This window comes from Mesobacillus subterraneus, from assembly GCF_023715485.1.
GTDB lineage: Bacteria > Bacillota > Bacilli > Bacillales > Cytobacillaceae > Mesobacillus > Mesobacillus subterraneus_B.
The window spans coordinates 114,112-171,608 of the sequence record NZ_JAMBOF010000006.1; the positions used below are offsets into that span (position 1 = coordinate 114,112).

64 protein-coding genes (2 of these 64 only partly in view) are annotated in these 57,497 nt (G+C 38.9%); 49 read left to right on the forward strand and 15 right to left on the reverse strand.

Translation table 11 applies throughout. The features are described from left to right. The 5 genes from M3204_RS10420 to M3204_RS10435 form a co-directional block, all read left to right on the forward strand. Positions 1-940, forward strand: the 3' portion of a protein-coding gene (locus M3204_RS10420; RefSeq protein WP_251481185.1) for a helix-turn-helix domain-containing protein. Its footprint begins 281 nt before the window's first position; 940 of the gene's 1,221 nt are visible here — the last part of the coding sequence; the start codon falls outside the window, past its left edge; it ends in the stop codon at positions 938-940. A 324-nt stretch (positions 941-1,264) separates the two neighbouring features. Beyond that, entirely contained in the window at positions 1,265-1,393 is a 129-nt protein-coding gene (locus M3204_RS23675; protein ID WP_285856800.1) for a hypothetical protein, read from the forward strand. A 111-nt stretch (positions 1,394-1,504) separates the two neighbouring features. Then, a complete protein-coding gene (locus tag M3204_RS10425) occupies positions 1,505-3,808 on the forward strand; it encodes an ATP-dependent DNA helicase (protein ID WP_251481187.1) in 2,304 nt (767 codons plus the stop codon). Between the two features lie 150 nt (positions 3,809-3,958). Further along, positions 3,959-4,483, forward strand: coding sequence for a sigma-70 family RNA polymerase sigma factor (locus M3204_RS10430; RefSeq protein WP_251481188.1), 525 nt, complete (start codon positions 3,959-3,961; stop codon positions 4,481-4,483). Next, positions 4,473-5,108, forward strand: a complete 636-nt coding sequence (locus tag M3204_RS10435) for a hypothetical protein (RefSeq protein ID WP_251481190.1) — start codon at positions 4,473-4,475, stop codon at positions 5,106-5,108. The genes M3204_RS10430 and M3204_RS10435 overlap by 11 nt, the downstream gene beginning before the upstream one ends. Positions 5,109-5,253: 145 nt before the next feature. On the opposite strand, the gene M3204_RS10440 is transcribed toward M3204_RS10435, so the two are convergent. Next, positions 5,254-5,898 (reverse strand): alpha/beta family hydrolase, encoded by a 645-nt coding sequence (locus M3204_RS10440; RefSeq protein WP_251481191.1) that lies wholly within the window; start codon positions 5,896-5,898, stop codon positions 5,254-5,256. A gap of 317 nt (positions 5,899-6,215) precedes the next feature. Here M3204_RS10440 and M3204_RS10445 point away from each other — a divergent pair, with 317 nt between their 5' ends. The 4 genes from M3204_RS10445 to M3204_RS10460 all read left to right on the forward strand — a co-directional run bounded on the left by M3204_RS10445 (position 6,216) and on the right by M3204_RS10460 (position 9,117). Then, positions 6,216-6,977 carry a MerR family transcriptional regulator gene (locus M3204_RS10445; RefSeq protein ID WP_251481193.1) on the forward strand — a complete coding sequence of 254 codons (762 nt, stop codon included), beginning with the start codon at positions 6,216-6,218 and terminating at the stop codon, positions 6,975-6,977. A 99-nt stretch (positions 6,978-7,076) separates the two neighbouring features. Next, positions 7,077-7,700, forward strand: a complete 624-nt coding sequence (locus M3204_RS10450; RefSeq protein ID WP_251481195.1) for a class I SAM-dependent methyltransferase — start codon at positions 7,077-7,079, stop codon at positions 7,698-7,700. 186 nt (positions 7,701-7,886) lie between these two features. Beyond that, the gene (locus M3204_RS10455; protein WP_251481197.1) at positions 7,887-8,165 is read left to right on the forward strand and encodes a YkvA family protein; all 279 of its coding nucleotides are present in this window, start codon (positions 7,887-7,889) and stop codon (positions 8,163-8,165) included. Positions 8,166-8,286: 121 nt separating this feature from the next. Continuing rightward, the gene (locus tag M3204_RS10460) at positions 8,287-9,117 is read left to right on the forward strand and encodes an STAS domain-containing protein (protein ID WP_251481199.1); all 831 of its coding nucleotides are present in this window, start codon (positions 8,287-8,289) and stop codon (positions 9,115-9,117) included. Between the two features lie 86 nt (positions 9,118-9,203). Here the strand turns inward: M3204_RS10460 and M3204_RS10465 are convergent, their stop codons facing one another. Then, positions 9,204-10,946 carry an AAA family ATPase gene (locus tag M3204_RS10465; protein ID WP_251481202.1) on the reverse strand — a complete coding sequence of 581 codons (1,743 nt, stop codon included), beginning with the start codon at positions 10,944-10,946 and terminating at the stop codon, positions 9,204-9,206. Between the two features lie 328 nt (positions 10,947-11,274). On the opposite strand from M3204_RS10465, the gene M3204_RS10470 reads away from it, so the two are divergent. After that, positions 11,275-12,519 carry an MFS transporter gene (locus tag M3204_RS10470; RefSeq protein ID WP_251481204.1) on the forward strand — a complete coding sequence of 415 codons (1,245 nt, stop codon included), beginning with the start codon at positions 11,275-11,277 and terminating at the stop codon, positions 12,517-12,519. Between the two features lie 41 nt (positions 12,520-12,560). Here the strand turns inward: M3204_RS10470 and corA (M3204_RS10475) are convergent, their stop codons facing one another. After that, positions 12,561-13,514: a magnesium/cobalt transporter CorA gene (gene corA, locus M3204_RS10475; RefSeq protein WP_251481206.1), complete on the reverse strand. Its 954-nt coding sequence runs from the start codon at positions 13,512-13,514 to the stop codon at positions 12,561-12,563. Between the two features lie 478 nt (positions 13,515-13,992). On the opposite strand from corA (M3204_RS10475), the gene M3204_RS10480 reads away from it, so the two are divergent. From M3204_RS10480 to M3204_RS10500, 5 genes are all read left to right on the forward strand, one after another. Next, entirely contained in the window at positions 13,993-14,496 is a 504-nt protein-coding gene (locus M3204_RS10480; RefSeq protein WP_251481207.1) for a CBO0543 family protein, read from the forward strand. A gap of 93 nt (positions 14,497-14,589) precedes the next feature. Further along, entirely contained in the window at positions 14,590-16,254 is a 1,665-nt protein-coding gene (locus M3204_RS10485; protein ID WP_251481609.1) for a DUF6044 family protein, read from the forward strand. 19 nt (positions 16,255-16,273) lie between these two features. Further along, complete coding sequence (locus tag M3204_RS10490) at positions 16,274-17,311, forward strand: glycosyltransferase family 2 protein (RefSeq protein WP_251481208.1); 1,038 nt, start codon at positions 16,274-16,276, stop codon at positions 17,309-17,311. Beyond that, positions 17,265-17,753: a GtrA family protein gene (locus M3204_RS10495; protein WP_251481209.1), complete on the forward strand. Its 489-nt coding sequence runs from the start codon at positions 17,265-17,267 to the stop codon at positions 17,751-17,753. The genes M3204_RS10490 and M3204_RS10495 overlap by 47 nt, the downstream gene beginning before the upstream one ends. 93 nt (positions 17,754-17,846) lie before the next feature. Further along, positions 17,847-18,674, forward strand: coding sequence for an undecaprenyl-diphosphate phosphatase (locus M3204_RS10500; RefSeq protein ID WP_251481210.1), 828 nt, complete (start codon positions 17,847-17,849; stop codon positions 18,672-18,674). A 57-nt stretch (positions 18,675-18,731) separates the two neighbouring features. Here the strand turns inward: M3204_RS10500 and M3204_RS10505 are convergent, their stop codons facing one another. Beyond that, positions 18,732-18,884, reverse strand: a complete 153-nt coding sequence (locus M3204_RS10505) for a YpzG family protein (protein ID WP_081742094.1) — start codon at positions 18,882-18,884, stop codon at positions 18,732-18,734. 411 nt (positions 18,885-19,295) lie between these two features. Here M3204_RS10505 and M3204_RS10510 point away from each other — a divergent pair, with 411 nt between their 5' ends. The 3 genes from M3204_RS10510 (at position 19,296) to M3204_RS10520 (ending at position 21,804) form a co-directional block, all read left to right on the forward strand. Next, complete coding sequence (locus tag M3204_RS10510; protein WP_251481211.1) at positions 19,296-20,237, forward strand: ABC transporter ATP-binding protein; 942 nt, start codon at positions 19,296-19,298, stop codon at positions 20,235-20,237. Further along, complete coding sequence (locus M3204_RS10515) at positions 20,234-21,178, forward strand: ABC transporter permease (RefSeq protein WP_251481212.1); 945 nt, start codon at positions 20,234-20,236, stop codon at positions 21,176-21,178. Before M3204_RS10510 ends, M3204_RS10515 begins: the two co-directional genes overlap by 4 nt. Positions 21,179-21,246: 68 nt before the next feature. Beyond that, entirely contained in the window at positions 21,247-21,804 is a 558-nt protein-coding gene (locus tag M3204_RS10520; protein WP_251481213.1) for a GNAT family N-acetyltransferase, read from the forward strand. Positions 21,805-21,881: 77 nt separating this feature from the next. Here M3204_RS10520 and M3204_RS10525 read toward each other — a convergent pair whose 3' ends face one another. Then, the gene (locus tag M3204_RS10525; RefSeq protein ID WP_251481214.1) at positions 21,882-23,999 is read right to left on the reverse strand and encodes a transglycosylase domain-containing protein; all 2,118 of its coding nucleotides are present in this window, start codon (positions 23,997-23,999) and stop codon (positions 21,882-21,884) included. 226 nt (positions 24,000-24,225) lie between these two features. On the opposite strand from M3204_RS10525, the gene M3204_RS10530 reads away from it, so the two are divergent. Beyond that, on the forward strand, positions 24,226-24,759 hold the full coding sequence (locus tag M3204_RS10530) for an RNA polymerase sigma factor (RefSeq protein WP_251481215.1): 534 nt from the start codon (positions 24,226-24,228) through the stop codon (positions 24,757-24,759). Continuing rightward, positions 24,746-26,257: a hypothetical protein gene (locus M3204_RS10535; RefSeq protein WP_251481216.1), complete on the forward strand. Its 1,512-nt coding sequence runs from the start codon at positions 24,746-24,748 to the stop codon at positions 26,255-26,257. Before M3204_RS10530 ends, M3204_RS10535 begins: the two co-directional genes overlap by 14 nt. 32 nt (positions 26,258-26,289) lie before the next feature. On the opposite strand, the gene M3204_RS10540 is transcribed toward M3204_RS10535, so the two are convergent. The 4 genes from M3204_RS10540 to M3204_RS10555 form a co-directional block, all read right to left on the reverse strand. Beyond that, a complete protein-coding gene (locus M3204_RS10540) occupies positions 26,290-26,652 on the reverse strand; it encodes a winged helix-turn-helix transcriptional regulator (protein WP_251481217.1) in 363 nt (120 codons plus the stop codon). Positions 26,653-26,875: 223 nt separating this feature from the next. Then, positions 26,876-27,541 carry a DUF4352 domain-containing protein gene (locus M3204_RS10545; protein ID WP_251481218.1) on the reverse strand — a complete coding sequence of 222 codons (666 nt, stop codon included), beginning with the start codon at positions 27,539-27,541 and terminating at the stop codon, positions 26,876-26,878. Between the two features lie 69 nt (positions 27,542-27,610). Further along, positions 27,611-28,996, reverse strand: coding sequence for an alkaline phosphatase (locus M3204_RS10550; protein WP_251481219.1), 1,386 nt, complete (start codon positions 28,994-28,996; stop codon positions 27,611-27,613). 380 nt (positions 28,997-29,376) lie between these two features. Next, positions 29,377-29,772: a hypothetical protein gene (locus tag M3204_RS10555; RefSeq protein ID WP_251481220.1), complete on the reverse strand. Its 396-nt coding sequence runs from the start codon at positions 29,770-29,772 to the stop codon at positions 29,377-29,379. A 410-nt stretch (positions 29,773-30,182) separates the two neighbouring features. Between M3204_RS10555 and M3204_RS10560 the strand changes: the two genes are divergently transcribed. The 3 genes from M3204_RS10560 (at position 30,183) to M3204_RS10570 (ending at position 32,594) form a co-directional block, all read left to right on the forward strand. Next, positions 30,183-31,121 carry a magnesium transporter CorA family protein gene (locus tag M3204_RS10560; RefSeq protein ID WP_251481222.1) on the forward strand — a complete coding sequence of 313 codons (939 nt, stop codon included), beginning with the start codon at positions 30,183-30,185 and terminating at the stop codon, positions 31,119-31,121. 167 nt (positions 31,122-31,288) lie between these two features. Then, positions 31,289-32,419, forward strand: a complete 1,131-nt coding sequence (spoIIP, locus tag M3204_RS10565) for a stage II sporulation protein P (protein WP_251481223.1) — start codon at positions 31,289-31,291, stop codon at positions 32,417-32,419. Then, positions 32,412-32,594 (forward strand): hypothetical protein, encoded by a 183-nt coding sequence (locus M3204_RS10570; protein ID WP_251481224.1) that lies wholly within the window; start codon positions 32,412-32,414, stop codon positions 32,592-32,594. The genes spoIIP and M3204_RS10570 overlap by 8 nt, the downstream gene beginning before the upstream one ends. Positions 32,595-32,671: 77 nt before the next feature. Here M3204_RS10570 and corA (M3204_RS10575) read toward each other — a convergent pair whose 3' ends face one another. Continuing rightward, on the reverse strand, positions 32,672-33,622 hold the full coding sequence (corA, locus tag M3204_RS10575) for a magnesium/cobalt transporter CorA (protein WP_251481225.1): 951 nt from the start codon (positions 33,620-33,622) through the stop codon (positions 32,672-32,674). A 165-nt stretch (positions 33,623-33,787) separates the two neighbouring features. Then, entirely contained in the window at positions 33,788-34,300 is a 513-nt protein-coding gene (locus M3204_RS10580) for a CBO0543 family protein (RefSeq protein WP_251481226.1), read from the reverse strand. Between the two features lie 86 nt (positions 34,301-34,386). On the opposite strand from M3204_RS10580, the gene M3204_RS10585 reads away from it, so the two are divergent. The 11 genes from M3204_RS10585 (at position 34,387) to M3204_RS10635 (ending at position 43,561) form a co-directional block, all read left to right on the forward strand. Beyond that, on the forward strand, positions 34,387-34,782 hold the full coding sequence (locus tag M3204_RS10585; protein WP_251481227.1) for a VOC family protein: 396 nt from the start codon (positions 34,387-34,389) through the stop codon (positions 34,780-34,782). A gap of 81 nt (positions 34,783-34,863) precedes the next feature. Further along, positions 34,864-35,595: a ZIP family metal transporter gene (locus tag M3204_RS10590; protein ID WP_251481228.1), complete on the forward strand. Its 732-nt coding sequence runs from the start codon at positions 34,864-34,866 to the stop codon at positions 35,593-35,595. Between the two features lie 773 nt (positions 35,596-36,368). Then, positions 36,369-37,205 (forward strand): phosphotransferase, encoded by an 837-nt coding sequence (locus M3204_RS10595; protein WP_251481230.1) that lies wholly within the window; start codon positions 36,369-36,371, stop codon positions 37,203-37,205. A 125-nt stretch (positions 37,206-37,330) separates the two neighbouring features. Further along, on the forward strand, positions 37,331-37,564 hold the full coding sequence (locus M3204_RS10600; protein WP_251481232.1) for a group-specific protein: 234 nt from the start codon (positions 37,331-37,333) through the stop codon (positions 37,562-37,564). A gap of 245 nt (positions 37,565-37,809) precedes the next feature. Beyond that, the gene (locus M3204_RS10605) at positions 37,810-39,057 is read left to right on the forward strand and encodes an MFS transporter (protein ID WP_251481234.1); all 1,248 of its coding nucleotides are present in this window, start codon (positions 37,810-37,812) and stop codon (positions 39,055-39,057) included. A gap of 202 nt (positions 39,058-39,259) precedes the next feature. Further along, a complete protein-coding gene (locus M3204_RS10610; protein WP_251481235.1) occupies positions 39,260-40,150 on the forward strand; it encodes an aldo/keto reductase in 891 nt (296 codons plus the stop codon). Positions 40,151-40,272: 122 nt separating this feature from the next. Continuing rightward, on the forward strand, positions 40,273-40,842 hold the full coding sequence (locus M3204_RS10615; RefSeq protein WP_251481237.1) for a glycerol-3-phosphate acyltransferase: 570 nt from the start codon (positions 40,273-40,275) through the stop codon (positions 40,840-40,842). Between the two features lie 77 nt (positions 40,843-40,919). Next, positions 40,920-41,204 (forward strand): phage holin, encoded by a 285-nt coding sequence (locus tag M3204_RS10620; protein WP_251481239.1) that lies wholly within the window; start codon positions 40,920-40,922, stop codon positions 41,202-41,204. A 150-nt stretch (positions 41,205-41,354) separates the two neighbouring features. Then, a complete protein-coding gene (locus M3204_RS10625) occupies positions 41,355-41,540 on the forward strand; it encodes a hypothetical protein (RefSeq protein ID WP_251481240.1) in 186 nt (61 codons plus the stop codon). Positions 41,541-41,660: 120 nt separating this feature from the next. Continuing rightward, the gene (locus M3204_RS10630; RefSeq protein WP_251481242.1) at positions 41,661-42,659 is read left to right on the forward strand and encodes an NAD(P)H-dependent flavin oxidoreductase; all 999 of its coding nucleotides are present in this window, start codon (positions 41,661-41,663) and stop codon (positions 42,657-42,659) included. A gap of 329 nt (positions 42,660-42,988) precedes the next feature. After that, complete coding sequence (locus M3204_RS10635; protein WP_251481244.1) at positions 42,989-43,561, forward strand: MEDS domain-containing protein; 573 nt, start codon at positions 42,989-42,991, stop codon at positions 43,559-43,561. Positions 43,562-44,079: 518 nt separating this feature from the next. Here M3204_RS10635 and M3204_RS10640 read toward each other — a convergent pair. Both M3204_RS10640 and M3204_RS10645 read right to left on the reverse strand, forming a co-directional pair. After that, complete coding sequence (locus M3204_RS10640) at positions 44,080-44,364, reverse strand: hypothetical protein (RefSeq protein ID WP_251481246.1); 285 nt, start codon at positions 44,362-44,364, stop codon at positions 44,080-44,082. A gap of 81 nt (positions 44,365-44,445) precedes the next feature. Continuing rightward, entirely contained in the window at positions 44,446-45,420 is a 975-nt protein-coding gene (locus M3204_RS10645; RefSeq protein WP_251481248.1) for a LacI family DNA-binding transcriptional regulator, read from the reverse strand. Between the two features lie 93 nt (positions 45,421-45,513). On the opposite strand from M3204_RS10645, the gene M3204_RS10650 reads away from it, so the two are divergent. From M3204_RS10650 to M3204_RS10680, 7 genes are all read left to right on the forward strand, one after another. Continuing rightward, on the forward strand, positions 45,514-45,657 hold the full coding sequence (locus M3204_RS10650; protein ID WP_251481250.1) for a hypothetical protein: 144 nt from the start codon (positions 45,514-45,516) through the stop codon (positions 45,655-45,657). A 273-nt stretch (positions 45,658-45,930) separates the two neighbouring features. After that, positions 45,931-46,374: an aminotransferase yhxA gene (locus tag M3204_RS10655; protein ID WP_251481251.1), complete on the forward strand. Its 444-nt coding sequence runs from the start codon at positions 45,931-45,933 to the stop codon at positions 46,372-46,374. Positions 46,375-46,391: 17 nt separating this feature from the next. Further along, a complete protein-coding gene (locus M3204_RS10660) occupies positions 46,392-46,790 on the forward strand; it encodes a DUF350 domain-containing protein (RefSeq protein WP_251481253.1) in 399 nt (132 codons plus the stop codon). A gap of 16 nt (positions 46,791-46,806) precedes the next feature. Then, the gene (locus M3204_RS10665; protein WP_251481255.1) at positions 46,807-47,271 is read left to right on the forward strand and encodes an RNA helicase; all 465 of its coding nucleotides are present in this window, start codon (positions 46,807-46,809) and stop codon (positions 47,269-47,271) included. A 10-nt stretch (positions 47,272-47,281) separates the two neighbouring features. Next, entirely contained in the window at positions 47,282-48,514 is a 1,233-nt protein-coding gene (locus tag M3204_RS10670; RefSeq protein ID WP_251481257.1) for a glutathionylspermidine synthase family protein, read from the forward strand. Positions 48,515-48,530: 16 nt separating this feature from the next. Further along, positions 48,531-49,559 carry a potassium channel family protein gene (locus M3204_RS10675; RefSeq protein WP_251481259.1) on the forward strand — a complete coding sequence of 343 codons (1,029 nt, stop codon included), beginning with the start codon at positions 48,531-48,533 and terminating at the stop codon, positions 49,557-49,559. A 114-nt stretch (positions 49,560-49,673) separates the two neighbouring features. Beyond that, on the forward strand, positions 49,674-49,874 hold the full coding sequence (locus M3204_RS10680) for a cold-shock protein (protein ID WP_023614065.1): 201 nt from the start codon (positions 49,674-49,676) through the stop codon (positions 49,872-49,874). 195 nt (positions 49,875-50,069) lie between these two features. On the opposite strand, the gene M3204_RS10685 is transcribed toward M3204_RS10680, so the two are convergent. Next, complete coding sequence (locus M3204_RS10685) at positions 50,070-50,594, reverse strand: MerR family transcriptional regulator (RefSeq protein WP_251481261.1); 525 nt, start codon at positions 50,592-50,594, stop codon at positions 50,070-50,072. Between the two features lie 237 nt (positions 50,595-50,831). On the opposite strand from M3204_RS10685, the gene M3204_RS10690 reads away from it, so the two are divergent. The 6 genes from M3204_RS10690 to M3204_RS10715 all read left to right on the forward strand — a co-directional run bounded on the left by M3204_RS10690 (position 50,832) and on the right by M3204_RS10715 (position 55,152). After that, positions 50,832-51,413 carry a YdcF family protein gene (locus M3204_RS10690; protein WP_251481262.1) on the forward strand — a complete coding sequence of 194 codons (582 nt, stop codon included), beginning with the start codon at positions 50,832-50,834 and terminating at the stop codon, positions 51,411-51,413. 30 nt (positions 51,414-51,443) lie between these two features. Next, a complete protein-coding gene (locus M3204_RS10695) occupies positions 51,444-52,148 on the forward strand; it encodes a hypothetical protein (protein ID WP_251481264.1) in 705 nt (234 codons plus the stop codon). 1 nt (position 52,149) lies between these two features. Next, on the forward strand, positions 52,150-52,896 hold the full coding sequence (locus M3204_RS10700) for a hypothetical protein (RefSeq protein WP_251481266.1): 747 nt from the start codon (positions 52,150-52,152) through the stop codon (positions 52,894-52,896). A 334-nt stretch (positions 52,897-53,230) separates the two neighbouring features. Beyond that, positions 53,231-53,581 (forward strand): VOC family protein, encoded by a 351-nt coding sequence (locus M3204_RS10705; RefSeq protein WP_251481267.1) that lies wholly within the window; start codon positions 53,231-53,233, stop codon positions 53,579-53,581. 71 nt (positions 53,582-53,652) lie between these two features. Further along, the gene (locus M3204_RS10710) at positions 53,653-54,573 is read left to right on the forward strand and encodes a DUF1002 domain-containing protein (protein ID WP_251481269.1); all 921 of its coding nucleotides are present in this window, start codon (positions 53,653-53,655) and stop codon (positions 54,571-54,573) included. 81 nt (positions 54,574-54,654) lie between these two features. Further along, complete coding sequence (locus M3204_RS10715; protein ID WP_251481271.1) at positions 54,655-55,152, forward strand: GNAT family N-acetyltransferase; 498 nt, start codon at positions 54,655-54,657, stop codon at positions 55,150-55,152. A gap of 89 nt (positions 55,153-55,241) precedes the next feature. On the opposite strand, the gene M3204_RS10720 is transcribed toward M3204_RS10715, so the two are convergent. Further along, a complete protein-coding gene (locus M3204_RS10720) occupies positions 55,242-55,808 on the reverse strand; it encodes a GNAT family N-acetyltransferase (protein WP_251481273.1) in 567 nt (188 codons plus the stop codon). Between the two features lie 708 nt (positions 55,809-56,516). Here M3204_RS10720 and M3204_RS10725 point away from each other — a divergent pair. Next, on the forward strand, positions 56,517-56,987 hold the full coding sequence (locus tag M3204_RS10725) for a GNAT family N-acetyltransferase (RefSeq protein WP_251481275.1): 471 nt from the start codon (positions 56,517-56,519) through the stop codon (positions 56,985-56,987). 172 nt (positions 56,988-57,159) lie between these two features. Continuing rightward, positions 57,160-57,497, forward strand: partial view of a hypothetical protein gene (locus M3204_RS10730; RefSeq protein WP_251481277.1) — the 5' portion only. Its footprint extends 178 nt past the window's final position; the window shows 338 of its 516 coding nt (coding positions 1-338); it begins with the start codon at positions 57,160-57,162; its stop codon lies beyond the right edge, outside the window.

The window sequence follows — 57,497 nt, forward strand, 5'->3', positions numbered from 1 at the left end:
AGAGTATGAGGGAATCATCCCTTTCACTACCAATCTACATACATATGAACTTACCAAGTTTAGATACCTGATTTTTAAAGGCATGTTACCTGAGGCACAGGTACAATATGAACTTTTGAATAAACAGAAGAAAATATTTTCCCAACCTCAGGCATCTTTATTTTCATACCTTTATGCTGTATGGTTATTGAAGAAAGGGAATTTTAAGAAAGCAGACGAGATCCTCGAGTCAATCGGTAAAGGATCCAAAATTGAAATTTCAAGTGGTGAGTTATTATATCACCGGGCACTAGCTAAAAGTTCGCTTGAAGAGCCAGGTTATGCCATCTATTATGGGAAATTAGCTTTAGAGGAATTCATGCAAGATCATAATTTTAAACGAATCCTGCATGTGATGATTCTGTTAGGAATCAATTATACACATTCAAAAATATACGAAGAAGCACAAGATTGCTTCAAGCACTTAATTAGAAATGCTGAGATTTTAAAAGAGAGCAAGCTTTTACCTGAAATTTATCATAATATGGGGTACTTACAAAAAAAATTAAATAAATCCAATGAAGCGATTGTCTTTTTCGAAAAGAGTTTATCACTTCAAACAAAAAACACTCCCCATTATCTTATAACTCTTTACTCAATTGGAGAAATCCATAGTGAGTTAAATAACTCAATAAAGGCAAGAGAGGCTTTTCAGGAAGTTTATTTGTTAGCCAAAGAGTTGGAAAACCGCAAGTATAGGATGTTAGCAAATTATTATTTAATGAATCTAGAAGCACCAGAAAAATCGCTTGCCTATTCAGAGTCAAAAGTGATTCCTTACCTTGAGGAAAGCGATGGCAAGAGTGAAGAATTAATATGGTTTTACAAAATGCTGTCAAACCACTATCGCCAGATAGGAAGGTTTGATCAAGCAGTAAAATATATTGAAAAAATCAATTAAATGGAGGAATGGAATAATGAAAAAGAAGTTGATGGCTTTAATGACAGGTGCAATGGCATTAGGAGTTTTAGTAGCGGGTCTTCCGCCAATCCAACCTCCAGTTTGATTTGATGTAAAAAAGGCCTTTCATTTGGGCCTTTTTTTGTTGGAAAAGGACGAAAGAAGTAAAACAAGAATAGGCAAAACTTCCTGTGTTATAACTTTTTCACAATAAGTTGGGAAAATATTCATGATGCATTTTCACCCCCATACTCCTGATATACTATACGAACTATGTTCACGAAGCCACAAAGAAGTTTGGCTGAAAAAACAAGGAGGTTCGGTATGGGAACAATTAGCATGAATATTGACGACTTGTTGGATGAAACATTGGAAATCGCCGAAGATGATATTAGTTTTAAACTGAACCCTATTGAAATTGACAGTTTGCTCGAAAATACACGCCACTGGTAATAGATCAATCCGTTCCATATAAAATTGGAGCGGATTTTTTATTTTGATTGGTTATAGAGGAACATATGTACTATAATTAAAAAAGAGTATATTAATTAGGCAGGTGAGAGGATGGAGTATGAGATAAAAATCCCGGTAAGGGCTTTAGCTGAGTATGTATACAGCAGCGGAAGCATTGAATCTGGATTCAGGACAGCTACATCCTTCACCGAGGGCTCAAGAATTCATCGTGAAGTCCAGAAAACATATCAAGAGAATGACCAAAGTGAAGTTCTATTGAAAACGGAAATATTGTATGAAGATCTTCATTTTTATATAGAAGGTCGATGTGACGGGCTGCTTTTTTCAGATGACAATATCACGATTGATGAAATTAAATCAACTTCAGGGAGCCTCGATTACATAGACGCAAATACATATCCCGCGCACTGGGCTCAGGCGGAATGCTATGGATATATGTACATACAGGATCAAGACAGGGAATCAATAGACATTCAATTGACCTATGTACAGAAAACTTCAGGAGAAATAAAGAGATTTAAACGCTCTCGGTCTCGTGATGAGCTGGAAGCTTTCATGATGCACCTTATCATGACTTATGCTCCATTTGCTAAGCTGCGTAAAGAACATAGAATTGCCCGTGACAGAAGTATTAAAGAGCTTGTATTTCCGTTTGACCAGTATCGAAAAGGCCAGCGCCAGCTTGCAGGCTCCGTTTATAAAACAATCTCGGACGGTGAGACTTTGTTTGCCAGTGCTCCTACAGGAATAGGGAAAACGATATCAACTATTTTTCCAACTGTAAAGGCAATCGGTGAAGGGCATTTGCAAAAGTTTTTTTATTTGACTGCAAAGACAACCACCAGAACGACTGGGGAAGAGGCTTTCAAGTTGATGGCTGACAAAGGATTGCGGATGAATGTAGTGACAATTACGGCGAAGGACAAGATCTGTTTTACTGGAGAAGGGAAATGCACCAAGGAGTACTGTGTATTTGCAGATGGTTATTATGACCGAATAAATGGAGCTATACTTGACATCCTGGGTGAGGAGAGATCTTTTGACAGGGTATGCATTGAGAATTATGCTCTTAAGCACCAAGTATGCCCGTTTGAATTTTCACTCGATCTTGCCTATATTGCAGACGCGGTCATTTGTGACTATAACTATATTTTCGACCCAAAAGTTTCGCTAAAACGATTGTTTGATGATCAAAAAAAGCAGACGGTTTTGCTGGTTGATGAGGCTCATAACCTTGTGGATAGAGGAAGGGATATGTTTTCTTCGTCTTTGGAAAAAGCGTCATTTTTACAATTAAAACGCGACTATAAAGGAAAAAATAATGACCTTTTTCAAAGTTCTAAACAAATAAATGACTACTTCATAAAACTCAGGAAACAGGCTGAACCATCAAGAACAATCATATTTAAAGAGATATTATCTGAGTTGAATAATCTTATTTCAGGCTTTATTCAGCATGCCGAAATGGAATTACTTAAAGGGGATGCCGATAATTCAGTTTTATTGCTTGAAACTTATTTCACGGCCCAGAATTGGATCAGAATCAGCAAGCTTTTTGATGAGCGATACATACTTTATACCGAAATCCAAAAAAATGAAGTAATGATAAAACAATTCTGCCTCGATCCCTCGTTCTTAATCAGACAGGCTGGTGAAAAATTCAAAGCCCGTGTTTACTTTTCTGCTACACTTAGCCCGATAAGTTATTTTAAGGATATGCTAGGTGGCGAAGTTGAAAATTATGTAACCTTCATTCCCTCTCCGTTTTCGAGTGAACAGACCGAGGTATGGATTCAACCGTTATCAACTCGATTTAAAGACAGAGAAGTATCGATTAATCCAATTGTCAAAACCATTTACCATACAGTGAAAAACAAGCCTGGCAACTATTTGATCTTTTTCCCATCCTACCAGTATCTTAATTCAGTGTTGGATGAATGGCATGTCCATAATGATGACATAACTACACTTGTTCAAGGGACTGGAATGGGAGATAATGACCGGACAGTTTTCCTAGAATCATTCAAATCTGATAATGATGACCCTCTTGTTGGATTCGCCGTACTCGGGGGTATTTTCTCAGAGGGAATCGATTTAAAAGGCGATCGGTTAAATGGTGTGATAGTTGTAGGTGTCGGACTGCCCCAGATTGGCTTTGAACGCGATCTTATCAAACAGCATTTTTCTGCCTCTGGCAAAAATGGCTATGATTATGCATATGTTTTTCCTGGTATGAATAAGGTGCTCCAGGCTGGGGGCAGGCTGATCCGTTCAGAGAATGACACGGGAATGATCATATTGATTGACGACCGGTATCTTACCGCTAAATATCAAAGTTTATTGCCAGTTGAATGGCGTAACTTTTTGATTTTGCAATCAAACAGCATCCTGTAATCACAGGGTGTTGTTTTCTTATTTTTGTATAACTAATTAGCTTATCAGACGCATTTCTAAAAACTATTTTAAAAAATTTACAGGAAAAGAAAGCCAAATGAGTGAAACTACCGTCTAATCTATAAGAACGGAGACAAGGGGGTGCCTGTATTGCTGAAACTAATTAGTAAAGCTCAAAAAGGAAATGATAAAGCGTTTTTGGAACTGTTTCAACAATACGAACAAGACATTTACAGGATGGCTTTTATATATGTAAAAAATGAAAGCGATGCCCTGGATGTGGTACAGGAAACAGCATACCGCTCATTTAAATCGATCAAAAATCTTAAAGAACCAAAATACTTTAAAACTTGGCTTATGCGGATCGCCATCAGCTGCGCACTGGATATTTTAAGAAAGAGAAAGAATGTTGTCCCGCTTAAACCAGAATTTGATAATCATGTAGCAGGAATTGTCAATGAGGATATTATTTCTGGAATTACTTTAAAAGATTTGATTGAAGGGCTTCAGGAAGAAGAAAAAAGCGTTATTCTCCTAAGGTTTTATCAAGGAATGACGCTAAAAGAAATATCGGTAGTCCTTGAAATTCCACTAGGCACTGTAAAAACTATTTTATACCGCAGTTTAACAAAGCTTCGAAATTCTTTAAAGGGAGATGAAGCAAATGAACGATAAAATTTTAAGTGAAATGAACAAAATCGAAATTCCAGTAGAGCTGAGTGAGAGAAGTAAATTAGGCATCGCCAAAGCAAAATCGGAGTCTGTCAAAAAGTCCAGTCGAAAATGGTACTTGCTGGCCGCTCCTGCATTGGCAGCAACCATCGCTTTATCCATTGCCGGACCAGGGTTATTTACAAGTGCCCCGTCTGAAAACCCAGTCATCCAAACGGTTCCTTACAGCAATGCCTTTGATGTAACAGATCCTCAAAGACTAGTAGGCTGGTCCGACGCTGTCTTCGTTGGGAAAGTGATAGAAAAGTCCGGGGAGAAATCCCTGGTTGGAATACCAGAAACGCAATTTAAAGTGGAGGTATCTGAAGATATTAAAGGTAACTTAAAAGGCGCGGTGACAGTCAATCAACAGGGAGGATATGAAGGCAATAATTTAATCCTGATTGAAAATGATGCATTATTGGAAAAAGGGGAGACATATTTATTTGTCACCAAGTATTTAGAGGAAGAGGGTTGGTACACTTTAGTGCCCGTATATGGAGATATTCGCATTACGAGCGAATCGCATAGAGAAGAACTTATTAACAAATATAAAAAAGCGTATGAAGAAGAGATTCCATTCCAATAAGTATGACATAAAAGACCAAACTCATTTTGGTCTTTTATGATTTTTAAAAAGGCTGTTTACGCATAGAATGTTGTTTTCGCAGGGAGTTCGACAATGTTATTTAGATAGTGTTGAAACCTGTCCATTGCCAATCCCCCTTAGACAATTAAAATTTGCTTATTTCAGTTATTACTCTCTTCAGTACATCTATTGACTCAATTGGATTGTCAGCATAGTTAAGACTGTGCTCAGTACCAGGTATCAACAAACATGATATGTTTTCATTAGTATAAAGTTGTTCATATCGTTCCGAAATATAGCAAGGGTCCCTATCGCCGATGATGCATAAACCAGATGATAGTGATTCATTCATTTTATTAAAAACGGTATCCAACTGTAAGAGTGGAGTAAGCCAGACTACCTTGGCTTTTGATAATTCATCTCGATCAACGATAGATGACAAAGCAATCGTGCCGATTGATTTGCCGATTAATGTGTGGTTTTCGTAAGAATGGCTTACTAAAACTCGATTCATAACTGCTTTTACATCTTCAGTAATCTGAGTGATATGTTCATCAAGGCTCATCGAGTTCGATTCTTCCGACGTATAATCATAATTAACATGAAGAACGTCAAATCCCTTTTTTAGAAAAACTCCAGTTGAGTAATGAAAAAGCGGAGCCTGTGCAGTGTAGCCTCTGCCAGGGAACATCACTGCTATACTGTTTGATTGCATGTCCTGCTTGAAAAGCAGGTAGTCAACTGGTTTCTCTTTATATCCAGCAACAGAGTCTTTAATCATTTTAACCATAGAAAGAAGGCCTCCTAAAAGTTTTCTTAATTATACATTAATTTTCAAATTATGGAATATTTATCTGCATTACGTATCAGCTTTTTTAATTAATTAGAATCTCGGATCGATACTTACAGAAAAGTTAACCAGAAGTCAGTAAACGCTAGTTATGCGATTGGTCAAGAAGCCACGAGTTCAATAGAAGCAGCTTTCAGGAAAAAAATATCATAATATTATTATGTAAAGTAAAAAAGTAATTTTAAAAATTAAATTAACCTTATTGACTATCACGTTGCGTTATAGCTTACGATGGGAATGTGGAGGTGATCACAACATTGTACAAAGTAAAAGAAGTTTCAGAACTGGCAGGAGTGAGTGTCCGCACCCTGCATCATTATGATTCGATCGGGCTGTTAGTGCCAGCGTCGACTACTCCGGCCGGGTATCGACTATATACGGAGATGGATCTTGAACGCCTGCAGCAAATATTATTTTTCAAGGAGATGGAATTCAGCCTTCAGGAAATAAAAAATATTCTAAGCCGTTCTGACTTTGACCGCAAGGCAACTTTGAAAAATCATAAGGAGCTCCTTCTTGAAAAAAAGAAGCGGCTTGAAGAGTTGATCAATACAGTTGATAAAACAATCGATTCCATCGATGGAGGGTCTAAAATGGCTGATAAGGAAATGTTCAAAGGCTTTGATATGTCAGAAATTGAGGAACATCAAAAGAAGTATAGCAAGGAAGCAAAAGAAAAGTATGGAAAGGAAACAGTGGAAAAGGTTGAGAAACGGACCTCGGCCTATACTAGTGAAGACTGGGGAAATATCCAGGCAAAAACAGAAGAAATATATAGAAGGGTAATGGAACGTATGGGCCATGGACCAGAAGATTCGCATGTACAGCAGGCAGTGGCAGACTGGCGCCAATTCATCACAGACTATTACTATGAATGCACAATTGATATTTTCCGCGGGTTAGGAGACTTATATGTTGCTGATCCAAGGTTCACTAAGAATATTGATAAACACGGGGAAGGACTTGCAGCATTCCTAAGTAAAGCCATGCACTACTACTGCGATCAGCAAACAAAATAATCTTAACGGACGAAATCAAAATTGATTTCGTCTTTCTTTTTTGGGGTGAAATTATGATAAAATAAAAGTGGAGAAAATTCTGTAAACGGAGAGTTTTAAATGAGGATAAAATCAGCTTTCAAAAAATATATCGACCATCAATATGAAAAGCCGTCTGGTGTTATCGGTTCTTTCATAGGAGAAAAAATGGTAAAACAACATATCCCTGAGACCTATTGGACTGCTGAACTGCTGGCACTTAAAAAAGATGAAACCATACTAGAAATAGGCTGCGGGGCAGGTAAAGCTATTAAACTGCTGCTTAAGGATGACTCTGTCAGGCATATTGATGGTTTGGATTTCTCAAAAACAGTTTTAAAGTCCGCAAGACTCCGGAATAGAAGCGAGATCAAAAAAAAGCGGGCTAGTTTTGTCCACGGGAAAGCAAACAGCCTTCCTTTTCAAGACAGACAGTTTTCAAGAATTTTCAGTATCCATTCCCTCTATTTTTGGGATAGTATTCCTGATTGTGCAATGGAAATGCACAGGGTACTTAAAGATAATGGGATGATTGTACTGACATTGTCTAACGGTAAAGATGGAGAAGAATGGAGCAATATTAATAGCCTGGTTCTCGATAAGCTTATCCCTGCATTGAGGGAAACAGGATTTAAGAAAATCGAAGTGATCAAAGGACCGAACTCAAGGCAGTATCATATTGCCGCTATAAGAGCACATAAGTAATCTTAGTGTATTTGCCAGGCAGCCTATTCATGGGCTGCTATTCTTATAGCTGGAAATGAAACTTTTTCTATACTCAATACGTAAAATAACTTCGTTCTTTCATAAACTAAATGTTTTAAGTGAATGGATAGAGTGAAAGAAGGAATAAAGCGATGTATTCATATCGCTTGTAAAGGAGTTGTTCATATGAAAAAGTTCTTCAAGAGGATTTGGCTAATTTTTAAGATTAAGAAATTCTTCCCATTTCTAATAGAGTTCTTTACATCTGCTACAGTACCATTGAAGAAAAAAGTGACTTCGCTCGGTTTGATTATAGGCTATTTCCTGCTTCCATTTGATCTGATACCTGATTTTTTCACACTTATAGGAGTAGTTGATGATGTAGGTGTGCTGCTGATCGTTTTTCAGCAAATCATCAAAATGGCTCCAGCTGAATTAAAGGATAAACATGATCTCAAAGTTTAAATTAGTGTATCTAAAATTTTTAATTAAGAGTAAACCTTTGATATAATATTCATGTACAAGGGGCAGTGCCCCTTGTTTTCTGAATTATAGAAGCATCATTATAAATGATAGGGGAATTTCAATGCACAGGAATCAGGCATTATATGAATATTTAAAAGCAAATACACGGAATCTTACAGAAGAGTGGTATCGGAACATCGACAAATCCAATACTGCTGGAGTATATTCATCGAAAGACCCTAAGGTTATTGAGGCTTTGAAAGAACAGAATCATGACTTCCATCTCCATTTTATTGAAGTTTTTTCAAAGGATGAAAAGGAGTTCTTCAAGGATTTTGAACCGTGGATTATTGAAATCGCCAGCGATATTGAGCATATTAATACACCAATTCAATACGTAATAAGGGAATTTAAAAATGTTAGGAATCAATATTTAGACTATGTTCGAGAATTTGTGAAGTTAAATCCAGATATAACGAGAGAAGAAGTTGATGCCTGGTTTGATATCATTCTGAAAGAAATGGACGAAGTCATTTTAAGATTCATCGAAACTACATATAAATACTCCCAAAATGTATTGAAAGCGCAACAGGAAATGATTAATGAGTTAAGTGCTCCCGTTATTTCACTAAGCAATCATCAAGGGCTGCTGCCATTGATAGGCGATATAGATACGACGAGAGCTAAAATGATTCTTGAACATACACTGAAACAGTGTGCACAGAGAAATATCCATCATATATTCGTTGATTTGTCCGGAGTTGCGATGATCGATACAATGGTAGCACACCAGTTATTCCAGCTTCTTAAGGCTTTGAAGTTAATAGGCGTAAAAGCAACACTTTCAGGCATCAGGCCAGAAATTGCCCAGACAGCCGTCCAGCTCGGATTATCATTTGAAGAAACAGATATCAAAAATAGCTTAGCCCAGGCTCTTGATGCAAAAAAATAAAAAAAGGCGCACAGTAACAAAGTTTACGTAAAGAGCCTAATAAAAAAACGGCTTCCAAAAAGGAAAGCCGTTTTTACTGCGTTTATTTAAGCCAACAGATAATGATCTTCACGAAATAAAGCTTTATCCTGGACGATGTCATCCACTTCAGTACCTTCAAGAGTTTCTTTCTTCAGCAGCGCTTCTACGAGGCGCTCGAACTGTGGCTGATGAGCATGGATGATCATTTCACTCTTTTCCAATGCATCCTCGAAAAGTTCCTGCATCTTTGTTTCTTTTAGGCCTTTACTGAAGGTGAGTGAGAAGCCTTCCTGGAGCAATCCAGTGTCTACCATTTGCTCAATGATCTGTTTTGCCTGCTGCACATCACCGCTTACTCCAATGCTGTGCTCCCCAAGGAACATTCTTTCCGCAACACCCCCAGCAAGAATCATCGCAATGCGATCAATCAGGTCGCTAGTAGTTGAAAGCTGAAGTTCCTTCGGTATTGGAGCGACATAACCAAGGGCCTGGCCGCGAGGGATAATTGTCGCTTTACGAACTGAACCAGGCTTAGTCACTGAAGAAACAAGAGCATGGCCCGCTTCATGGATGGCAACCCTGCGTTTAGTATCGGCGTCCTGCAGCGTGCGGGACGTGCTGCCAAGGATAGTGCGATCCAAAGCATAATCTATGTCACTTTTTGAAATAAAATCATGTCCATTTCTAAGAGCTCGTCGGCTTGCGTTTTCAAAAAGTGAATTCAATTCAGCACCTGAAAAGCCAGAGGTGCTTTCTGCCAGGTCGCCAAGGGAAGCAGCGACATCCTCAGCAAGGTTTTTTCCTTTTATATGGATATCAATGATCTCTCTTCTTCCTTTAGTATCAGGGAGAGGAACATTAAATGAAAAATCGATCCGGCCTGGACGCAGGAAAGCATCATCAAGCATATCCTTCCGATTGGTCGCTGCGATAAAGAGAATACCGTCATTAGCATGGCCGCCGTCTAACTGTACTAGGAGCTCAGTCAATGTCTTTTCTCCTTCTTCTCCGCCGTGAGGCTTACGCTTTCCTGCCAATGCATCAACTTCATCTATAAAGATAACTGCTGGGCCTTGCTTGCGTGCGCTTTGGAACAAGCTCCGTACGCGGGACGCACCAACACCAATAAACATTTCATTGAAAGCAGAACCGCTAGAAGAGAAGAAGTTCGCATTCAATTCGCGTGCGATTGCCTGGGCAAGCAATGTTTTGCCGGTTCCAGGAGGTCCGTATAATAGAATCCCCTTAGGAGGCTTAATGCCCATCTTTGCTGATCTTTCAGGGTTCTTCAGGATAGATAATGTCTGAAGAATTTCTTCTTTCATTTCATCCTGGAGTCCGCCAACATCAGCTAATGTGATAGAGGGCTTTGGACTTGGCTTAGTAAGACTGTTCTTCATCCTGTTGCCAGTCCCAATGCCGCCTGTCTTCTTCTGGATGACATATACTGTACCCATTAGCAGTAACAGGACGCCGCCAAGGAGCCATGCGCCATATTTGCTGTTGTTCATATATTCATAACTAATATTATTTTTTTCTACTAATTTATCAACCATCTGGCTTCCTGGGGGAACTTGGGAAACATATTTACCATCTTTTGTTTCTAAAACAAGAGTCCCGTCCATATTTTCAGTGAGGGTAGCTTTTTCTCCACCGAGGTTTTCTATAGTCTTAACCATCGAAGAGAAAGGGATTGATATCTTTTCTTCTGTATTTTGAACAAGAATTGTAGCTGCTATCGTCAATATCACCATAAACGCCGCAAAAAGCGGTAGAATCTTAGAAACAAATTTTGGATTTGAATTCATGCTTTCAGCTCCTTATCGAATCTATATACCATTATAAGTAATATTAATAGGTTATGAATGGGTAAATTGAAATACAAACGATGGTAAATATATGAAAATATGAGCCAAAAGGTTTAAAAGCCCTGTCAATACGGGTATAGTCGCTATTTTGGTATTAGAGGTTGGGAAATTTACTATGAACAAAATGTGACAATTAAAGATAAAGGAAAAAAATGTTATTTTTTATCGAATCGTTACTTGAAACTTTTGGAAGGTAAAGATAGGATGAAGAGAGAATTAGTTAAGGAAAAGTTCTGACAACTATTGTCTGCGCTCAGGAGGGGTCTTTTTGAAGGGATGGAAAAATCCCATATTATTGATTCTTGGAATAGGGATTTCAAACATTGGTAATTGGATTTATTTTGTTGCTATTAATTTGTTGGTGTTGAAATTGACAGGCTCAGCTGCCGCGATTGCCGGACTGTTCATAATCAGGCCCCTGGCTATACTGCTTACTAACACTTGGGCTGGCAGTGTGATCGACAGGGTGAATAAACGGAAATTAATGATTTACATCGATATCATCCGAGGCGTCTCAATTGCCGTAATACCGCTTTTCACATCATTAATTCCAATCTATATCATTATGTTTTTGACTAACGTAGCAGGGGCATTTTTTGGTCCTACCTCAGAAACATATATAACTAAATTGATCCCCGCAGAAAAGAGGAAGCGCTTCAATTCTATGTTTTCTTTTGCCACCTCAGGTGCCATGCTAATTGGGCCCAGCGTGTCAGGACTTTTGATTATGTATGGAAGTATCAATACAAGCATCTACGTTAACGCTGTGACATTCTTTTTCTGCGCAGCAGCTATATACTTTCTGCCTGATGTGGACGGTAATCAAGGAAAAGAGCAATACAGAGATCGTATCACAGTAAAAATGATCTCGAATGACTGGAAAGCTGTGATTGATTTTGGCAGGACAGCAGTTGGTTTTATGCTCGTATTCCTGATTTTCCAGTTCATTATGTTAATATCTTTTGCCCTTGATTCTCAGGAAGTCACATTTATCCAGCAGGTAGTTGGATTATCTGAGAAGAATTACGGTTTATTAGTCAGTCTTACAGGTGCGGGATATGTGGCTGGTTCATTTGCAGTCGCGTCATTGGCTAATCGGTTATCAGTCAAATTACTGATCGGAATGGGTTCTTTTTTGTCTGTCGCCGGTTATGTTATGTTTTACATTGCTTCCTCCGGTACTGTTCCATTGGCTGTCATTGGCTTTATCATAATCGGATTCTTTTCACCTTTTTCATTTACAGGATACACGACCTTTTTCCAAAATAATGTGCCTGTTGACTTAATGGGAAGGTTCAGCAGCGCATTTGCATTCTTTCAGGCAATCTTACAAATTGTATTAACATTGTTATTGGGCTATCTTGCTGAAGCATTACACCTGCAGACAGTCAGCATTGTCTTTGCAGTCATAGCTTTATTGCTGGCAGCCTTCCTGACTTTAGTTGTTTTCATGCAGTCTAAACAAAATCTTTTTGTTTTAGATGCAGAAACGAACCTTACCGAAAAGGGGTAGAACAAAAAGCTGTACAGGCCATCGTGGCTTGCACAGCTTTTTTAATTGTCATATTTCTTGCCCCACCAGCCCTTAGCCCGAAAAAAATAGGCAATACTTGCTCCAATGCCGAACATCAACAAAAGTGCATATGCGTAGCCAAAACTCCATTTTAGTTCGGGCATTGTCTCAAAATTCATCCCATAAAGGCCCGCAATAAATGTCATTGGGAGGAAAATGGCGCTAACAAGTGTCAATGTTTTCATTATTGAGTTGGCATGATCTGACTTAAGAGTCATCTGCAAATTGAAGATACTGTTAAGAGACTCTTTGAATGTGTCCAAAGCATTGACGACTCTTGAATAACTGTTGTTTAAATCTTTGAAATATAAGGCTGTGTCTGTATCGACAAACTTCAACTCATTTCTTGAAATGATGGTCATTACCTGATCCTGAGCCTCAATTGTTTGTCTTAATTCATGGAGGGCAGACTTCCAGCGATGAATGCTTCGGGCGATTCCATTTGCAAAAGGTCTGTCAAAAACTTCACGTTCTAAAGCTTGGATTTCATCTGCTATCCTATCTATCATCTTTAAATCAACTGAAGATACTTTGTCAAATATATGGTAGAGGACCTTCCCCGAAGTTTCCATAAATTCTGGATGCTCCTGAAAAAGATGTTTTAGCTGGGCTAAAAGATCGATATTTTCATCTTCTTTAGTGATGACATAGTTTTCACCGATTAATATTGTAATTTTTGCTTGAGTGTAATCATTCTGAATCGCAAACAAAGAAATAATAGCTTCATTATTAAATACATCAATTTTGGGTATGTCACTAAATTGTTCTAGTCCTCTTTTGGCAAGAGGGTGAATATCCATTGATTTGATCAACTCATTAAATTTTTCTTTATTCGAAGGGTCAAAGTGAACCCAGATTGTATCGTTAGAAATCGAGGGAAGGGAATAGGCCTGCTCGTTGATTACTGATTTACTTGTTTCATCATAGCGAAGCATACTACTGCCCCTTTCACTTTTAATATCGTATTGGGTTCAAGTTCTTTTGACAAAGCTGTGTTTAAGGTCATTTTTGAATTTCAGCACCTGTTGATTGGAGCGGAGGGCAATCGACTCCTGCGTGATCAGCGGCCCAGGTGAGACCCCGCAGGAGCAAAGCGACGAGGAGGCTCACCGGACGCCCCGCGGAAAGCGAGTGACCGGAGCGGAAATCAACAGTATAATTTATAACAGCTTTTGACAAAAAAAGCCGAAAAACCAATAAAATTCAAGTGTATGTAAATGAGTCTTAATTACAAATAGAATTACCGATTTCATAGAAATTATTCGAAACAGTTCATTTACTTCGTTATAACAAGATCCTTTTAACTAAATACATAAAAATCCTTAAATAGTTGAAAATACAATTGATTGAATTTCTGGAAATGAATTTTTTTTGAGCTTTACTAGGAATGCCGTAGCGAAAGGGGTGGAGATTTTGTTTCATGCTGCAGTTTTAGCTGGTGGGGTCCTGCTTTCGATAAAACGGGGCAAATGGCAAAAGTGGCGGGAGTATTTGCCGACTTTTTATTACTGGGCTTTATTCAGTTGCTTCTATGAATATATTGCTTACATAGGCAACAAACATTTATGGGAGTTCGAGAAAAATTTTGTCAGCCTTTTCGTTACGGAAACCATGTATACATTTGTATTTTATCCGAGCATGATCATTTTGTTTTTGGGAAACTTTCCAGAGGAGAAAAGGAAGAAAATCTGGCATTACATCAAGTGGGTCTCATTATCGGTACTTATTGAGGCGATTGCTTTAAGATTTGGTGCTATCAAGTTTTCACATGGATGGTCAATGGTTTGGGAGGTTTTTTTCTACAGTACAATGTATCCTATGCTCCGTCTCCATTACAAAAATCCTTTAATTGCCCTGGTACTATCGGTTTTCTTTGTCCTGTTTTATTTGATCATTTTTGATTACCACCTTGTTTGAAAACCGGGATTTATATCCACAAAGAAAAGTTTCCAAAAGCTCTCAAACTTAATTAAGCAAATATGATATTTGAGGTGTGATGTTTTGTCTTACATGCAGGATAAAGAGCGACGTTTGATCGTGGCAGCATTAATCGCGATTGCTCTCTTTCTATCCCCATATTTCATTCTGGGAGACAATGCCCATATCCGGGTCCATGACAATCTAGATTCAAATTTGGCATGGTATAAGTTACTTGCAGAGAGTGGACAGATAGCAGGGTCTGTCACAGCGGAAATCCCTCAGGTAATCAATGGACTACCAAGGAACGCTTTTGGCACAGAATATACATTGATTGTTTGGCTTTACGCCTGGTTCCCAACAATGGTGGCTTATGGATTAAGCCAGGCAATTACCAGGTTCGTTGCATTTTTAGGAATGTTTTTGTTGCTGAAGAAACATTTCATCCATAATGATGACAGTGGAATTATAAGAGTCGGCGTCTCGCTTGCCTTTGCGCTTACTCCATTTTGGCCATCAGGAATGCTGAGTACTTTAGGTATGCCATTGGCACTCTGGGCTTTCTTGAATATTAGGAAAGGTGAGAAAGCTTGGTCTAATTATCTTGTTTTGACCCTACTGCCATTCTATTCGAGCATCGTATTGGGATTTTTCTTTTTCCTTAGCGCTATGGGCCTCTTTTGGCTGAGCGATGTAGTAAGGAGAAAGGGCTGGAACTGGCGGTTCTTCCTGGCTATTGCTTATATGACCCTAGTATATTTCGTTACGGATTATCGTCTGGTTTATTCATTTCTTTTTGATGATGAACCGAATAGCAGAGATGAATATTTCCATGCCCGGCTGAGCTTTGGACATTCATTAAGACTTACGTTTAAAAACTTTATCCTCGGTCATCACCATGCAATGACCGTCCATACTGTGATCATTCTGCCAGTCATAATTGGGGCCATTCTTTTTATTTCGAAAAAAAGAATCTGGAAAATGGAAAAGTCTTTTGTTTTTTTGTTTATCCTCAATTTTATCCTGTCAGCATGGTATGCGTTTTGGTTTTACAAGGGCTGGCTTCCGCTGACAGAAAAATTCCACTTTCTTGATACATTTAATTTTGCCAGATATCATTTTATGCGCCCGCTTATCATTTATATTCTCTTTGCAGCAGGACTGAGTATCCTTTGGAATCAGGGAAGACTTTGGCAAAAAGCAGTACCCTTTTTGATAGCAGCGCAAATCCTGCTTCTGGGATTGACGAATGAAGAAATCGTTTACTCGAATAAGCCCAGTGTAAAAGAGTTTTATGCGGAAGAGCAATTCAAAGAAATCAAAGAACACATTGGCAGAGATCATAAAAGTTACCGAATTGCCAGCATTGGATTACATCCAGCCATCGCGCAGTATAATGGCTTTTACACCCTTGATACCTATAACAACTTTTATCCATTGACATATAAGTACCAGTTCAGAGAAATCATTGAAAATGAACTTGAGAAAAGTAAAAAAATACGGATTTATTTCGATGAGTGGGGCGGCCGCTGCTACCTTTTTACAGCTGAGCTTGGCAAACATTATATGTTTAAGAAAACGTCCAAAAAACGAATCAAGGAATTAGACCTAAACCTGAAACCGTTTAAACAGATGGGTGGAGAATACATAATCTCATCTGTACCGATTGACAATGCATCGGATAATGGCCTCCAGTTTGAGAAGGTATTCGATTCAAAGTCAAGCGCATGGAAAATCTACCTCTATGAAGTTTTATAGCAGCAGGGAGGATACAGCAATGAATATACCAATATTGACAATAGTTGTTCCTAGTTACAATGAAGAAGAAGTGTTAAGCGAGACAATTATACAGTTAAAATCTGTTATGAATTACATGATCTCTAACCTTATTGTTTCTGATAAAAGTAAAATCCTTTTCGTGGATGACGGCAGCAAAGACAGGACTTGGGAATTAATTTACAAGGAGAGTCTCAATAGTGAGACAGTGAAAGGATTAAAACTGTCCAGGAATGTAGGACACCAAAACGCTTTGCTTGCGGGACTGTTTTCAGCAAAGGATGCTTCCGATTGTCTTGTAACAATTGATGCAGATCTGCAGGATGACGTAAATGCCATTGTGGAAATGGTCAAGAAGTATATAGAGGGGTATGAGGTGGTATATGGAGTCCGCAGCAAAAGGGATAGTGACACCATTTTTAAAAGGGTTACTGCCGAAAGCTTTTATAAGTTGATGGACAAACTGGGCGTTAAACTCATCTTCAACCATGCAGATTTTCGCCTGATGAGCAGGCGGGCTGTGGAGGAACTTGAGCAATTTGCGGAAGCAAACATGTTTCTGCGTGGGATTGTACCGTTGATTGGCTTTCAATCCACTTCCGTTTATTATGAAAGGAAGGAACGGGCAGCGGGTGAGACGAAGTATCCTTTGAAAAAAATGCTTGCCTTCGCATTTGATGGAATCACTTCGTTTTCTGTAACTCCTATTAGATTTGTGATGCTGGTCGGCTGTATTTCTTTCTTAGTGAGCCTGGCATTCGGAGTTTATTTTCTTGCTTTGAAATTTTTCGGGAATACAGAGCTTGGATGGACATCGTTAATAACGTCAATCTGGTTAATTGGCGGTCTGCAGCTGATTGCGCTTGGGTTGGTGGGAGAATATATCGGGAAGATTTATAAGGAAACCAAACGCAGGCCAAAATACATTGTCGATATCGATTTATTTAATTTTCCTATATCAAGAAAGCTAATGAATACGGAAGGTAGCAAATATGAGCCAATTACCAATGATGCTCGGAAGCTGGCTGAAAATAACTAATCACCTGGCGCTTAAGCTGGCTTCCTTAATAAATCAAAAAAATTCTTTCATCAAATTCCTGTTGGTCGGCTTGTTGAATACTATTGTTGGATTAGGCTTTATGTTCTTCCTGAAAAACGGCTTTAACTTGCCATACTGGGTTGCCACATTCACAGGAAACACGCTTGGTGCGGTGGTAAGCTTCCTTTTAAACAGGAGTTTTACATTTACCAGCTGCGTACCGATAAAGGAAGGGGTACCAAGGTTCGCCGCAGTCATCATTATATGCTATCTTTTTTCCTTTTCCATCAGCAGACTGCTCGCAGAGTCTTTAACAGACAGAGACTGGCAAATGAATCTAATTTCGAATGATTCACTAGCGATCCTATTAGGTACAGGAATATATACGATATCTAATTATTTAGGCCAGAAATGGTACGTATTTAAAAAAGGAGCAGCTTAACAGATGCTCCTTTTTTGGTTGACTAAAGTGGCAAAAAAGTATAAAAAGAAATGAGGCGCGTTGCAATTATTAAAACAGAGGAGCAATTTGCAAATGGATTTATGGGAGTTATTCGTAGCATTTATTCTTGGTTTAGTAGAAGGGTTAACAGAATTTGCTCCGGTTTCATCTACCGGGCATATGATCATTGTGGATGATCTTTTGCTTCATTCGAAGGAACTATTTACAGAGCCTGTGGCCAATACTTTTAAAGTAGTAATCCAGCTTGGTTCGATATTGGCCGTAGTCATCGTTTTTAAAGACAGGTTCATGAACCTGCTGGGATTAAATAAAAAAGAATCCTTCGGAGATTCGACTGGCAGATTGAGCCTGTCAAAAGTAATTGTTGGCTTGATTCCTGCCGGTGTTACTGGAGTTCTGTTTGAGGATTATATCGATGAACATTTATTCTTTGTTGAAACGGTAATCATCGGTCTCGTTGTCGGGGCCATCCTTTTAATTGTTGCCGACCGTTTGCAGCCTAAAAATCTCAAAACGGAAGATGTTGACCAAATCACCTATAAACAAGCGTTAGGTGTTGGACTGTTTCAATGTCTTGGTTTATGGCCTGGTTTTTCCCGTTCTGGCTCTACGATTGCCGGCGGGGTCCTGCTCAGCATGAGCCACCGTGCGGCTTCAGATTTCACTTTCATCATGGCCGTACCAATCATGCTTGGCGCAAGCGGTATCTCTCTATTAAAAAATTGGGAGTTTTTTACGCTCGATGCGCTGCCGTTTTTCATCGTCGGTTTCCTTAGTGCATTTGTTTTCGCTTTGATTTTCATCAAATTCTTTTTGAAGTTAATCAACAAAATTAAATTAGTGCCATTTGCGATTTACCGAATCATATTGGCAGCTTTGATTTATTTCATTTTTCTTTAAATTGAAAAGGAAAAGGCCATTAAGAGCCTTTTCCTTTTTTTACGTTTACAAATCTCCTTACCAGCGGTGGGCTTTCGCGTTCCCTCTCGCAAGAATGGTGTTCTTCGTGACCTGAGTCTGGCCATTCACTTGAGAATTTAATCGCTTGCGCCTTGTCCAGGTGTGGTGGAAAAGTTCTGAGTGCGGATCCAAATGATCTTTGTAACTCATACAATCACCTCAGGAATGGATTTTTGAAACGTCTGATATTCGTAAGAACATCACTAATAGCGTTTGTATTATTAAATAGCAATATACATCAGAGAAATTTAGTGACGCAAATAAATCTTTTTTTGCTTTTTTTGTAACTTTTTACAATTTTCATCGTATTAACCTTTGAGAAAGCTAAATTGATTACATATTTTTTTAAAAAGAAAGGCTCTGTTAAACACGGCTGTTGATTTTCGTTCCAGACGCTTCGCTTTCCGCGGGGCTGGCGCTGAGCCTCCTCGTCGCTTCGCTCCTGCGGGGTCTCACCTGACCAGCTGCGCCCGCAGGAGTCTACGCGTCTTCCACTACAATCAACAGGGTTTAAAAATCAACATTCAACTTAAACAGAGTCAAAAGAAAAGAGGAGATTGGATGTCGCAATTTGCACTCGAGGTAAAATCATTAACAAAAAGAATCGGCAAAAAGACAATTGTTGATGACGTCAGCTTTCAAGTGGAGCGTGGAGAAATTTTCGGATTGCTGGGACCTAATGGTGCAGGGAAAACGACAATTATCCGTATGATTGTCAGCCTGATAAACCGTACCGGCGGAACTGTATTGGTCAATGGCCAAGATCTGGACGAATCATTTACACAAGCGATGAATGAGTTAGGCGCAATCGTCGAGAATCCTGAGTTTTACAAATATCTTAGTGGTTACAAAAACCTAAAACATTATGCACGTATGGCCCTAACTGATATAACTGAGGAACGAATCGAGGAAGTCACTGAGCTGGTTGGCCTAGAGAATGCTATCCATGATAAAGTACGTACTTATTCACTTGGGATGCGTCAAAGACTGGGCGTGGCGCAGACGATTCTTCATAAGCCATCAATCTTGATTCTTGATGAACCGACTAACGGACTTGACCCACAGGGTATCAGGGAGTTCCGCGATTATTTGCGCTTGCTTGCAAGCCAGGGAACATCAGTATTAGTATCATCACACCTTTTATCAGAAATGCAGCTAATGTGTGATCGTTTCGCGATTATTGAACAGGGGAAACTCGTACATATTTCAACGATGAATGAAAATGAAACGGAAGAAACTAAAGTCACTCGTTCTGTAGAGATGGAAGTATCCAATGCAAGTCATGCTGCAAAGCTTTTGAAGGAAAAAATGCCTGAAGTAAAAGTGACATCCATCAAAGACTCGAGGTTAATTTTATCCGTTGAGAAAGAAACAATTCCTGTAATCAACAAACTGTTGGTATTAAATGATATCGATGTCTTTGAGATTCTGAATGTAAAGGCAACCTTGGAAGACCGCTTCCTGGAAATCACGAATAAGGATAAAAAGGAGCAAACAGTATGATAGCATTAATCCAAAATGAATTAATGAAGATATTTGGCAAAATGGCAAGTTGGATTTATATGGTCATCATTGTGATGGCAGTACTCGTTGCAGGAATTATCTATATGAAGTTCAGCGGTGATCCTAATCCAAATTGGCGTCAGGATACACAGGCAGAAATCACAATGCTGGAAAACCAGATGGGATCAGCTTCTGAGGAAGAAAAAGGTATGATCGAGGAGCAAATCAACCAGACTCAGGAGTATTTGGACAAGGGGATTAACCCAACCGCGAAAACGAACTGGCATTTTATGAATGATGTTGTCGTTCGTGTTAGCTCGCTTGTAACGTTATTCGTCGTGGTTGTTGGCAGTGCCAATGTGGCGGCGGAATTTTCAGATGGAACGATTAAACAGCTTCTAATCCGTCCTCATAGAAGATGGAGCGTATTGCTTTCCAAATATATTGCCGTAATCATATACGCGATGTTAATGGTAGTGACGTTAATTGTATCAGGGTACTTAATTGGCCTCATCCTTTTTGGCAGCGGTGATTTCAATATGAAGATTTTTGAATTCACATTAGAAGGCAGAAAAGAAGCAATTGTCGGCACACAATTTTTCTTGAAAATGCTATATTTTATACCAAGCTTGCTTATGGTAATGACGATCGGTTTCATGCTTTCAACCCTTTTTAAAAGTCAGGCTCTTGCTGTCGGAATCGGTATCTTCGTTTTATTTTTTTCTTCAACCCTGGGAGGCATCATTTTGATGCTCGCGGATAAGTATACTTGGGCTAAGTTTTTGATCTTCCCGCACTTAGATTTAACCGTTTACGCACTTCAAGATAGAATCCTTGAAAACATCACCTTGCCAGTTTCTCTGTCAATACTGGCGATTTATTATGCAGTTTTCATGATGATTACATTTTTCTTCTTCCAGAAGAGGGATATCAGCATTTAGACCGAATTTCTTAAAGAGGGCAGCAAAAGCTGCTCTCTTTTGCTTATATAGAGAGAGGAGTAGGGAGTATGAACCCGTTATTATTGGAATTTCCGACCGAATTTGAAACAGACAGACTGTTAATCAGAATGCCTTTGCCTGGAGACGGAGCCGTCACGTGCGAATCCATTAATACTTCATTGCCCGATTTGAAGCCGTGGATGCCATGGGCGCAAAAGGAACAAACGATTGAAGAAACTGAAATTGTAATACGCGAAGGATACGTAAACTTTTTAAACCGGACTGACTTGCGCTTGCTTGTTTTTAAAAAAGACACAGGCGAATTTATTGCTTCATCAGGGTTGCACCGAATCAACTGGAATGTTCCAAAGTTCGAAATCGGCTACTGGATAGACACCCGCTACAGCGGGCAAGGGTATATGACTGAAGCCGTACAGGGGATCACCGATTTTGCAGTCCGAGAATTAAAGGCACGAAGAGTAGAAATCCGTTGTGATGCTTTAAACGTCAAAAGCAGGGCAATTGCGGAAAGGTTAGGATTCACATTGGAAGGAATTTTGAAGTGTGATTCAGTATCTGTTCAAGGGGAAATCAGAGATACTTGTATATACGCGAAAACAATTTAGGAAGAAAACGGATGATAATGAGCTTTAACAAAAGTTCACATAAAGAAGAGCAGCAATTCAGCTGCTCTTCTTCATTTTTATTGGCCTTGCCACTCTTTTAGTTTTTCGATTACTTTATCGCTGGCCTTACCGGCATCTTCCTGCATTTGCTCCAGTACTTTCTTCCACTTTGGTGCTTCTTCTTTTAATCTTTCTTCAACCTGGCCAGCACGCTCTTTCAATTCCTTCTCGAGATTGTTCGCTTTTTCCCTTATCGCTTTTTCTGTTTCTTCATAATCGACCGTCTTGCCGGAAATACGTGTGTTAACCGAATCCACACTGAATTCCTCAGGTTGAATATGAGGAACAGATTCTTCCATGATGGCGCGGAATATTGGTACCACATCCTTGGAACTGCTGCTCGACAGATAATGATTGCGATCAGTCTTATCGTATCCAAGCCATACAGCCCCGACCAGATTTGGTGTATATCCGACGAACCATTGGTCTTTCGTGCCGTTGATGTCTGCGTAAGGCAGCTGGGTGGATCCGGTCTTGCCGGCAATCTGAGCATTCTTCATTTTAGTTCCTTTTCCAGTCCCGGTTTCGACGACATTCAAAAGCATCGATGTCATTTCATTTGCCACCGATTTGGAAGTGACCCGTGTCGTCGAGCCATCATGCTCGGCAATTACTTTGCCCGTCGGTCCCACAATCTTGGTTATGAGATGAGAGTCATGCTTCTTCCCGCCATTTGGAAAAACGGAGTATGCTTCGGCCATCTTTAGTGGGGAGACGCCATTATGCATACCTCCTAATGCCAGTGCGAGATTTTGGTCTTCTTTTTCAACCTTGATGCCAAACCTTCTAACCGCGTCAATCCCTTTTTCCAATCCGATTTCATTAAGCAGCCAAACTGCCGGTAAATTGATTGATTTTTCGATGGCCTCATACATCGGCACTTCACCCTGGTATGTGTCAGAAAAGTTCTTAGGGCTATAATTCTTAAAGCTCGTCTTCTTGTCTTCCAGCATTGAATCATACTCATAGCCTTCTTCGAGGGCTGGTGTATAAACAGCCAGCGGCTTCATCGTTGAACCGGGCTGTGCTTTCAAATGAGTAGCCCTGTTGAACCCTCTGAAGACCTTTTCGCCGCGGCCGCCGACTAAAGCCCGCACGCCGCCATTGCCGGGATCAAGAAGGACCGAGCCACTTTGTACTAAAACATCACTTGCACGGTCAGGGAAGAGATGATCCTGGCGATATACTTTTTCCAGTCCTGACTGAAGGTTCTGATCAAGTTCTGTATGAATACGATATCCTCTAGTCATAATCTCATCTTGTGTCAGACCGTATTTGGTCGTTGCTTCATCTAGAACGGCATCGACATAAGAAGGATATTTGCGGTCTGCAAGACTGCCTCCGCCATCCTCAAGCTTGATTTCTTCAGCTTTTGCTTTTTTGTATTCAGCATCAGTAATCTTACCCAGTTCATTCATTTTTGCCAGAACGACATTTCTTCTTTTCATTGCCGCTTCGTAATTATTATAGGGGTCCAAGGCAGAAGGGGCCTTTAGGAGACCTGCAAGCATAGCCGCCTCGCTGATCGTGACATCCTGAATATCCTTGGCAAAGTATTTCTTGCTGGCGTTATTGATGCCAAAAGCACCACTGCCGAAATAAACCTGGTTAAGGTACATTTCTATAATTTCGTCCTTTTTATATACCTTTTCTATCTCAACTGCTAAAAATAATTCCTCAACCTTACGTTTGTACGTACGCTCAGAAGACAAAAGAGCATTTTTCGTCAGCTGCTGTGTAAGTGTACTGCCGCCGCCTGTAATGCCACCGGCAAATAGGTTCCCAAAAAACGCGCGGGTTATCCCTTTAATATCAAACCCGTGGTGTTCGTAGAAACGTTCGTCTTCAATCGCGATTACAGCACCAGGTACATACTCAGGCATCTGGTCAATCGGAACTCCGCCTGTCCGATTCGTAGCAAGCTTGCTCGCTTCTGCGCCATCCTTATCATAGATACTTGTAGCCTGACTGAGCCCATCTTTAAGTGTCTGGACATTTGCCCTGCTGGCAATGAAAGCAAACCAGAGAATCGACAACAATATAAAAACCAATAAGATTAATAATAAAATTTGCGTCAGGTGGCGCTTCTTCCAAAATCGGACGACCGCCTCCCTAAATCTGTGCAATAAGTGCATAAGTGATCTCCTTTTTAAAAATGAAGCTTTTTAGTATATTTCATTGCTGGTAAAATTAGGTTAGATACCGAATTTATCTTTACATTATAAATGATTTCAATGCTTATGCAAAAGCGGAAGCATTTTTCGGCTTATTATTAGTATTACAATAAATTTAAAAATATTTTAATTAAATTGAAACAAATGTCGGACTCGTGCGACTTATTAGGGATTGGGGGAGTGATAAGTGGATGAAAAGCGGCTTGATATAAATGAAATTTATGATAAATATTATCGCGATGTCTATCATTTCGCACTTTATTTTACAAATAACAAACAGGAAGCAGAGGATATTACTCAAGAAACATTCATAAAAATCATCAAGTCAATTAGTACTCTAAAGGACCCGGATCGATTAAAGACATGGATCCTGTCAATCGCAAGAAATACAGCTATGGATTTGCACCGTAAAAGAAAGTTTGTCAGCCTGTTTCCCGAATGGGTATTCGATAAAGAAAAAGACAGCATCACTCCAGAGGACCGGCTGATTCAAAAAGGCGAATGGACGGAGCTACACAGTGCCTTGTTGAAATTGAAACAGCAATACAGAACAGTTGTGATTTTACGTGGATTAAAGGAATTAAGTATAAAAGAAACGGCTGATATTCTAGGATGCAGTGAAGCGAAGGTGCGAGTAGATTACCATCGTGGACTTCAGCTGCTGAAAAAGCAGGTTTTATCCAATGATGAAGGGTGGGGACTAAAAGATGGACAATCGTAAGCAGGATTCGTTTGACCAAAGGTTCCTCGCGCCGCTTAAAAACAGGCCAGGACTCGAACCGGATGAAAGCTTTGTCGAAAAGCTAAGGACCGAAATCTCACAGGAAAGCAAAATTAATAATTTGCCGTTCAAACCTAAATGGCGCTGGCCTGTGCTCGTGCCAATGGCAATGGCAGTGTTATTATTTTCTGTGTTGACAGCATCATTTGTCGGGAAAGAAACGCAGATGGATAATAAATCCGGCAGTGATAAAATAGCCATAACGTCAGATACAGGAGATAGTAACAAGAAAGATAATACACCAAAAAAGGAAAGAGATATCTATCAACTTATCAATGATCATCAAGCATTTGATAGACTGTACAATCAAATCTCAAAAGAAACAGGTTCAACAACAGTTGGCAGAGAGTTGGTCTATTATTTTGATGCATTAGAAAAAGATGATAAAGATTACTTAAGGGAACACCTTGAAGACGGATATTCAACAAAAAAGCTGACTGATTTGGTTGATTATTACAAAATGGCTGATTTTACTACTCTGAAGGTTGAAACAATATATAAGGATACAGGTGCATTCACATACCAGGTGGTTATTAGTTACATGGATAAAGGACGGAAAGAAGCGGTCAAAAAAAGATTAATTCTAGACGTCACGGGGAAAACCATTATTTCTGACTATGTTACTCCTGACAGCTGGGACAAAGAGAAAGACCTGCTAGTAAAGAAGAAAATTGAGTTAATTGAAAACAATCTAACATATGGAATGAGTAAGGACGAGGCAGAAAGGATTTTCGGCGCTGATTATAAAATTATCGAAAATCCGGAAATTGAGGGGGAAGGAAAAGAAGAATGGTTCTATCAATTTTTTGTAGAAGAGGGCACAAAAAGCAGTGTTGAGTCTGACTATATTGTGGATTTTACAAACCTACAGAACCAAAAGGTCGGAATCCAATTTTGGATTGGCTGGTCATCCCAGAATGAAGCAATTAGAATGACTGTCTTCTATACACAGGATGGCCAAGTATTTGCAAATTATCTAACAGAAGAGGGAATTCGTAAAAATCAGGAATCCTCACTTGGGGAATTAAAGCAGATTGGAGACACATTTAAGCTAAGCGAAAAGGAAAGAAGCATATACGATCGATTTAAGTTGGACCGTGAAAGCAAACATTTAAAGGACCTTGGTCCCATTAATGTCGCAAAGCTTTACATTCAGGCAAGCCTGGACGGTGACGCAGAAACCCAATATGCCTTATATACAACGAGACCTGATCGTGTTAGGTGGTCAAAGGAGGAACATGTAGGTTACGCCAAAAATGAAAAAACCTCATCAGAATCTTTATTGGCAAGCCTCGGGGGGATACAGAATGGCATATTTAATGAGGAAAGTGATTTTGAAGGATTTATAAGCTTTGAAACCAGCAATGGGCCGGGTTTTTTCCAAATGGTAAAAGACATAGACGGTATCTGGAAGGTCGCTTTTATGCCTATCCAATAAATTATAAGATTGATCAAAAACCAAACGTCTGGCTAATTCTTTATGCCAGACGTTTGGTCATTTTTTAAATTAAGGTTCTCTATTTCTGCTCCTGTGATTAACCAATCACCAGCCCATTGCTCAATGGAATGAAGCACTGGTTTCAGTGCCATACCTTTTTCTGTAAGGGAATATTCCACTCTCACCGGTATTTCTGAAAATACTTCTCGTTTGACGATGCCTTCTTTTTCAAGGTCCTTTAAACGTTCAGACAGAAGCCTCCCGCTGAGCGGCAGTGATGACTCAATCTCTGAGAATCGATGTTTGCCTGTCAGTAGCTGGTGGATGATTAGACCAGTCCATCTTTTGCTCAGGATTTGCATTGCGTGTTCGAATCTAGGACAAAGCTGATACATAAAAGTCACCTCAATAATAGTATAACTTTTTTCAAGATACTTTACATAAATTTGTTCTGAAATTACTCTTTCTTACTAAAAGTAAGTGGATAAAGGAGAACATTGCCAATTAAGAATAATTTCTTCTAGGCTTTGGACTATCGAACTCTTCAAAGACTCCACACTTTAATATCAAAATAATGAAGATAAAAGGCATGGGATTCAATCCATGCCTTCATACATACTAAAACGAGACTTTTATAACTTTTTCATTGTTAAGTTCTTTTTCGTTTTCATCAAAAACCTTACTCGTTATAATGGAGAGCGATTTAAAATCGGATTTTTCAATGATAAATCCTATATTGCCAGCCTTTTTTTCACCTGGTTCGATTTTCCCGTTCAATTCTTCCAAATAAATATCATCTTCCCAGGTTTTCTTTTCGCCCTTGTCTGTTTCCAGCAAGGCTGCTGGTGCGAAGTTCAGCGTTTCATTAGATTGGTTTTCGATCTCAACAAAAATTTTTACAAAATTAAATACTTCTTCATGAGTGTAACTATGGAAAAAGTCAATCAGGCTATAATCAGGACGATAACTTAAGACCTTTACTTCTTTAACAATCAATCTGATGGGCCCGACATCTATTTCTTCATCTACCTTTTTAATAGCCTTCAATTCTGCTTCGCCCTTTTCATCTGAAAAAGATTCACCGACATTCACCAGGCTCCGGTCATCTGTCACCTGAGGATTTGATACATATTCACCGGCATTTTTGCGGGGAGGAGTACTATTTTCCTCAGAATGCATTTTATCCCTAGCTGATCCATTTTCATGTCCATCTAGAGATTCATTTTCCTGGTCACAGCCAACAAGCGAACCTAATAAAATCAAAACTACAATTAAATTTCTCATATCGCACCTTCCGGCAGTTGATAAACAAACTTCCCGCTGTCTGGATGACAGCGGGATAGCTAGTCTTGATTATTTATCTTCAATTACGATTGGTTTATTCCCAGTTTGCAGGATGCTGAACACATGTTTGGCCAAATCAGTGTTTTCGATTTTACCAGCGAGTGCTTCTCTTGATGGACCAAAAGCATAAACGTTAACGTCTTCACCAGTATGGCCACTGGTTGTCCAGCCTGTATGGGAGCGATCATTGAAAATCTCTTCAATTGCATTGTCGATGACCAATACTTTATTTGAAGCTGAAGCTTCCTTAACAGCATTGACTTCTTCTGATGTCAGCTCAAAATCAATGTACTCATTCAACGTTTCTTCAACATCTGCACCGTTTGCGATTCGTTCAGCCATGAAATCAGGTGTGCGTTTCGCTGCCTTGATTGGCTCAGGGAACCAGTTGTAGATACCATCTGCGCCAATGGAGTAGCCGCCTGTTGAATGGTCAGCGGTTGCAATGACTAGTGTATGCTTATCCTTTTTGGCAAATTCAATCGCAGCCTTGAACGCTTTTTCATAGTCTTCCATTTCGCTCATTGCTCCGACAATATCATTGTCATGCCCAGCCCAGTCGATCTGGCTTCCTTCTACCATGAGGAAAAAGCCATCTTGATCTTTGTTAAGTCTTTCAATTGCAGATTTTGTCATCTCTTCAAGGGAAGGAATATCTTCTGTACGGTCGATCATCTTCGGAAGACCACGCGGTGCGAACAATCCAAGAATTTTTTCACTCTTATCACCATTAAGCTCTTCTTTCGTAGAAGCGAAGCTGTAGCCATCTTTTTGGAACTCAGCAATCAGATTCCTGTCTGTCCGGTCAAATAAATCAGTGCCCCCGCCCAATAAAACATCTACTTTATGCTCACCATTGATTAATTCATCATAGTAATCATCCGCGATGGCATTCATATTTTTACGGTGTTCGTCGTGCGCTCCGAAAGATGCAGGAGTCGCATGGGTAATTTCCGAAGTTGCAACAAGTCCAGTAGACTTGCCTTTTTCCTTCGCGGATTCAAGAACTGTTTTCACTTCGGATTTATCATTATCTACACCTATTGCCGCATTATATGTTTTTATACCAGAAGACATAGCAGTTGCGGAAGAAGCAGAATCAGTAATGTTTTGCTCTGGATCTTCAGCATAGGTAGATTGCTGCCCAATAAGATATTTATCGAATTCAGTTCCTTCTGCAAGTTTAGTAGTTGGATCATCCTTTAAGTACCGGTATGCGGAAGTATAAGAGACACCCATACCATCACCGATCATGAAAATGACGTTTTTGATTTTAGCATTATTCTCCTTCGGTGATTCCTTTGCATCCGCAGTAAAAGTGCCTGTAAGTCCGCCAATGGCGAGTGATGAAACGACAGCAAACGGAAGCATTTTTTTGGTTAGGTTCTTTTTCATGTTCTTTTTCCCCTCCAATTACTAGTTTTCAAGGTTAATTATAGTCTATTTTTAGAAAATTTCATGTTTTGAGGAAGGGGGGATAATCGGTACTTAGTAGCAGAATTATGAATATTTGCTTATATAACGCGTTTCAATAGAACTATCGAATTATATTAACATATAAAATTATGAATTTCATTAGAAAAAACGGCACAAAAAAAGAGTTTGAAAGACGGATTCTTCCAAAACATGACAAAAGATGTGTTTTTGAAAATTGTGGAATATATTTATCAGTAAGGAAGAAAGGGAACTTGTATGGCATAAAGCAGCGTATCAACAATTTTAAAGATGAAAAAAGGATGAATCTTTTAAGATTCACCCTCAATTATAATAATTATTTACCACCCAGCCGGCAGCATAGCAACCGGCATAAGAGCTACTTTATATGTGTATCCGCCATCCTTAGTTCCAGTAGGGTACAAAGAAGTCGCCATGTAGATAACCTTAATCGAATTATCCTGGGAAAACTCAGTTACATAAACGATTCTATCTGCCATAAACCCGATTTGTTCCTCAGTCCATAAAATCCTGTCTGCCATGAAACCGATTTGATCTACTGTATATAAAACTCCGTCAAGGCTTTGTGAGTAAGAGTCAGCTCCCATTTGTCCTACTTTTACGATCACATCTGCTGTAGTTGTAGCTGCTTCAGCTTTGTGCTGTGGAAGTCCAACTGCAACCAGAGATAGAACCATTGAGAAAACAATGATGGATTTAGCTAAAATGTTTTTCATGTAAAAATTCCTCCTATTTAAATACCCTAATGGGTATCTTATGTAAATAATATATAATACTATAATTTTATTGTCAACCTTAAAAAGTGAAAGATGAACTGACAGAATGGTTACATTTTTTTCTTTCTTTTTTAGTAACAAAATAACTGAATCGCTAATCCCTAAAACTTTAATTTATAGATACAGGAATTTTTTCAAAATGGATTGTGCTTTCACGTAGTCAGGAGTAAGATGTAATAGTTGAAATAAGAGAGGAGTTGGTATTGTTGGGTTATTCAATAGAACCTGATCCCGACAGGTGCGGGGAAGTCGATAATCTATTAGAATTGGTACAATTGAATGCTGCAAGACTATCAACTCTGAAAAAAGGTAGTTGGCTTCCTCAATAAATGATGAGGAGGTTTGGTAGAATGCTTGAAATTTTCAAGAGTAACGCAGAAAGACAGCTTGAATCCGTTGAAGAAATAACAAAAGGCTGTTGGGTGAACATGGTTCATCCATCTGAAGATGAAATAATGAGAGTAGCAAATGAAACTGGAATTGCCGTTGATTTTGTTAAGGATGCACTGGATGATGAAGAACGGCCAAGGATTGAAAAGGAAGATGGCAATGTTTACATCATTGTTGACTATCCCTACATTACCCATGATGAATCGGGCTTTCCAATTTATGAGACCATTCCAGTCGGGATCATTCAGACTGCGGGTTGCATAATTACTGTTTCGCTTAAGGAAACTCCGGTGCTTAATGAATTCAGAAGTAACAGGGTGAAGGAATTTTTCACGTTTAAAAAGACAAGATTTGCTTTGCAAATTCTTTATGTCATTTCGATTTATTACTTACGGTATCTGAAACAAATCAATAAAAAGACAAACGAAATTGAACGCGAGCTTCATCAGTCGATGAAGAATAAAGAACTTTATGCCTTTCTTGCTCTGGAAAAAAGCTTAGTATATTTTACAACTTCGCTTAAATCCAACAAAGTAGTACTGGCCAAAATAATGCGATTCAATTTTCTAAAAATGTATGAGGAAGACAAGGATTTACTTGAAGATGTCATCATTGAAAATACACAGGCCATCGAAATGGCTGAAACATACAGTTCGATTTTAAGCGGCATGATGGATGCCTTTGCCTCGATCATTTCAAACAACCTTAATATGGTGATGAAGTTTTTGACTTCCATCACGATCATTTTGTCCTTTCCGACTATGGTCGCTAGCTTTTATGGAATGAATGTTAATTTACCATTACAGCATAATCCATACGCATTTTTCTTTGCCATCAGCATGGCCGTTTTATTAGCTGGATTGACAGCCTTCATATTCTGGAAGAAAAAATATTTTTAAAATTTCGCCTGGACGCTAAGTCCGGGCGTTTTTTAGTCTAAAAAACTTTTTTTTACATATTCATTCTGTAAGGAAGGTTGTCTTTTTAAAAACTTTGTTTTTGATCTCAGCAAATGGTTCACTGATATTTTACTGGAGTATCTAAAGCACAAGATTAGGGTGATTTAATGAGTACAATATTTATCAATCTGTATAAAAGAATCATGAATATTTTAGTCATATTAGCTTGTACCTTGAGTTTATTTCTTTTGGCAGGTTTCATTTCATCCATAAACATCAGTTTTTTCAAATTCAAAGTGAACGGTGATATTGGCGCTGAAGTTTTCTTAAGGATCATCAGCTATGAAAACACATTGATTGGACATGCATTAACAGGATCGAACGCAGATTTTGCTATAATCCCAACTGGGTTCAAACTTATTACTAACATTGAAATGAATGACATAAGGAGCCTGATTAGGAGTGAAATCCCTGGATTTATGGCTTTTGATTCAAACTTCCTGATTGCAGATAAGGGTGTCAATTTTACCGATATTCCGATTGAATCGGCTCCTCCAATGGAAGTTTTGCTTCAGGAAAGAAATATGGCAGCCAACGAGCTGAAAGAGCTGAACAGCGGAAATACTCCCTCTGGCGCTCCGCCTTCTGAGAAATCCGTTTTCATTTACCACACTCACAGCTGGGAATCCTATTTGCCTCTGCTCGGCTTAGAAGGTGCGGAGAACGAAAATATTGCTGTGGATGGTAAAACTAATATAACTATAGTAGGCGATTTGCTTGGAAAAGAGTTAGAGAAACGTGGAATTGGGTCGAGCGTTGATAAAACAAATGTAGGTCAGGCGCTGAAAAACAAAGGCTGGCAAACACCTAAATCATACGAAATTTCACGGTCTTTAGTTCAGAGCGCAATGTCAGGTAACTCGAACCTGAAGTATTTTATCGATTTGCATCGTGATTCCGTCAGGAAAGACTCTACAACAGCGAATATTAATAACCAGCCATACGCAAAGCTTGTATTCGTAATTGGAGAGGAAAATAAAAACTTTCAACAAAACCTAAAGTTTGCCAATGAATTGCATCAAATCCTAAATAAAAACTATCCGGGTATCAGCAAAGGAGTTTTGCCGAAAAAGGGGATAGGTGTTGATGGAATTTATAATCAGGATTTGCATTCAAATTCACTTGTTGTTGAAGTAGGCGGTGTTGATAATAATATGAAGGAGCTAAAAAATACAGTTGAGGCATTGGCAGAAGCGATCAGCCAAATCTATTGGAAGGCTGAAGAAGTAAATGGCTAAAAATAGGGAAAGCTACCTATGGCTTTTGTGGATGAGTGCGAGTACTTTACTTGCCTACTTTTACCTTTCAATAACGGTGACGATCGCGCTTTTCTTATCAGGCCTGATCATGGTAAGTAAGTGCTTGATAGAGGATTTTTTAAGAACTCAAGATGATGAAGAAAGAAGGGATTAAAAAAAACCATTGAAGCAATCTGCTTCAATGGTTTTTGATGGGAGAATTTCTAACAGAATTCCCTCCGGAAATTCGCCTTACTTAAACCAACCTTTTTTCCTGAACCAGAGAAACATTGTGATCCCAATGAAAAACATCGTAAATAATGCGCCAAAATACCCAAACGTCCAGTTAAGCTCTGGCATGTTTTTAAAGTTCATTCCATATATTCCGGCTATGAAGGTTAAAGGCATGAAAATGGTTGTTATCACAGTAAGCACCTTCATTACGCGGTTTGTTTCGTGAAAATTAATGGATAGGTAGCTGTCACGCATGTCAGTGGTCAGCTCACGGCTGGCGTCCACCTTTTCTGCCAATCTTAATAAATGGTCATGTATGTCAGCGAAATATTCTTTTTGGGCTATAATCTCAGCTAGCCTGTGAGAGTTGATCATCCGGTATACGAGGTCTCTCATCGGAGTAATCGTATGCCTTAACGAAAGCAATTCATGTCTTGTATCAAATAAATCCTCCAGTATCTCTTCCATCGAACGGTCCGCAAAATTTTCATCAATATCATTCAATAAATCTTCAATCTTATAAACATGGGGGAAATAGTTATCAACAATTTTATCCAGAACATGATAAAGAACAACTGATGGGGACCAGTCTCCAGGTGATTTTGCCATCTCTAATCTTTTCCAGACGTCATCAATCTCCCGGTTGTTCTCATTATGAAAAGTTACGACATAATTCGATCCTAAAAACAGGTCCACTTCTTCTTTTGTCATTGAATCAGCATCAAGAGCCTGGAAAACAAAAAAATGATAATCATCATAATAATCCAGTTTTGGCCTTTGCAAAGTATGAATACAATCTTCTATTGATAAAGGATGGAATCGAAGCGGTTCTTTTAATAATTCTATTTCTTCATCGGAAGGCACGTTGAAATCAATCCAATACCATCGAAAAGCCCCTGAAATTAATTTCTGTATACTGAGGTTTTTCAGAAGCTCGCCCGAAGGGGTAACAGCAATAGTTCGAATCATAGTATCTCCTGTAAAACTTTTTTATCTATTATATTAGTAATATTGATTAAGATGCAAAGCAGAAGCCTGAAGCAGGTCTTCATCTCTGTAATAAAAAATATAATACCATCAGAATAAGCCGCAAATAAAAAGAGAACCTTCATAAGTTGATCTTAATTAAATAATTCATTTTAAATCAAGGAAAGAAGGATGGTGGAAATATAGCAATACGGCCACAGTTGGAATCGAAAGCAAAATGGCAAGTAAAGGCCGTTTATAATGTGTACCAAGAACAAGAAACATGATGATATTGAAGTAAGCAGAATTGAATAAGTCCCAGCCGTTGTTGTAGGTAAACAGTCCTTTATTCTGGAATATGAATTCTATAAAGGTAAATAAGGCGACCCATGCGGACAAATACACAATCTTATACTTTATACTTTTAGGAATATAACGAAGGTAGACCATAATAACGATTGGTATGATAATAAAGCTGAAGGTTAAATCAATGAACGTGTGATTCAGCCATGATGATTCAGGTTTATAGACCCATAAAGTATGATTAAAGAAAATGAAGTTATAAAGTAAATTGCAAATAATATAAAATTGAATTGTTGGATAAAATTCCTTCCATTTTTTCCAATCAACAAAAAAATATGCAAATAGCATGTAAATACCAACAAAAATAACAAGATACATATCAGGACTTCCTTTTGTATTTTAAGTTATTATTTCCAGCAGTGTACTTGACAATACAAAAATCGGCCACTCAAAGGAGAAGAATTATGATACACCATATCGAAATCAACGTGTCGAACTTAAACCGAACAATAGAGTTTTGGGACTGGTTTTTAAAAGAATTAAACTACAATGTATACCAGAAATGGGATAAAGGGATTAGCTGGAAATTTGAAAATACCTATTTAGTGTTTGTACAGACAGAAGAAAGATTTCTCCGAGCAGACTATCACAGGTCACAAACTGGATTGAACCATTTGGCTTTCCACGCAGGTTCAAAAGAACATGTTGATGAAATGACAGAGGGACTTATCAAGAAAGGAATTCCTATTCTGTACCCTGACAAGCATCCGTTTGCAGGAGGAAAGAATCATTATGCAGTGTTTTTCGAGGACCCTGACCGAATAAAAGTTGAGTTGGCAGCACCCTCTATGTCTGAATGATATATTTTTTCCAGGTGTATTTTTCCTGAATATAGGGAAAAGTATTTTATGTTTGTAAAATAGGAGGCACGGGGAAAAGTTATGGCAGGAGCGTTTTGGGGCATTATCATCTCTGCGTTGGCAACAGGACTTGGAGCTATACCAATTTTATTTCTAAATAATGTTTCATCAAGATTAAAGTCGCTGCTGCTCGGTTATGCCTCTGGAATCATGATGGCAGCTACTACATTCAGCTTGATTCCTGAATCTCTACATTCATCAAACCTTTGGGTATTATCCCTCGGGATGCTTCTCGGTACCTTTATATTAAACGTTATTAATTCTAAAACGGATAATCTGGACACTGACGATTTCAGATTCCTTTCCGGGATCGATCGAAAGACATTTGTTATCATTACTGCGATTACCCTGCACAATCTGCCAGAAGGTCTGTCTGTTGGGGTTAGTTACGGGACAGGGCAGGATGAACTCGGCGGTATTATCGCGTTTGCAATTGGCCTGCAAAACGCACCAGAAGGATTCCTGGTGGGCCTTTATTTAATCCACCAGAAGATTTCTAAGGTCAAGGCTCTTATCATCGCGACGTTAACTGGAGCTGTAGAAATCATTACAGCAGCAATCGGCTATTTCCTTGCATCGGAAGTAAATGGCCTCGTACCTTATGGACTCAGTTTCGCTGCAGGAGCAATGCTTTTTGTCATTTATAAGGAACTGATTCCGGAAAGCCAGGAAGATGACCACGTGAAGTTTCCGACCTATTCTTTTGTCCTCGGATTAATATCTATGCTTTATCTTATAAGTCAATTTGGATAAATGTTTAATACTAGGCTGACTCTAAGGTCGTTAAAATACGACCTTTTATGAGTCAGCCTCTTTCTGAGTTCTCCTACTTATTCTTTTGTCTTGAAACTTATCTGGGAACTGTTTCTTAATTACCTTAGACAAGGTGTCAGCGAAATGAATCATATAGTTTAATTTATAAAGGAACTTAAATCAAAAGGAGTGAATACATTATTTACAACAAAATTCAATAAAGATAGGTATGATGAATAATGTTGTTTTCAATTTCATTTCTGTTTGGCCTCGTAATTCCTTTTATGTTTTATACGATAAAATCAAAATGGGTAAAATGGCTTCCAGCGATATTTTTATTGATATTCACAGTAATTATAGGAGTTAAAATATTATTTTATCCAGCACCAGAGATGGCTGTATTGGGAGAGATTGTTTATTTAATGCTCCTTGGTTCGGCTTTTATTGGAACACTAATCAGCGGCATGATCATTTATTATTTGAAACGAAAATAATCGAGAAAAAGTCGGCCATTATACAGTGGCCGATTTTTTACCTTGAAATTTTTAAAGGAAATAATGGTTTTTAAAAGAATATATAAGGGCTACCTTTATGGCGAAGGTTATAAGTGGCACAATAGGTATTATTAATGATTTGGAAATCTCAGAAATTCAATGGGTTGATCTTAAAACAGCCAACGAATTGATGCTTACTATCCAGAAGGAGTTGAAGGACTGCTCAGTTCTTCAGCGCCATACAATTTTCAAATATAGGCCGCGAAGGAGGGAAATGCAATGGATATTTCTATTGTATTAAAAGAACTAAAGGACCTGGAATATATTAAAGATGAAAAAGCGACATTTTCCAAACTTAGCGGCGGAACTGTGAGCGAGATCTATTTAGTCAATTCAAATCTAGTGGTTAAAGCGAATAACCCAAAGATTGTTGAAGCTGAAGCTGTGTTTCTAGATTACTATAGTGGCATCTCCTTATTGCCCAGATTATTTTATAAGCATTCGGAAAACGAATACTTAGTATATTCCTACATAAAAGGGAAGCCGTATCATCCTAGGAATAATAAGCAAGAATTGTTGATTAGTCTTGTAAAAAACGTCTTGAATCAATACAAAGCTTCTTCATGGGAAAGTAGATGGGGGTGGATTGATGAACCTGCCGAGTCCTGGAAAGACTTTATTGTCAGCCGGATAAGTGAAGCAGAAAATAACCTTCAATTCACATTATTAGCTGAGGACCATAAGCTTGTTCATTCTTTAATTAACAAACAAGGACGATATAGCACGGAAAATCCATTTTTGCTTCATGGGGATTGCGGGGTACATAATTTTATTTTTGAGGACGGAGAGCTTTGCGGTGTGATCGACCCATCTCCAGTAATTGGACCGCCTGTATACGACCTTATTTACGCGTTTTGCTCTTCTCCAGATAGCCTGACAAAGGAAACGATTGATTCAGCAGCTATTCATTTATTGGAAAAAGGCGAGCTGTTCAACGAAGAGATACTGGTAGGTCTTTATTTAAGAATTTCCACTTGCATTAAACATCATCCAGAAGATTTAAATGAGTATTTAGCTGCCTGGGAATATTGGAAGAAAATTGTTGAAGAAGGTTAAAGGGGTTTGTAAGCTAGTAAAGTGTATTTTTTACAGTTAACTAAAATAAGATAAAAAACTTTTATTCAGGGTAAAGACAGTAGTAGTCTGGTATTCTAAAGGTATACATATAAGGAGGGATAAACGTGGGAGAATGCAATATTGATCACAGCCAAGAAGATGTTAAAAAGAAATACGAGTCACAATTGGAATTTTTGCCTCAAGACATGAAACCACTATTCGATAAGTTTTTTCAGGGAGAACATACCCAGGACATTCTTAATGAAGTGTTCCACTTGCTGAAAAAATATGACCTTGTGACAGAGGAAGAACAATTCGAGAGAAATAACAGACTATACTTAGTATTAAAGAACGTATAGGAACCAAAAAAGGAGCCGAGTGCTCCTTTTTTGGTTCCTTCCGTTTCCTTGCCCGTTATAATCATTTATTATATTAAGCGCAAAATGACCGTCGCAGCTGATTGAATTAACAAGAAAATTTACAGAAGATTCTTTGTTTATTTTGCCAGCGAAATTTCTATTGCCAGCAAAAACCAGAAGGAGTAAAATTAGGTGGATATTTCGAAATACAAAATAATTTTACAACTTTGAAAGAAGAGGAATTTATGCAAAGTCCTTCTGAAATAACAAAATTGAATGAAAAAAACAGTATCATAAATGGCGTTGCTTCGACGGTTGTAATGAGCATGAGCAATAACTATTTTGCGCTGTTTGCCATAGGAGTTTTGGGAGCGTCAAATTACCAGGTAGGCTTGATCAGCTCATTGCCGCAAATAGTGGGTATGTTCGCGATGATCCTCGGAACTGCGATTATGAGCAGACTTCAGGAAAAAAAGAAATTTACCGGGCTCTCAATTTTTTACACCCGTTTGTTTTTGCTCGGAATGTTTTTTGTCATTTATCTTCCGCCAGAATATAGGGCTTGGACCTTCGTCATACTTATAGGTCTCATGAATCTGCCAGGTTCATTCGCTATGCTTAGCTGGCAGTCCTTCATAGGTGATCTTGTTTCAGATAGCAGAAGAAGCGGTTTCTTCAGCGAAAGGAACAGGATTCTGACCATTGCGGGCATGATCACTACTTTGCTTATTGGGATAGCTCTTCAATGGTTTGATAAGACAAACCCACTGCCATATCAGATCTTATTTATCATGGCATTCATTTTTGGAGTTGTAGAAGTTTACTATTTGAATAGACATATAGAACCTAAGAAAGATCGTACTGTAGAAAAGAAACGCTTTAACTTTGGTTGGGATGCTTATAAACACAAGCCATTCATTTACTTTTTAATATGCGGCTTATTTTTTAATTTTGCCTGGCAGCTCGCTTGGCCGTTATTTAACATTTACAATATTAAAGTGGCCCATATGACTGGTTTCTGGATCAGCATAATCACTGTTGCAAACCAGGTAGGTCAGATCATAAGCTATAAGTGGTGGGGAAAGATGGCTGACAGGCATAGTAACGCTAAGATGCTTGGAGTGACAGCCATCGGGATGGCTTCTGCCCCTTTTCTGACAATCCTTTCTACCAATATGTATTATTTGACCTTTGTTAACTTTACGTCTGGCCTCTTTGTTTCGGGAACTGTGCTATTATTGTTTAACCAGCTTCTGGAAGTAACCAGAGAGGAGAACAGGGGGAGCTTCATCGCTCAGTACAACATTCTGCTAGCTATTGTCGGGTTCGCGGCACCCCAAGTAGGAGTTTATTTGCTGCATCTAAGTTCAATCGAAACAGCAATGAATCTCGCATCTGTTTTACGTATGGTCAGCGGAGGAGTATTCGTTTTATTCTTTATTTTAATGAAAAGACAATATAATACTGGCAGTAAGGTAGCAGTCCAGAGATAAGAAGAAGAGGAGCCGATTTTTTTACGGCTCCTCTTTCTAAATTATTGGCTGCAAAAATTATCAAAGCAAAGAACTTTTATGAAAAACACCGTTTAGTGAACGTCGTCTGTTGTACTACGTTGGGCTTAGCATTAGGGATTACTATTAGCATTTGTTATAATTGTATGGACTTTAAAAGACATACATAAATGGAGTGATACCAATGTCAAAGGCTTTAGAAAAACGGAAGATTGGCAGCATGAATCAGGAAGTAACTTTCATTGGATTTGGAGCCTTATCAATTGGACGCGATTGGGGCTTAGCAGACAAACAGAGGCCAGATGAAAAGGAAGCTGGAATCGTAATGAATTCCGTACTAGATTTGGGCATCAATCTAATTGATACCGCAAGCGCGTACCACCGCAGTGAGGAACGAATCGGTAATTCAATTTCCAGCCGTCGCAATGAATACGTTCTTGCTTCTAAGTGCGGTGAACATAATGAAGAACCAGGAACCTTTTATGATTTTTCATATAATGCAATAAAGGAATCAATCGACCGAAGCTTGACTCTATTGAAAACAGATGTAATTGATTTGATGCAAATCCATTTTGGACCCGATCCTGAGAAAGTGATCACAGATGGAGAGACGGTCAGAGCAATGAAGGATGCCCAAAAGGAAGGTAAAATCCGTTATCTTGGAGCTTCAATTGATGGGGAACTTGCAAGGCAATGCATCTTGTCAGGAGATTTCGATGTCATGCAGATGGAATACCATTTACTGAACCAGCAGAATGTAGATAATATTAAGCTTGGTCAAGAAAAAGGACTCGGAGTATTTATAAGGACTGGACTCGGTCGTGGCTTGCTTACCGCAAAGGCATTACAGGCAGAGGTTAAGCCAACAAAACTGCAGCAACTCCTTGAGCTAGTCAATAATGACGGGGACCTGCTTTCCACTTTGGCCCTTAATTTTCTTTATGAAAATAAAGGCATCAGCTCTGTATTAATAGGAACGAAAAATCTCGAGCATTTCAAGAAAAACATCGAATTGCTTGAAAAAGATTTTGACAAAGAATTACTCATCAAGGCAATCGAAATCGGAAAGAATTAATAGGTACCCGGCCAATTCTCTGGCCGGGATTTTTAATTCAAGAAATATTGGTAATAAAGGAATTATTATTGGAACTGACGAATAAAACTAAATAATAAAATTAGGACAGGTTGTGTTCATCTATGATGATGATCGGATATTTCATTTTGGCATATCTGCTTGGCAGCTTGATGTCTGGCTTTATCATAGTCAGGATTCTCGGCAAAAAAGATATCAGAGTCGAGGGAAGCGGCAATGTCGGTGCGAGGAATGCTGGCCGAGTACATGGCAAGACCTCGTTTGTTTTAACCTTTCTTGGGGATGCTTTGAAAGGGGCACTTGTCATATTTGCCGGCAGATATCTTGAATTCTCTCCGGAAATATTATTGGTCGGATTAGGTTTTGCTATCCTGGGACATTTGAAGCCAATCACTCTGAAGTTTAAGGGAGGGATGGGGATCTCCACCTTTATCGGAGGAATGCTTGCTTTTGAACCCATATTAGCAGTCGTGATTATTGCAGGATTTATCTTATTTTTTCCTTTTTTTAAAAGCTTCACTTTTGCAGGACTTGGTTCTTTTATGCTGATTCCATTCGCTATTTATTTTCTTGAAGGAGCGATAGGAATATCTTTAATGGCAGGAGTTTTAGTGCTGATAATATTATTTGTTCATCGAGTGGATATAATGGAAAGATTGAATAAAAAAGCATAAATGTACCTTTTCTACAGGACAATCGCAGACAACCATTTTGGAAAACCGGCATATAGTGAATTAAGCAGGATAGCAAAATGGAAGGAAGGGTTCATGTGATTAACTGGAGTGTAAGGCTGAAAAATAAAACATGGGTAATCTCTTTTTTATCGCAAATTATGATTATGGCTCAAGTAGTATTAGAAGGATTAAACATGCTAGGCTGGACATCGTTCCGTCTGACAGAACAAATCCAAAATGAAATATTAATGCTGGTAAATGGAATATTCTTGATCCTCTCGATGCTCGGAATAGTGCAGGATCCTACAACAAAAGGGTTCAAGGACAGCGAGCGAGCAATGACCTATAAAGAGCCAAATTGATCGGAGACTCTTCAAGCTTATAAATCGAATGAAAGATGCTATTAATATGTAACAGCCAGATTGAGAGGCAAATGTTTACGTTTTGCACATTTTGAGGTAAAGGATTGAATAGGATAAAGATAATATATCCATTTGAAAGGAGCCTGCAAAATGTGGAATTGGATTTTGATCCTGCTGGTACCGATAGCAATCTTGCTGTTGATTGAAGAACTTAGCCAATTTATTTGGCGAAGTTATTTAAAAGACGGAAAAGAAAAAAAGAATACCCGAATCCATCGTATAATGGAGCGGGCTAGACAAACAATGAAGAAATACAAGAAGAATCCATCGCTATAATGTGCAGGATTCTTTTTTTGATATAATAAGAGTTTCTTCATTATTGAAAGATTCTTCTTTTTAACTTATGATAGTAAAAGATATTCAGAAAATTTAGAAATGTATTAAGGGGGAGAATTCATGAAAAAAGGTATACCAGAAAACTGGTGGAACCAGCTGACCATTCCTGCCATCGCTGCGCCAATGTTTCTTGTTTCAGGTCCCGATCTTGTAAGCGCTTGCTGTAAAAATGGGGTTATTGGTTCCTTCCCAGCCCCAAACGCACGCCCTATCGAAGTCCTTGATAAATGGATGGGTAAGCTGAATGCTGACCTGGAGGAAGTAAAAATGAGCGAGCCAGACCGAAAAGTCGCTCCATGGGCAATGAATATGGTCGTACATAGTTCTTACAGCCGCCTTGACGAAGAGTTGGAATTGCTGAAAAAACATAAGCCCCAACTAGTCATCACTTCGCTAGGAAGCCCAAAAAGAGTCGTGGAAATCGTACATGAATACGGGGGACTTGTTTTTTCCGATGTGAGCGATGTCAAATTTGCCAGAAAGGCTGCAGAAACTGGGGTTGATGGCCTCATACTGGTAGCTAGCGGGGCAGGAGGACACGCGGGAGAGCTAAACAGCTTTGCATTCGTGGACTCAGTCCGGACATTCTGGGATGGAATCATTGTTTTGGCAGGGGCGATTACTACTGGAAAAGCAATATTAGCTTCCCAGGCAGCAGGGGCAGATCTTGCATATATGGGTACAAGGTTTATAGTTGCTAAAGAAAGCATGGCAAATGACGAGTACAGACAAATGGTCGTTGACGCAACTCAGGACGACCTCCTTCTTACCGATGCTTTTTCAGGCGTTAAGGCAAATATGCTGAAACCCAGCATAATCAAAGCCGGACTTGATCCAGAAACACTCACTAAAAAGGAAAGCGTCAATTTTGATTCGATGCAAAGGGAAACGAATGCTAAAGCCTGGAAAGACATATGGTCCGCTGGACAGGGCGTTGGCGCAATCCGGAAAATTGAATCCGCTGAGGAAATAATCGGACATTTGGAAGAAGAATACAAAGAGGCTTTAACTAAACTGAACAGCCAGGCGAATAAGCTGAAAACCCATTCTGTAAAATAAAAATGCTTACACCGGACCCTATGAGTGTCCGGTTTTCTTATATTTTACTTGCTATTTTGACGCCGGCTGAGACTGCTTAAAAGGGATTTTATCAAAAATACATCGGGAAGGTAATCAATGGAGGTTATTAATGTTATTTAACTTAGCTTTTTTTAAAACTAAAGGGATATTTTAACCTCTTCCCGTATATATAACATTATTGGACTGTAACTTATATGGAAAGAACAAAAATCGTTAAAAAACATTAGTTGTGTTAGAATTAAGAGTATGTATTTTAATACGTGAATTCATTGTTTGTTTTCCTTGGATTCCAAAGGAGACTGATAACAATGCAACAAACAATTAAAGACCTCATTAGTAGCGTAAATGACACTGGCGCACACATTTTTTATTCCTTTAAGGATCAGAAAATGTATATTAATAATGTAATAGCTTATGTCAATTCAGCTCTTGAGCTTGGAAACCATGTGATGATCATCGAGAATGACAGAATAATGCCGATTATACAAGAGAAGCTTGATGAGGTGTTTGAACAAGAACAACTCGACATGGTTCATACAATAAATAATTATGATTTTTATTGCTATCGCGGTAACTTCCATAAAGAAACGATTCTGAGTTATTTGGAAAATATGATCGCTCCATTCCTGGAAAAAAATATTCCAATCCAGACATGGGCACATGTGGAATGGAGAGACCAGGAGGAAATATTCCAGACATTAGGGGAATATGAAAAGGAAGCAGACAGGATGCTGCAAGCGACTAATTTGATTACTATCTGTGCCTATGATGCAAATAGGGTCCCCCAATCACTGAAAGAAATACTAATGGATTGTCATGATTATTACATGATGGATAGCGCAATTAGTATAATCGAAAGAAACAAAGTAAAAGTAGAATAGCATCCAGATGGGTGCTCAGACTGTAGACAAATTCGATGAAATTCGGGCTTGCCTGCAGTCTTTTTATTTGGTTGGAATGTAAATGGGACTGTTGATTTCCGTTCCAGGCGCTTCGCTTTCCGCGGGGCTGGCGGTGAGCCTCCTCGTCGCAAGCTCCTGCGGGGTCTCACCTGTCCAGCTGATCCCGCAGGAGTCTGCGCGCCTTCCACTCCAATCAACAGGGCTTTCAAAATTAGCATAGAACTAAATCAATTCCTATAATAAAATAGATATATATAACGCTTAAGGTGATAAAGATGCTATCGAAAAACAATCGGACCCAACGAGACCAGTTTCCTGAGGGGACATAAAAAATTGTCCAAGCAGGCGATGCTTACTTTCACTGCCTTGAATAACTTTAAAAGATGGCCAGCTAGACCTGGAAAAGCCCAGTAACAACCTTGAAACATAGTCAATCCTCAAGTAAAAACTCCTTTTGTCGACAAACTGAGCATCCCATTTGGAATGCTATTTTCATTTTAATCCATAACCTTATAAAGGTTTTCAACTTTTTTGTAGGGGATTAGGATGTAAGGCTGGCCTGCAGGAGTAAACTCTTCTATACCTGCCTGGTTTACATCTGGAGAAAAATATTTCTTTCCCCACTTCTTGATTATTTCACCTGTTGTTCCTTTTTTGATAATTCCTTTTCGGGGCTTGCCAAAAGGAACTTTGTTTCTTAGAGCAAAAAACGATATTTCAGAGTAATACATTATATCCTCACTAATTTTAACCTTATAAAGTCTTCTTTCTTTGCCGAACAAGATCCTTCACCGCCAGTTTTTTGAATAAATATGTATATTGTATACGAAGGATAAAGGCAAAAGGATTCAATAGCAAAACATTTATACAGATTTTCGTTCCCAAAGTTTAACAGGGAGCACGATTTTATCGGAATACTCTATGTCTTTGGATTGATCAATATATGCCATGAATGCAGAGGAACCAAGTTGTTTAGTAGGAATTTCAATTGTCGTGATACCCAGTATCTTTGATATCGGATGGTTATCGAAACTTATGACGGCAAAATCTTCAGGGACCGTTAATTCATTATTTTTGGCTTCGGCAATCATTCCTGCCGCAACTTGGTCATTTCCTACAAGAAATGCTGTTGGTTTTTCATCCCATTCTAAATATTCATCAATCACTTTCTTGCCATCCTCAATCATCAAGCATTGTCCGATTATCCATTCTCTCCTGAATTTCTCGCCAATAACCTTCATTTTTTTCTCATAGGCGGCCTTTCGTTTCTGGCTGTTCGTTCCTTCTAATCTGCCTAAACAAATAGCAATCTTTTCATGTCCCTTAGAAACTAAGTAATCCAATCCTAGATTAAAGGCTTCGACATGCTTAATTGAAACAGACGGGAATTCTTGCTGGTCTGCATCCTCGCATAACACGGTTGGCCCAATCCCTTTATAATTCAGCAGTAAATCAAACTGCACAGCCCTAGAACAAAATATGACACCATCAATGAGGTGCCCGCGCAATTGCTCTAATGCTTCGAGTTCCTTATCCTGATTGTAGTCTGTTTGGAACAGGACCAGCTGGACATTATGTTTCATCGCTTCTTCGGCAATTCCTTCAAGGAGTGCTGAAAAGTAAGGATGATTAATTGTGGGAAGTACGACCCCAACCATATTTGTTTTTCCTTGAGATAAATGCACAGCGTTTATATTACGGCTATAGTCTAATTTTTCGATTGTCTTCAATACAGCATCTTTTTTTGCAGTACTTACGTAAGGGTGATTATTAAGAACTCTGGAAACGGTAGAAACCGATACACCAGCGAGTCGTGCAATTTCTCGTATATTAGCCATAATTTTTTCCTCACTTATTGAAATAAATCCCTTGACCTGAAACGCGTTTCACAAATTATCTTAGATTTAACGAAAAAAAAGGAGTGGTTCAGGATGGTTTCAGGCATTACAATGCTAGCTGGTTTATGTGTGTTTGAATTAATTTTAGCAAAAATCGCCATTGGAAATGGCAAAATCGAAGAATTTAGTTTTCAGGACTTTTATGATTGGCACTCTACAGAGAGCGAAACAAAATAAAAGAACGGTCGCTGCCTGATTTTCTGGCAGCGATTTATTAAATTTTCGGTTGTAAAATCAATAAAGTTTACGAAAGATGTTACCATTAAACATTTCTTTTTGCATTAAAGGGTATAATCTCGAGTGAATCAAAGTATGATGAGGTGACATCAAAGAGGAAAAAGAATCTACGAGCCGAATATTAATGATGATGGAAATGATTTTATCAGAACTTGAAACTTTTTCCTTCTGCTTCCGTAAATACTAAAGTCAAAAACGAAAGAGGTGAAATATATGAGCAAAACGAAGAAGGTGATGGCCGGGATTTCAGCGACGGCTTTAATGATGGGGCTAGTTGGCTGCAATAATAACCAGCAGGCTGTTCCGGACCGTGATTGGGATCAGGATGGTTCAGCACCGGATGAACAGGATTGGAGTTCAGGAGAAGAACAGGATATACCACCGGTTCCAGAGGGGACTGATTGTTCCGACTGGGAATGGGATGCTGAAGATGGAGTTTGGGAATGTGATGACTCAAGGTCACCGTATTTTGGGCATTTCTTTTTCGGCGGAATGTTTTTTTCCAACCGATCCATGTTATATAAAAGCAATGACTATATGAATTATAAAAAAAGCCCGTCATTCAAGGGGGCAAGGCTTGACAGTAACTATAAAAACACTTCGCCAAGCGGCAGTTCGGGATTCGGCAGCGGATCCAGAAGCACGACTGGCGGTTAAAAGGAGAGGCTTAAACGATGAATCTGTATTTAAATTTTGCTGCTTATCTAGGCTTGGGGTTGCTTTTATTAACAGCTGGCGTGGCCTTATTCGTATTGGCTACACCAAAAATCAAGGAATTTGAGTTGATTGGTAAGAAGAACGTCACTGCAGCGCTGTCACTAGGAGGAAAAATGCTGGGACTTGCGATTGTACTTGGGGCTGCAGCAGAGTATTCAGTGTCACTCCTTGATATGGCCATCTGGGGTTCCATCGGGATTTTCACACAAATCATCGTGTTCTTCCTTGCTGAATTAGTTACAGTTCGATACAGTCTGCAAACGGCAATTGAGGAAGATAACCGTTCTGTTGGTGTCATCTTGTTCTCTCTGTCATTTTCAGTTGGCTGGATTGTCGCAAAGAGCCTTTCGTATTAGAAAGAGGTGAACGCTCATGAAAAAACTCACTTACTTCGTCCATGTTGGAAATGGGAAGTACGAACCCTTTTTCGAGTATTCCATTTCAAATGTTGGGATTGATGAATTTTACGCACGTCAGCTTTGCACTTATTTTATTATTAAAGGAAGCCAATATGAATTAGTATCGAACGAAATGGACGGGGAAGAAGAAATTCTCATCCTTGAGGACCGTGGGCGGAACAATTCAGTCATTGATGAAAAAGGATTTCGCGGGCAGGGCATCCATGTGGAATTCCGCCTCCATTTGGAAAGTGAAAATTATAAGCTGCTCACCGCTATTCCATGCAGGACGCATCTCGATGTGATTCGTTATCTTTTAAAGGATGTGGCAGATGTGCCCGGCATCGGCCAAATGGCAGTCATGTCCACGGAAATCGATGAGGACCGGGGTGTTTATGTTCTTTATGTAAAAGATCTTGATGATACTAACATGGAATAGGAGGAGTTCCATGAACCGCTATAAGATAGATAGAGAGAAATTTTACAGTAAAATTGAAAACTTTTGGCCTGATTTATACGGAGAGGAATATGCCCTGTATGATATTTCCTCTATTGATAAAAGAGAATTGGATGCAATAAGGCTTTGCACCCATAAGGCAGGTCTGGTTTTCTTCAAGGTTTGCGAGCTGTTGCGGAACGCAGATAGCCATACACTTCTTGAAATGGGGTTTCCAAAAGAAACCCTCGATTTTTTGCAGCTAAAAACAATCAGGCCAGAAACTGTAATCGCAAGACTGGATCTTATCCAAACGAATAATACATATAAAGTGATCGAAATCAATTCAGATACTCCTACATTCATAAAAGAATTATTCCACGTAAATGGTCTTGCTGCCAGGGAGTTTGGTTATGCGGACCCTAACGATGGAGCAGAAGACCATTTGGCGAATGCTGTCCGGGAAAGCATCCATGAAACTGCAAGATGGCTAGAAGAAGTTGAACCCTTTGTAGTTTTCACTGCCCATGAGGACAATATCGAGGATCGAAACACAGTGCTATACCTACAAAGACTATACGGCCTGCCTGCAAAGTTCATCCCGCTGAACCATCTAAGAATAGAACCTGGAAAAGGCCTTTTTGATGATAACGGCAGAAAAATAGATATCCTTTATCGTCAAACATTCCCAATTGAGAGCCTGATTATGGATGAAGACAGTTCCGGGAACAAAATTGGCCAATGGCTGCTTGATCTAGTAATCGAAAAGAAACTTGCGGTCATCAACCCGCCTTCAGCATTCCTTCTCCAAAATAAATCAGTTTTGGCCGTAATCTGGGGGCTGCATGAGCGTGGCGATTCTTTTTTTACTGAGGAAGAGCATAGCTGGATTGAGGAATATTTCCTGCCTACCTATCTGGAGCCAGACACTTTCCTATTAAAGCAGAGCCCATTTGTTAAGAAGCCTATTTTTGGCAGAGAGGGTGATACGGTGCAAATTTTCAGTCCAGCTGGGAAGTTGTTATTAGAGGAAGCACAAAAAACATATTCAGATGTTCCTTCGATTTATCAACAGTTTCTCAAACTTCCCCGGACGAATTACCAGTCTGAAAAAGGCATGCAAATCGGACATAAGCTAATTGGCAGCTTCCTGATCAATGGAAAGCCTTCTGCAATTGGCTTTCGTGTCGGAGGGGAGATTACCAATAATCTTTCCTGTTACTTGCCTGCAGGACTGTCTAGATAGTAAGGGGGATGCTTTAATGTGGATTTTACAGAGAATATTTTCGAAACTGCTGAAAATCAGCCTTTTAAAGATATTGTTAATTTCAGTAGCAGTTATTCTATTCAGCAGCTTTATTATCAAAACACTAGAGCCCGAAACCTTCCCAAGATTCATGGATGCATTATGGTGGACGATGACTACTGTTGTCACCGTGGGGTATGGTGATTATTCACCGAGCAGCGATCCAGGCAGGATTTTCACAATGGTCCTGCTCTACACCTTTGGAATCGGAGCAATGGGTGTCATCATTGGCAAAATCTTTGAAAGTTTAACCCTATACAGAAAAATGAAGGAGGAAGGGAAGTTGGCTTACAAGGGAAAAGACCACTATATTCTGATTGGTTCCTCCAGAGACAAACTGAGAAATGTTGTAGAAGAAATCCTTGCCGCAAATAAAAAATGTGAAATAGTGATAGTCGATCATAGCAATGAATCGCCAGTATTGCATGATCGTGTGCATTTCGTAAGCGGCAACCCGGCGGAAGAAGAAGTGCTGATGCAAGCGAATATCCTTGAATCCAAATCCGTGGCGGTTTTTACCGATGATCGTATCGAGCTGCCAGAATATGCTGATGGAAAAACGCTGCTGATATCCTCACGGGTGGAACACATCTCAAAGCATTATCAAAAGAATTTATATACGATTGCAGAGATCATGAAGGAAAAACATATCGCCCTTTTCGAACATGCAAATGTGGACGAATTTATTTTATCTAATGAATCAGTTTCTAAGCTAATGGCTCAGGCAGCGATTTATCCCGGCTCGAGCAGGCTCTTCAAACAGCTTCTCAGCAATACCGATGGGGAGAACTTATATGAAATCGGGAAAAAGCCTCACTGGAATACCTATAAGGAAGCTGCGATGGAGCTTTTTGATTTAGGTGCAACACTAATCTCAGATGGGCATGCCCTTGATGTCGCCAGAAGGCACAACGAAAAGATTCCTGACGGTGCGAAAATGTTCGTCATTTGTGACGAAGATACTTTCAAAAAGATCTGCAGCTAACGATAAATATTCTTGAGAAAAATATCCCTTTTTAAGTTTAAAAAGTTTAAGGAAGGATATAATAATCACGCAAGGTTAAATTGCAATTTTTTTAATCGCTAGGAGGCAACAATCGTGGAACGTGGTAAGGTAAAATGGTTTAACAGTGAAAAAGGCTTTGGATTCATTGAGCGTGAAGGCGGCGAAGACGTATTCGTACACTTCTCAGCAATCCAGGGCGAAGGCTACAAGTCTTTAGATGAAGGTCAAGAAGTTACATTTGAAGTCGAACAAGGCCAGCGTGGCCCGCAAGCGACAAACGTACAGAAAGCCTAACTAAGGATACCTAAAACAGACTCACATAGCTGGGTCTGTTTTTTTCTGGTTGAAAAAATGCCCGTGGCAGTCTTACCGGCTGATCATAATGAATTTAATTGATTTAGGATAAAAACATCTATTGAGAAATAATTAACTATTTTTAAGAAAGTACTTTTTTTGCAAAAAAAATAACACATCCATGATGTGCTACAATTAAAAACCAAAAAATGAACTCAGTATATTGCGTTTTTTAAATTTCCTGAATGGGGTAGAAGGGATTATTGCCATTTTACTTTCCTTTTCAACCACTGTTTCCTTTTGAACTGCAGCTTGTTGCAGACTTTCAATAATGTCGCTTAATCTTCCCACTTCATTTTGCAAGTCCTCGATTTCTCTACGATGATGCAGTATTTGGTATGAAACAATATCATCCGCTTTCCCGCCAAGCTTGTTCTCCAGGTTATTGATTCGTTCCATCAACTTTTCGTACATCAGATCAGATGGTGCTGCCGTAACCTTTGCTTTCCTCGGTTTATTCCCTTTGATTTTCAAGTCTTGGAGCAAAACACCGTTATTGAGCTGTTCCTGGATATTTTTTAATATCTCAATGCTCTCCTCAGAAAATTGATAATGCCCAAGCTCTGTCCGTTCCATTTGAAGGTTTGCCTGCTTCACCCAACGTTGAATCGTACTCGGTGATACTCCAAGCATCTTTGCCACTGCGCTAGTATTCATCATGATCCCTCCTTTGTTAGTAAAGGTTTTCGATAATGGATTTCTTAATCCTTCCGCACTGACAAAACTAGTATTCATTCGCCAAAGATAGTGGATATGCAACAAGATGAAACAAAATGTAAGCTTTACTGATAACCAGGGAGAAATGTGCTAATTCAAATATTTTTTTTGAAAAGTTTGAAACTTTTTCTGGCAATGGATGGTAATATTATTATAATCAAATGAAAAGGTGCGAAGAAAATGAATTATAAATTCTTATTTAGTAAACCATTGATCATCACAGTCGTTTGCGGCCTTCTCTATGTAGGTTTCCTGCATTACAAAATCATCCAGCACGCTACTCCTGAAGCGCCAAAAAATGCTGATTATATTATAGTACTTGGAGCCAGAGTGAAAGGAACGGTTCCTTCCTTAGCATTGCAGTTCAGGATTGACCATGCTGCGGAGTACTTAAAGGAAAACCCTGATACCATTGCGATTGCATCTGGCGGAAAGGGACCTGGAGAAGACATCTCCGAGGCTGAATCGATCAAAAATGAATTAATAGCCCATGGAATCAAAGAATCCAGAATCCTTCTTGAGGATACATCAACTACGACATATGAAAATATTCGATTTTCCAAAAAGCTTATTCCTAAAAATTCTGAGTTAGGGCTAGTAGTTACGAATGATTTCCATATCTTCCGGTCTAAGATGATTGCGAATAACGAAGGGCTAGAACTAAGCGGATTGCCTGCGAAAACTCCAGTACAGGCTTTATTAAAATCATATGTCCGCGAATATCTGGCATTGACGAAGTATTTTATTTTAAACATTTTCTAAATGAGAACTTCAAACTAATGAGGTGAATATATGAATGCGACTGCCACAGCTTTAAATATCATCACATGGATAGTCATATTGCTTGCAATTAGAATGATTTATAGGAAGCAGGAATGGAGACCAAAGCTTTGGAAAATGCTGATTGTTGTTTTCGTCGGTTTATTCTCATTTTCTATTAATCTGCCGTTTTTTGATCAGCAGGTGAAGTTAGCGATCCTGCCTCTCGGTGTCTGGATTTTATACGGCCTCTATTCTCGAAAAAACGAAGGGGAAAGCTGGGAGAAATATCGAAAGTATGCTTGGCTAGGTTTCTTAGCCAATTACCTGTTCCTTGCGATGTCGATATTATCCATTCTCCTCCATGCTGGCATTTATCCTAAAAACGATATAGGAACCTATATTTCTGAGATAAATGGTGCCCATATAATCAAGACCCATCCATCCGCAGCCAACCTTACACTTGATCGTCATTTATTAATGTCTCAAATCGACAACATGAAATATGAACCAATTTATAGCGACGAATGGTACCGTGAAACCTTTGAGACGAGTGCTGAAGAAAATAGAAAGGATGAACGATTTCCTTACCAGCTTACAGGTATTAATTCTAAATGGGGAAGTGGTGTTCATTCACTGATTCTTGTCGAACGTGATGGTAAAGGTATTTTAATAACCACTGGACAAGAACAATTTTATTTTCGTTCAGATCAATCTTTCTTAAAGGAGGGAAAGTAGCATGCTGAAAAAAAAGAAGCTTTTTCTCCTTATAGCAGTGTTAATAATTTTAGGAATTGGAACGATTGGATATTGGTTATTCCTTGCCCCTCCAGATAACTTTCCTAATAAAAAAGCTGCAATAAATGAAATTATGGATAAATTTCCTGAAGCGAATATAAAAGATATGCAGGACATCATTTATCTTGATAAAAAGCATGTATATATTCCTTTTATTACAAAAAACGACAGCTATGGGCTAAGCTTCTGGCAATGGCAGAAACATGAATGGCAATTTATAAGCATTGATACGGGCGCTACTCCAAGGATCTGGAAAATCGATCCTGAAAATCCGGCTTCCCATTTCATCGTCTGGAACTTTCATCCGGAAAATAATTTGCACTATCTCACATTTTATTTAATAAAGGACAGGGGATATAGCATTAATGAAGGAAAGCACAACTACCAGCCGAGTGTCCAGATGGACATCAAAGCAGAATTAGAGGGAAAAACATCCTTTGGCCATACACGAATTCCTTTGGACTGGTGTGAATTTATGCTGTCAGAAAACAAATTGATGGCATCGATTAATCCAGATCCTCTTTTTTCAAACTTTTTCCCGCCTGCTCAATATTATTTTGGCTGGCGGTCGGTCGCGAAGGACGGATACGATGATTATCCGCCTTTCCCAAAAAACACAAATGGGTTTGGGACCGGGGATTCTTTAATAGAACAAATCAGGTATATAGATAAACAAGAATTGGAATAGACTGCTGGAGAAGTACCCTGAAAATTATAATAGCTTAGCTGGAGTCTTTTCTGATGAAACCTTTTACCGATAAATTTCGTATTAATTAATGTATTCTTAAAAAGGCGGGGAACTATGGATAATTGGCTGTTTATCTTTATAGCAAACATTTTCGGGGGAATATTTGTATTTTACTTGTTAAGCTTTCTTTTTTCCGGATTTAATATTGATTCTGCTTTTTTTATAGGAATATTTCTATTCATTCAATTAAGCTTTATAACTACTCTTATATTCCACTTAATACATAGAGTTCAAAAGCTCGAAAAAACAATCGAAAAACAAAAGGTGGTTTAATATGAATCCAATCAAGAATGAAGTCGGTACAATTTTCATTCCAGTAAAAGACATAGAAAAGGCACGCGATTGGTATTGTGATATCCTGGGACTGTCAGCTGATGGAGAAGTACAATTTGGTCATTTGTATGTTCTGCCCATGGAGGGTACAGGCATAGTATTAGACAGCAAGATTTACTCGGAGCAAAATATCTTTGGCGCACCCGTATTCCATTTAAACACAGAAAATATCAAGGAAGCTTTTGATTTCTTAAAGTCTAAAGAAGTCGAGTTTGCAACTGGCATTGAACATGACCATTGGTTTACCTTCAGGGATCCTGATGGAAATCACATTATGGTCTGCAAGTGCTGATAAGCATTTTTCGATAAATAAAGGGTATTGTTATTTATCAATCTGATTTTACTAGAGAAGGAGAAACAAACATGCATTTAAGACGTTTTTTGAAATTAGCTGTAATTATTTGTTTATTTACGTTAGCAATTGGAGGAGCAGCATTGCCTGCATTCGCTTCCAGTGACAATGATGAAGACAGCATTAACGAGAAATACGGCCCTCCGATCGTGGTGTACGGGGAGGCTCTAACTGACAAGCAAAAGGATGAAGTGCGAAAATTGCTCGGAGTTAAAGATTCTTCAAAAGTTAAGGAAATCACTGTAACCGGTAAAGACCTCGTTACCTATATTAAAGGCGATGAACATTCAAATATGTATTCTTCCGCAAAAATTACCAGGAAAGATTCTGGAGAGGGACTTGTGATCAATCAGGTCACCCCTGAAAATATCACTGAAGTTACTGATGAAATGTATGCTAACGCACTATTAACTGCGGGCATCCAGGATGCAATCGTCGATGTAGCTTCACCTGTGAAGGTAAGCGGTCATTCCGCGCTGGTAGGAATTTACAAAGCCTATGATGAGGGTGAAGGAACTGAGCTTAATAAAGACCGTACAAAAGTAGCGAATGAAGAGCTTAACCTGGCAACCGATTTAGCAAAAAAAGAAGGACTTGACCAGGATAAGGTAAGTGAACTGCTGACTGAAATCAAAAAAGAAATCGCAGCCCAGAACCCTGCGACAAAAGAAGAGATCGAGAAAATCATTGATGAGAAATTAAAGGCACTTGAAATTCAGCTTAGTCCGGAAGATAGACAGCTGCTCGTTGATTTGTTCAATAAAATGCGTGATCTGAATATTAATTTTGACAACGTACAGTCACAGCTTGAAGACTTATCAAATGATATTCAAAACCGTATCCAGGAGGCTGTAGGCGATAAAGGCTTTCTTCAGTCCGTATCTAATTTCTTTAAAGAGTTAGTTGAAAGCATTAAAAACATATTTTCTTAAACCAGAGGATTCTCCTCTGGTTTCTTATTTGTTAAGATAGAATATACTAGAACATTCTGAATAATATTAAGGGGTTTTAAAATGATGATTCGACAAGCAGAAGAACAGGATGCAGAAAAATTCGCGAAATTGATCCTTGAAGTAGAAAACACCTCCAATTATATGCTTTTTGGCCCGGGTGAAAGAACATTTAATCCTGAAGCACAAAGAAGGATGATTCAAGCTTTTAAGGCAGACAACCATTCAAATATCTTCCTTGCTGAAGCGGAAAATGAATTGATTGGCTATTTAATTGCAAGGGGTGGGAGCGCGAGCAGAAATCAGCATACTGCATACCTTGTGATTGGTATAATGCAAAGCCATCGAGGCAGCGGAGTCGGCACCAAGCTTTTTGAAGAGCTTTTTGCCTGGACAGACAATATTAAAATCCACAGACTTGAATTGACCGTTGTAACCGAGAACAAAGCAGGTCTTGGTTTATATAAGAAGATGGGCTTTGAAATTGAAGGGACGAAGAAAGATTCATTATTGGTGGATGGGAATTACATAAACGAATACTATATGTCAAAAATTATATAGTAACTTCTTTTAACATTTACATTCTAACCGACATGTTCTGGTCTTTCCGAAAGAACATAAAGAAAAACAGCACCCAAATGGCGTGCTGTTTATTTTTGATCATTTTTTGCTTCCCATTCTTCTCTTAATAAACCCATCTTTATTGAATCATAATATTTCCCATTATAGAGCCGGCATTTTCTGATTCGAGCTTCTTCGACCATTCCAAGTTTTTTACCGACAGTGAGCATCCTGGCATTTCCCGACCAGGTTGTAAAGCCGATTCTTGGAATAGGAAAGGTTTGAAAAAGATGATGGATCCAGACCTTCAGGGCGTCGGTTCCGTATCCTCCGTTCCAATATTCAGGAAGATAAATCACAACCCCAATCTCAAGCCACTGGGAGGATTCATGCTCCCAATAGTACGTTACCATTCCGATAATTTCATCATCGACTTTTATAAGATACTTTCTGTCATAGCCCTGATGAATGAGATTTGTCATTTGTTCTTTAAATTTATCAAGTTCAATCCTCTTTAGAGGAAAATAAGGTGCATCCCATTTCTTCCATTCGGGATGTTCATCTTTATGGATGAGACCCCACCAAATCTCCAAATCCTCTTCCTTAAGCTTGCTCAGGTGAACAAGTTCGCCTGGCAAAATGTCTGGCGTCTGCATTTGTCCGTACCCCCTTTGATAAAAGGCTGTTTTCTCATTGAATGGTGTTATTCGTATATGCTCTGCAAATCGTGTTAATAAAAGTGTCGGAGCTCTTTTCGGGGAGACTTTTGAATAAAGATTGCATTTAACCTCGTAAAAACCCAGGTGCCGGTTTTTTACTTCTGGTTGAAATAGCAACAAAGTTTACGAAAAGAACCTATAAAATGTAGCAAGAATCTTATGCTTAAATTATTCTCTTTCATTCTATTATTTCCTGCTCTATGGGAAAAATACAAAAATACTTCATAAAAAACACAAAAAAAAGACGCTCTCGAGTGCGTCTTTTTAGTTCATTGCTTCATCATCTATAAATGCATTTTCATTAACAGCGAAGAAATTCAGTCCAGCGGCGATTGCGAAAGCTCCTCCAAGTAATACAAATGTAGTAATCATTATGTAATCGCTCCTGTCATTTAATAGTGTTTGTTTTGTTACTTTTATAGTTCCCGATTAGCAAACTATTAAACCTGTTATGAGAGAAAAATGACAGAAAAACTAAAATAAATATCTCTTCTGTAAAAAAAGAGAAAATTCTATTAATTGTTTCCTAAAGGAACCTCAAATTTAATATCGAATCTTTAAATGAGATATTCACCATCAGCTGTGGTGAGCAATGTATAGACTAATGACAGCATAGCGGCTGTCTATCTTCATGGGGGGATGGGAATGAATTTAGTAAGTAAGAAAATGAATCATCATTACGCGATGGAAATTTTAAAATGGAACTATGAACCACCTTACGATTTTTACAACAATGAAGTGAACGATGCGTCAATAAGTGAGCTCCTGGAAGAGAATTACATGGCAATCACAGATTTAAAAGGATCATTAACTGGTTTTTATTGCAGCGGGGAATCGGCACAAGTGCCAGCCGGCAGGGAAGCGGGCGCATACAACGAAACTGCCGTCGATGTTGGTATTGGCATGAACCCAAAATTGACTGGCAAGGGGGGCGGAAAGGCCTTCTTCTCCTTTATTTTAACTGAGCTGCAATCAGCCTTTCCTCATTACATAACCAGACTTACCGTTGCAGCGTTTAATGACAGGGCAATCAAATTATATGCAAATATGGGATTCAAAAAAGAGAAAGAGTTTTACAGTGGCTTAAACCATTTTATTACTATGGTAAAGCGCTAAGATAGCAAAGCTTTGTTGCTTTATTGCAAGTTGGGACTTTTTTTAAAAAAACTCAACTTAATATTTGAAAATGTTAAATAATCCCTATATAATGAAAAAGCTGTGTGAAATCCAGTGTAAATTGGGGCTTTCATTATCAGCGATATATATAGATTGAAGGGGAGAAAAAAAGATGAAAAAGTTTTGGATTTTACTTTCAGCGATCACTTTCGCAATCGGGTTGACAGCATGTTCGGCGGAAAAGGAAGCTGAACCAGAAAAGAAGGAAACAGAAAATAAGGAAACAGAACAGGCTGCTGAGCCGGCTGTAAATCCTAAAAGTGTAATGTATAAATTCTACATGAGCATCGTGAACACAATCAACGAGGCTGATGGTGACCTTAACGCATTTGAAGGAGCAGAAGAGCCAACTGCAGAAGACAAAGCAGCAGCAAGCGCGTCTGCAGCTGCAGTTGCTACAAAGGTAGAAGGTCTACAAGTTCCTGCAGAATTGAAGGACCAACAAGCTGA

Coding starts and splice junctions, on each gene's coding strand:
- M3204_RS10525 (WP_251481214.1), bottom strand. CDS start 23,999: ATGCACTTATTGCACAGATTTAGGGAGGCGGTCGTCCGATTTTGGAAG.
- M3204_RS10590 (WP_251481228.1), top strand. CDS start 34,864: ATGGCAGGAGCGTTTTGGGGCATTATCATCTCTGCGTTGGCAACAGGA.
- M3204_RS10630 (WP_251481242.1), top strand. CDS start 41,661: ATGAAAAAAGGTATACCAGAAAACTGGTGGAACCAGCTGACCATTCCT.
- corA (WP_251481206.1), bottom strand. CDS start 13,514: ATGCTTCGCTATGATGAAACAAGTAAATCAGTAATCAACGAGCAGGCC.
- M3204_RS10720 (WP_251481273.1), bottom strand. CDS start 55,808: ATGCAGACGCCAGACATTTTGCCAGGCGAACTTGTTCACCTGAGCAAG.
- M3204_RS10490 (WP_251481208.1), top strand. CDS start 16,274: ATGAATATACCAATATTGACAATAGTTGTTCCTAGTTACAATGAAGAA.
- M3204_RS10675 (WP_251481259.1), top strand. CDS start 48,531: ATGTGGATTTTACAGAGAATATTTTCGAAACTGCTGAAAATCAGCCTT.
- M3204_RS10710 (WP_251481269.1), top strand. CDS start 53,653: ATGCATTTAAGACGTTTTTTGAAATTAGCTGTAATTATTTGTTTATTT.
- M3204_RS10440 (WP_251481191.1), bottom strand. CDS start 5,898: ATGGTTAAAATGATTAAAGACTCTGTTGCTGGATATAAAGAGAAACCA.
- M3204_RS10570 (WP_251481224.1), top strand. CDS start 32,412: ATGGCTAAAAATAGGGAAAGCTACCTATGGCTTTTGTGGATGAGTGCG.
- M3204_RS10510 (WP_251481211.1), top strand. CDS start 19,296: ATGTCGCAATTTGCACTCGAGGTAAAATCATTAACAAAAAGAATCGGC.
- M3204_RS10645 (WP_251481248.1), bottom strand. CDS start 45,420: ATGGCTAATATACGAGAAATTGCACGACTCGCTGGTGTATCGGTTTCT.
- M3204_RS10685 (WP_251481261.1), bottom strand. CDS start 50,594: ATGATGAATACTAGCGCAGTGGCAAAGATGCTTGGAGTATCACCGAGT.
- M3204_RS10465 (WP_251481202.1), bottom strand. CDS start 10,946: ATGAATTCAAATCCAAAATTTGTTTCTAAGATTCTACCGCTTTTTGCG.
- M3204_RS10550 (WP_251481219.1), bottom strand. CDS start 28,996: ATGAAAAAGAACCTAACCAAAAAAATGCTTCCGTTTGCTGTCGTTTCA.
- M3204_RS10515 (WP_251481212.1), top strand. CDS start 20,234: ATGATAGCATTAATCCAAAATGAATTAATGAAGATATTTGGCAAAATG.
- spoIIP (WP_251481223.1), top strand. CDS start 31,289: ATGAGTACAATATTTATCAATCTGTATAAAAGAATCATGAATATTTTA.
- M3204_RS10715 (WP_251481271.1), top strand. CDS start 54,655: ATGATGATTCGACAAGCAGAAGAACAGGATGCAGAAAAATTCGCGAAA.
- corA (WP_251481225.1), bottom strand. CDS start 33,622: ATGATTCGAACTATTGCTGTTACCCCTTCGGGCGAGCTTCTGAAAAAC.
- M3204_RS10695 (WP_251481264.1), top strand. CDS start 51,444: ATGAATGCGACTGCCACAGCTTTAAATATCATCACATGGATAGTCATA.
- M3204_RS10610 (WP_251481235.1), top strand. CDS start 39,260: ATGTCAAAGGCTTTAGAAAAACGGAAGATTGGCAGCATGAATCAGGAA.
- M3204_RS10500 (WP_251481210.1), top strand. CDS start 17,847: ATGGATTTATGGGAGTTATTCGTAGCATTTATTCTTGGTTTAGTAGAA.
- M3204_RS10555 (WP_251481220.1), bottom strand. CDS start 29,772: ATGAAAAACATTTTAGCTAAATCCATCATTGTTTTCTCAATGGTTCTA.
- M3204_RS10690 (WP_251481262.1), top strand. CDS start 50,832: ATGAATTATAAATTCTTATTTAGTAAACCATTGATCATCACAGTCGTT.
- M3204_RS10485 (WP_251481609.1), top strand. CDS start 14,590: ATGCAGGATAAAGAGCGACGTTTGATCGTGGCAGCATTAATCGCGATT.
- M3204_RS10450 (WP_251481195.1), top strand. CDS start 7,077: ATGAGGATAAAATCAGCTTTCAAAAAATATATCGACCATCAATATGAA.
- M3204_RS23675 (WP_285856800.1), top strand. CDS start 1,265: ATGGGAACAATTAGCATGAATATTGACGACTTGTTGGATGAAACATTG.
- M3204_RS10505 (WP_081742094.1), bottom strand. CDS start 18,884: ATGAGTTACAAAGATCATTTGGATCCGCACTCAGAACTTTTCCACCAC.
- M3204_RS10460 (WP_251481199.1), top strand. CDS start 8,287: ATGCACAGGAATCAGGCATTATATGAATATTTAAAAGCAAATACACGG.
- M3204_RS10665 (WP_251481255.1), top strand. CDS start 46,807: ATGAAAAAACTCACTTACTTCGTCCATGTTGGAAATGGGAAGTACGAA.
- M3204_RS10605 (WP_251481234.1), top strand. CDS start 37,810: ATGCAAAGTCCTTCTGAAATAACAAAATTGAATGAAAAAAACAGTATC.
- M3204_RS10705 (WP_251481267.1), top strand. CDS start 53,231: ATGAATCCAATCAAGAATGAAGTCGGTACAATTTTCATTCCAGTAAAA.
- M3204_RS10545 (WP_251481218.1), bottom strand. CDS start 27,541: ATGAGAAATTTAATTGTAGTTTTGATTTTATTAGGTTCGCTTGTTGGC.
- M3204_RS10620 (WP_251481239.1), top strand. CDS start 40,920: ATGGAAGGAAGGGTTCATGTGATTAACTGGAGTGTAAGGCTGAAAAAT.
- M3204_RS10700 (WP_251481266.1), top strand. CDS start 52,150: ATGCTGAAAAAAAAGAAGCTTTTTCTCCTTATAGCAGTGTTAATAATT.
- M3204_RS10520 (WP_251481213.1), top strand. CDS start 21,247: ATGAACCCGTTATTATTGGAATTTCCGACCGAATTTGAAACAGACAGA.
- M3204_RS10650 (WP_251481250.1), top strand. CDS start 45,514: ATGGTTTCAGGCATTACAATGCTAGCTGGTTTATGTGTGTTTGAATTA.
- M3204_RS10615 (WP_251481237.1), top strand. CDS start 40,273: ATGATGATGATCGGATATTTCATTTTGGCATATCTGCTTGGCAGCTTG.
- M3204_RS10655 (WP_251481251.1), top strand. CDS start 45,931: ATGAGCAAAACGAAGAAGGTGATGGCCGGGATTTCAGCGACGGCTTTA.
- M3204_RS10495 (WP_251481209.1), top strand. CDS start 17,265: ATGAGCCAATTACCAATGATGCTCGGAAGCTGGCTGAAAATAACTAAT.
- M3204_RS10580 (WP_251481226.1), bottom strand. CDS start 34,300: ATGTATCTTGTTATTTTTGTTGGTATTTACATGCTATTTGCATATTTT.
- M3204_RS10585 (WP_251481227.1), top strand. CDS start 34,387: ATGATACACCATATCGAAATCAACGTGTCGAACTTAAACCGAACAATA.
- M3204_RS10660 (WP_251481253.1), top strand. CDS start 46,392: ATGAATCTGTATTTAAATTTTGCTGCTTATCTAGGCTTGGGGTTGCTT.
- M3204_RS10535 (WP_251481216.1), top strand. CDS start 24,746: ATGGACAATCGTAAGCAGGATTCGTTTGACCAAAGGTTCCTCGCGCCG.
- M3204_RS10435 (WP_251481190.1), top strand. CDS start 4,473: ATGAACGATAAAATTTTAAGTGAAATGAACAAAATCGAAATTCCAGTA.
- M3204_RS10635 (WP_251481244.1), top strand. CDS start 42,989: ATGCAACAAACAATTAAAGACCTCATTAGTAGCGTAAATGACACTGGC.
- M3204_RS10725 (WP_251481275.1), top strand. CDS start 56,517: ATGAATTTAGTAAGTAAGAAAATGAATCATCATTACGCGATGGAAATT.
- M3204_RS10560 (WP_251481222.1), top strand. CDS start 30,183: ATGCTTGAAATTTTCAAGAGTAACGCAGAAAGACAGCTTGAATCCGTT.
- M3204_RS10595 (WP_251481230.1), top strand. CDS start 36,369: ATGGATATTTCTATTGTATTAAAAGAACTAAAGGACCTGGAATATATT.
- M3204_RS10455 (WP_251481197.1), top strand. CDS start 7,887: ATGAAAAAGTTCTTCAAGAGGATTTGGCTAATTTTTAAGATTAAGAAA.
- M3204_RS10540 (WP_251481217.1), bottom strand. CDS start 26,652: ATGTATCAGCTTTGTCCTAGATTCGAACACGCAATGCAAATCCTGAGC.
- M3204_RS10425 (WP_251481187.1), top strand. CDS start 1,505: ATGGAGTATGAGATAAAAATCCCGGTAAGGGCTTTAGCTGAGTATGTA.
- M3204_RS10670 (WP_251481257.1), top strand. CDS start 47,282: ATGAACCGCTATAAGATAGATAGAGAGAAATTTTACAGTAAAATTGAA.
- M3204_RS10625 (WP_251481240.1), top strand. CDS start 41,355: ATGTGGAATTGGATTTTGATCCTGCTGGTACCGATAGCAATCTTGCTG.